Raw genomic sequence first — 57,671 nt, 5'->3', positions numbered from 1 at the left:
GGAATCGCGGAGCGGAAAGCGGCCGTAGGGAAGGCAGTAGGATACCGGGCCACCTTCGGTGGCGTCTATGCCCGCGTCGATCAGCGCAACCACGATCCGCTGGGGTACTGGAGAGCCGTGGCGCACCTGGACGGGGAAGTCAGGGGTCTGCAGTCCGTCGAGGACGGCCCGGGTGACGTCGGTCCCCGTCGTCACCAACGGATATCCGTTGAGGTCGACGCCTTCGAGGACGGCCAGCGTCGCCGACTCGAGGTCGTCGAGGCGGGTGTAGCTGTCGACGCTGATGGTGCCGACTGTGGTCGCGGCCGCGTGTTTCGTGGCTAGCAGGCCCTCTCGCATCACGCGCGGGTCGGACATGCCCATCCGGGGTTGCACCACGAGCCGGCGTCGAGCGGTGGCAGCGGCCACGGCATCTCCGAACGATCCGGGCACTGCGGTGTTCATTTCGCGCCTCACACTACGAGCGTTGCGAGCAGGGTCTGTAGGCGGCTCATGCCGTCCTCCCCGTCGAGCACGGCACTGAAGCCTTCTGAGAGTAGCCGTTCCCGATACCGGCGGCCGCCGAGGCCGATCCCCAGCTTGCCGCCGATGACCACTCGGGTCGCGCGCAGGGACGGCACCGCGCGAAGCGCGCGGATCAGCTGTAGACCGTCATTGACGCCGTGGCCGTTCACTGTGCTGACCACGATGAGGTTGGGTACCACGCTCGTCGCTTCAGCGATGACCAGCCCGACAGGCGGACAGGGGCCGAGGTTGAGCACTGCCAACCCAGATTCTTCAAGCCATCTCTGGAGGAACACGAGGTTCCAGGTGTGCGCGTCCGAGGCGGTTGTGGTCAGAAGCGCGGTGGGGCCTGACGAGCTTAAGTCCTGGCTTATTGTGGACGTGCTGGTCCTGCGGCCGAACTGCTGTGCGTCGGGCCTCATCAGTCCTGCCTTTCCTGGGATTTCCTGTAATGCTCGCAGCATCCTCGGCAGCCCACCAGGAATGTGCCCGGCAACTCGTATGGAGTTGCCCCTCGGGCCGGGCACCTTGATTCCGGACAGTGGTCTGGAGGGGATGTCCTGATGTCGCATTCGAGGTATCCGGAGCAGTTCCGCCGGGATGCGGTGCGGTTGGACGACTCGAGTGATCGACTGTTGCGGCAGGTCGCGCGGGAGCTGGGGTCAACCACGACCCCTGCGGTCCTTGGTGAACGTGGCCTGTCCGGACACGGAGGCTGGGCCACCGGCCAGGATCCGGCGGGAACGATGAGGTGGCGCGGTTGCGGAAGCGGGTCGTCGAGCTTTACGTGAAGAAGGAGATCCTGCGGGAAGCGACCAAGTGGGTGGATCGGCTGACGAGCGAACACGGCCTGGCCGCGATCAGCCGCCGCAATGCCGCGCCACCACCCGCGGTCTCATGGAACCGGAGGCGGTGTCCCACGTCGACCGCGACGTCCAATACGCCAGTGGCCAGTCCCGCACCGCCTTCACCTCGTACCGGATCACCCGCCGGCCGGTCGCTACTCCAGTTACAAGCGGCCGCACCCACGGTCTTCCGATTCGCGCGTGTCAGCTCTTCCCCGGCCACCGGGCAGTCCGCACCGACCGGCTGAAGGTGGCGCAGGCCACGCCGAGCAGGAGGATCGAGGCAAGGGTCAGCAGGGTTGTCCGCGGGGTCGAATAGTTCATCAGCATCCCGGCACCGATCATGCCGATCGGCAAGCTGAGGCTCAGGAGGGTGAACACACCGCTCAGCGCCTGTCCCCTCCGCTCGTCGGGAATCTGGCGGATGACGAGGACGTCGAGGAGCACCCGTACCTGTGGCAGGCCCAGTCCGAAGCACAGGCACATCAGCGCCGCCCACAAGGGCCCCAGCGGCAAGGCTAGCCCGGCCAGGGTGGGCACCTGGGCGAGCCCGACCACGAGGAGGAGGGCACCGGGACCTAGACGCCGCTGGAGCGGTGCCACGAGCACCGTGCCCGCCAGCGCGCCGGTGGCGAACCCGGCGACCACGAGGCCGACCAGCCAGGGCGCGATGCCGTGCTGTCGCAGCAGTACGATCGTGACGAGCTGGGCAATCCACGCCACGGAGTTGATCAGCATGAGAACCAGGATCGCGGCCCGCATGGTTCTCTCCCGCAGCGCTGCGGTCAGGCCCTTCAGCACCTCGCCGGAAGCGGCCGGTGACTGTGCCCTGGCCGGTAGCCGGACCAGCCACGTCAGCCCGGCGGACACCATGAACAGGGCCGTGGCAGCCAGCAACGGGAGTACGGGGGACAGGGCGAACAGCACGCCGCCCAATGGTGGGCCCGCGAGCTCGGCGGCGTTGTTCCGGACTTCCTCGCCAGTGACCGCGGCGGTCAGTTGTTCGTCCGGGACGCTTGCCCGGACGAGGAGCATCCGTGCGGTGCCGACGGTCTGCATGCTGCCCAGGACCGCCGCGGTCGTGATCACGTGGGCGATCGTGAGCTGGCCGAGCCACAGGGCGAGGGCGAGCGTGACTAGCGCGGCCGCACGGGCCGTCTCGGCGAGCACGAGCAGCTTCCGGCGGTCGTAGCGGTCGAGCAGCCAGCCCGCCGGAGCCCCGCACAGGACGGTGGTGGTGGTCTGAACAGCAGCGAAGACACTGGTCAACGCGGCGGACGACCACGTCCCCAAGATCAGCAAAGGCATTGCCGTCTCGAGCGCGAACAGGCCGAGGAAGGCGCCGGCGGACCCCGTCCACAGCAGCCGGTAGTTGCGGTTTCGGTGCAGCGGGGTCACCGTGTGCCCGGTCGGAGTCGTCACAAGCCCTCCCCATTCAGCGGATCGACAACATTCATGCTAGCGTGAATGGGTCGAGGCCGCGAGAGGCACGCGGAGAGGTTTGCGACGATGGCAAGATGACCGATGAGCCTGTCCCGCCCGTCGTCCCGGTCCGGTACGTGGACGACGTCGAGTCCTTGCGTGCCCTGGCCGATCCGCTGCGGCTGGCCATCGTCAACCTCTTGATGACGCGTGCTGACGTTCCCGTTGGCGGCCTCGCGGCCAAGGAGATCGCGCGCGAGCTCCAGGTCTCGCAGACGCGCCTGTACCGGCATCTGAAGCAGTTGGTCAGCGTTGGTCTGGTCCAGGTGGCGAGCAGCAGGCTGGTCAGCGGGATCGTCGAGCAGGGCTACCGGGCCGGCCAGCGGTCGGTGCGGATCGAAGAAGCCTTCCTCGGTGAGGCCGCGGCCTCCGACGAGGTACTGCGCACCTTCGGTGCGGTGCTCGACCGGCACCGCAGCGACCTCTTCCGCGCTATCCGCGCCGGACACGCTCGGATCGGTGGCTATGACGGCCAACTCCCACCGTCCACCGTCGCGGCCCTGGACGTCCGGCTCTCCGTCGAGCGGGCGGAGTCGTTCGCGAAGCGGCTCTCGGCGCTCGTTGCCGAATTCGCCGAGGCCGAAAGCGATCCGGACGGCGTACCGACGGCGATGGTGGTCGCCTACTACACCACACCCGATCCGCGCTGACCGGCCGCGGTGTTCAACGTCGCGCCAGCAACATCCCGAACTGCAACCCCGTGGTGTCCACCCGGGGATCTGTTTCGGCTTCCGAAAGACACGGCGTCCTCGGTTCGATCATTTCGATACCGACGGGATTGGGGTCAGCGGACCTGAACACCGGACAGGCGGAGAGCGAGCCGGCGATGGTCGTCCGCCGTGCCGACGCTCACGCGGAGCCGGCCCGGCAAGCCGGACGAGCGCAGTGCTTGACCCTGTATATGGTCGCCCGGCAACGCGTCCAGCACCGGGCTGGCACGCCCGCCGCGGCGGCGAGGCCGACCGCGTCGATGGGCATGAACCGCCTGGCGGGCGCCAGTTCGGCGATCAGCCCGGCCTCCGCGATGAGGCAACCCACGCGGATGCCTGCCAGCCCGAATGCCTTCGCGAAGCTGCGGTATACCACGAGGCCGCGGCCCGGGCGAGCGCCGTTGAGCACGCTCGGCGCGCCGGAGAACTCTTGGTAGGTCTCGTCGAGAAAGAGGACCAGCGCTGGACGTTGGCGCGGGTGGCCGATCTGATCGCGCGGTTGTTCCATATCCGCTACACGCTGCGTGGGGTGTCGTATCTGTTGCACCGCATGGGGTTCTCTCCGCAGGTTCCGGCGCACCGGGCGATCGAGCGGGACGAGGAGGCCATCACCACATGGCGGCGGGAGGTGTGGCCGGCGGGAAAACGGTAGCGGCGGAGCAGGGTGCGTGGCTGTGTTTCGAGGACGAAGCCGGTCAGACTCTGCGTCCGCCGAAAGCCCGCACCTGGGGCCGGCGTGGGCATACTCCGCAGGTCCCGGTGTCCGGCAAAGGCTCAGGGCGGGTCTCGGTCGCCGGGCTGGTCTGTGTGCGGCCGGGGCATCGGTCCCGGTTGATCTATCGCACCCTGACCCATCGCGGCCGCAAGGGTGAGCGGCGCAGCTTCGCCGAGACCGACTACGCCGATCTGCTGGACGCCGCACACCAGCAGCTGGACGGCCCGATCGTGCTGATCTGGGACAACCTCAACACCCACATCAGCGCAGCGATGCGGAAACTGATCGCGGCACGCGACTGGCTCCAGGTGATCCGACTTCCGGCCTACGCACCGGACCTGAACCCGGTCGAGCACGTGTGGTCACATGTCAAGCGCGGCTTGGGGAACCTCATCGTGCGCGGCATCGACCACCTGGTCGCCGTGGTGAAGAACCGGCTCAAACGGATCCAGTACCGACCCGAACTGCTCGACGCCTTCTTCGCTCACACCGGCCTGGAACCGCCGTAATCCCAGCCATTCAACCTCTGTAGTCCGAAAATTGTGGTGACCTGGACAGGTGGTAGTTCCCGGCGGGGCGCAGCGAGGCCGGGTCGTGGTTGCTGGCTGTTCAGGCTGCGGGTTCCAGGGTGACGCGGTAGCCGAGGGCGTGCAGTTCGCGTACGTGGTTGCGGATCTTGCGGTCGGCGTTGATCCGGGTGTCGTAGTAGCCCGGACCCAGGTCGTGGAATCGGTGTCGGGGTCGGACAGCAGATGCCAGATGATGATCAGGATGGAGCGCCCGACGGCGGCGATGGCTCGTTTGGCGCCCCGTCGCCGAGCGATGCGCCGATAGTGTTCACCCAGAAATGTCTTGGTTCGACCGGCGCCGACCGCGGCCTCGCCCAGCACTCTGGCCAGGTAGGGATTGCCGTGTCCGGTGCCGGCCGCGCCCTTCTTCCTGCCCGCGGACTCCGAGACACCCGGCGCGAAGCGGGCCCACGATGCCAGATGCGCCGGCGTCGGGAACCGGCTCATGTCCACCCCGATCTCGGCGATGATGACCTGGGCTGCGGCGGTCCCGACACCCGGGATTTCATCCAGCCGGGCCACCGCGGCTGCGAAAGGGCCGATCTTGCTCTCGATGTGGTCCTGGACATCGGCGATGTCGGCGGTCAACGCATCGATCCGGGTCAGCATCTTGGTCAGCAGGAACGCATGATGATCGTCGAAACGACCGGTCAGGGCCTCCCGCAGCCGGGGGATCTTGCGGCGTAGCGAGGTCCGGGCCAGCTCGGCCAGCACGCCCGGGTCACGCTGCCCGGTGATCAACGCGGTCATCATCGCCCGGCCGGACACTCCGAAGACGTCCGTCGCCACCACGGAGAGCTTGATCTGAGCGTCTTCCAGCAGCTTCTCCACCCGTTGTTTCTCGGCGGTGCGGGTGGCTACCAGGTCCCAGCGGTAGCGGGTCAGGTCACGCAGGACCCGGATCGGTGCCGGCGGGACGAAGCTGGCGCGCAGCATCTGCCGCTCGGCGACCTTGCACAGCCAAACCGCGTCCAGCCGGTCGGTTTTGGGGCGACCCGGTAGATGCTTCACGTCCCGGGCATTGACCAGCCACACGTCCAGCCCGGCTGCTTCCAGCAGGTAGAACGGTGGTTTCCAGTAGTCGCTGGTGGCTTCCATCACCACCCGGGTCACGCCCAGTCCGTGTAGCCAGTCCGCAAGCCCCAACAGCGCGGGAGTCATCGTGGAGACGGTGCGGACCTCCTGCGAGCGTCGAGCGCGAGGGCCAGCGCCCGGCACTCGCACGCAACACACCAGTTCGGCCTTGCCGATATCCAATGCCGCGATCCGCTGCACGATCTCTTGATCATCGGTTGTCTCGTCCATCGCACACCACCAGTTCGCACCGACAGGCCGATCGCCCGTGGGAACCGCTGGGGAACAGCGAATCTAGTCCTCGTGCTCGCAGCAACAGTGAAGGGCCCATCGACGCGGTTCCCGGCACCCGACTAACCGACGGCCTCTCCGGACCAAGGACACACGACGTCGACGGGCGACCGGAGCACCAATTTTCAGCCCGGGAAGAGGCCGCCCGCCAGGGCGACCAATGACTAACCGGCGCGGTCGGGATAGGCGTCGAAACCGAGTTGCGGCGCCCAAGCTCGGTCCACAAGACGCGAGGCGATGTCCACGGCCTCGTCCACCCCGCGGTCAGGACGAGCTCGTCCTGACCGACGCCGGAGTGTTCGGCCGCCGGCGCGCCGACTTCGGCGAGAAGACCGCGGGGGCAACGGTGCAACCGCTGGACGGCGTCGACGGCGCGAGCGACCGCCTCGGGCGGTGGGCCGAGGGGCTCTCGTTCCAATCCAGCAGCATGCCGTCGCCGGAGATGATGCATCGGTCCATCGCGGCCTCCTGGATCGCGGCCGGGGGTTCCGGTCCGCACCGACGTTCGCGGGATTCGATCGTCATCGGCCAGGCAACATCCCAGGCAACAAGCTCGGGTCGAGGTTGCCGCTGCCCTCGTGCCAGTTGCCGGGCATGTGTCCTCGAACGCCGGCCCGGTCGCTGGAACCGTGGAAGGTCCGGAGCCGCTTTGCGGCCCCACGGTCACAGCAGGAGGCTGAACCGGCTCATGAGCACGATTCATGAAGCACTGCGAGCGCGAACCAATCGCACGCCGGGCGCGATCGCCGTGGCGTGCGGTGACCACGAGCTGAGCTATGCCGAGCTGGACGCCGCCGCGGACCGGCTCGCGGCCCGGCTGCTCCGCTTCGAGCGAACGGGACCAGTCGGAGTCCTGCATCGGCGTTCGGTGTATCACGTGGTCGCCCTTTTGGCCGTGCTCAAGATGGGCGAAGCCTACGTCCCGATCGATCCCCGGCTGTCCCCGGCCGCGCGTGCCGAGTTCCTCCGCGATGCGGGCGTGCGGATTCTGCTCAGCGACGGAGCGCCGTCGGACGCGGACGCTGCGCTCGGGTTGCCGATCGTCGATGCGAGAGCCGATGAGGCCGGCGGCGTGCCGGTGGATGTGGGACGCGTGCCGCCGGACGCACTGGCCTACCTCATGCGGACCTCGGGATCGAGCGGCCGTCCGAAGGTGATCGGCATCAGCCACCGCAATGTGGTCGACCTCGCGGCGGACCCGTGCTTCGGTGCGGAAGAGAAGCTTCGTGTGCTGCTCCACTCCGCAGAAGCGTTCGACGCCAGCGTCTTCGAGCTGTGGGTGACGTTGCTCAACGGCGGACAGGTCGTGCTATGGCCGGAGCCGGAGCTGGATATCGCCACGTTGTCGCGACTCGTCACGGGGCTGCAGCTCACCAGAATCTGGCTCACGGCGGGCGTCTTCGCGGCGGTCGCCGCCGAGCACCCGAAGGCCCTGCGGGGGCTACGAGAGGTTTGGACCGGAGGCGACGTCGTTCCCGTGGACGCAGTACGTCGTGTCCAGGCGGCGGGTCCAGGAATATCGGTGGTCAACGGTTATGGCCCCACGGAGACCACGGTGTTCGCGACCAGCCACGCCGTCGACGATCCGGTCGGCTTCACTTCGGATGTGCCGATTGGGCGGCCACTGCTCGGTGTTCGAGCCTACGTGCTGGACGACAACCTGTGGCCGGTACCGCAGGGGCAGATCGGCGAACTCTACATCGGCGGCGCGGGAGTCGCGCGCGGGTACGAAGGGCAGCCCGCGATGACCGCGGAACGGTTCGTCGCCGATCCGTTCAACGGCGAAGGCAGCCGGATGTACCGCTCCGGCGACCTCGTCCGCGTTGGCGCGGATGCCGTGCTGCACTTCGCCGGGCGTGCGGACGACCAGGTCAAGATCCGCGGTTTCCGGGTCGAGCCGGGCGAGGTCGAAGCGGCATTGCTGCGATTTCCCGACGTGGCTCGCGCAGCCGTCACCGTCCGCGAAAGCGGCACCGGGCAACGGACACTCGCGGCGTATGTGGTTCCAGCCGAGGGATGCGCTCCGGAACCGGCCGAACTGCGGGCGCGACTCGGCGCACACCTGCCCGACTACCTGGTCCCGGAAACAGTGCTGCCGATGGTGTCGTTCCCGGTCACGGCCAACGGCAAGCTCGACCGCCGCGCGTTGCCGGATCCGCCGGTGCCAGGACGCGCTCGTGGAAGCGGGACGACACCCGGCACCCGGCGCGAGGAGCTGTTCGCCGGCCTGGTCATCAGCGTGCTCGGCATTGCTGAAGCGCCGGTCGATCAAGGCTTTTTCGAGCTGGGGGGTGATTCCATCTCGGCGCTGCGGCTGGTCGCCCGCGCGGCCGGCGCCGGCTGGGGCATCACCTTGCGTGACGTGTTCGCCTGGGGCACCATCTCGGAACTCGCAAAGGCAGCGCGGCCGGTCCGGCCCCTCGAGACAACGGCGGTTCCCGAACTCGAGCCCGTGCCCCTCGATGATGACGAACTGGCGATGGTGCAGTCGGAACTGGGGAGTGACGCGTGAGCCGGCCCGAGGTCGCGGAAGTTCACCCGCTCGTACCTCTTCAAGCGGGAATGCTCTTCCACAGCCTTTACGACGAGAACAGCACGGACGTCTACATTGTCCAATTCGCGTTGGAGCTCACCGGTCCTTTGGACGTGAGCTTGCTGCGCGAATCGTGCGAAGTCCTGATCGGGCGCCACGCCGCATTGCGCTCGGCGTTCGTCCACCGCCGGACGGGTGAGCCGGTGAGAGTTGTCGCCAAAGAGGTTGCGATCCCGTGGCGCGAGTACGACCTGACCGCAGCGGGCGCCGGGGAACAACAGTCCCGCGAAGACGACGTCCTGGCCGACGAGCGGGCGCGGCGCTTCGCCATGACCCGCCCGCCGCTAGTGCGCTTCGCCTTGATCCGGTCGGCACCGGAAAGGGCAGTACTCGCGATAACGGCGCACCATACGATCCTCGACGGCTGGTCGGTGCCGCTGGTGCTCGGAGAACTGCTCGAGCTGTACGCTCACGGCGCCGATCCGTCGGCGCTCCCGCCGGTGACACCCTACGTCGGCTATCAACGCTGGCTCGACGCTCGCGACGATGTCGCCGCCGGGAATGCCTGGCGGGCCGCGCTTTCCGACCTGGCTGGTCCCACCCTTGCCGCACCGGGCGCCGGCCTCGGTGTTCCCGCTGCACCTCGCCGTCTGACCGCGGTGCTGCCCGAAGCCGAAGTCGTGCTCCTCGGCGACGTCGCCCGCAGCCGGAACCTCACCCCGAGCACGATCCTGCAAGGGGTGTGGGCGTTGGTGCTCAGCGCCATGACGGGTGTTCGCGATGTCGTCTCGGGCATTCAGGTCACCGGTAGGAACGCGGAAGTGGCCGGTATCGAACGCCTGGTCGGGATCGTGATGAACACCGTGCCGATGCGTGCTCGCCTGAATCCGGCGGAGTCGGCCGCCGAGTTCTTCGCACGCCTGCAGTTCGAACAGGCCGGCCTGTTCGAACACCATCACCTCGGCCTTCCCGATGTCCAACGTGCGGCTGGTTTCGAAGGGCCGCTTTTCGACACCGCCTTCGTATACGAGAACATTCCCCATGATGCCGCGGACCTGGCGAGTATCGTGCCAGGTCTGGCGGTGAGATTGCTGGACGACGACGCGGATCCGGAAGCCACGCACTATCCGTTGAACTTCGTCGTCTTCCCGGGTCCGTCCCTGCGTTTCGAACTGGGGTACCGGCCGGACGTCATTTCGGGAAGAACCGCGTCGATCTGGCTGGATCTCTACCTCGAGACGTTGCGGCGGATCCTGCGCGACCCGAACCTGCCGCTCGGTCGGCTGCCCGCGCTGCCCGAACAGGACGAGGTCGGCTCGACCGGTACCTTGCCGCCGGTTTCGCCGTCGCCGTCATCGCTCGTCGACGTCTTCAGCGGACAGGTCGAGCGAACTCCCGATGCCATCGCGATGGTGGCGGACGGCCGCCGCATCACCTTCGGTGAACTGGGTGTGCGTGTCGAGCGGCTGGCTCGCGAACTACGTCGGCACGGTGCCGCGCCGGACCGGTTCGTGGCTGTCGCGGTGCCGCGCTCGGCCGATGCTCTCGTCGCCGTGCTGGCGGTCCTCCGGTCCGGAGCGGCGTACCTGCCGATCGATCCCGACCAGCCGGGCGGTTGGATCGCCGGGGTTCTCGCCCGGACCGATCCGGTTGTCGGGCTGACAACCGCGGATCTGACCGGGGCGTTGCCCGGGATACCCGGCGGCCGATGGATATCCGGTGTGGACGGGGATGGTGCGGGGAGCGACGCCGCGTTGCCGCCGCACTGCGTCGGGCGTGCGCTCGCGTATGCCATTCCGACCTCCGGGTCCACGGGGCAACCGAAGATCGTTCTGGTCGAGCAGCACAGCCTGAGCAACATGTTCCACAGTCACGAACGGCACTACTACGCGAAAGAGGCAACGGGAAACACCCGTCTCCGAGTCGCCTTGACCCACGCGATGACGTTCGACGGGTTCTGGTCATCATTGTTCTGGATGGTCGCCGGGCACGAGCTGCACCTCCTCGACGACACCGTGCGCAAGGACACCGAGGCACTGGTCGCCTACGTGCATCAGCACGCCCTCGATGTCGTGGATACCACGCCCAGCCACGTGGAACTGCTGCTGAGCGGAGGCCTGCTCGAAGAACCTGGGCTGCGGGTGCTGGCTTTGGGCGGGGAGCCGATCTCACCGGAGTTGTGGTTGCGGTTGCGACGCGCCGACGTGTCGGCCTATAACATGTACGGACCGACCGAATGCACCATTGACCCGCTGTACTGCCGGATCGACGATGTCGAGCGGCCCAGCATCGGTGAACCCGCGGACAACAACCGGATCCACGTCCTCGACACCTTTCTCCGGCCGGTGGCCGAGGGAGTGGTCGGTGAGCTGTACATTTCCGGAGAAGGCGTGGCCAGGGGTTATGCCGGGCGTCCGAGTGCGACCGCCGAACGATTTGTGGCTTGTATCGCCGGCAACGGCGAGCGGATGTATCGCACCGGCGACCTCGTGCGCCGGGAATCCGGTGGCGAGCTGTGCTTTGTCGGTCGCGCCGACGACCAGGTCAAGATCCGCGGGTTCCGGGTGGAGCCCCGTCAGGCCGAGCTGGTGATCACGGCGCTGCCGGAAGTGGCGCAGGCGGCCGTCGTCGTCCGCGCCGATCAGTTCGGTGAGCCCCAGCTCGTTGCGTACGTCGTGCCCGCTCCGGGGAGCTCGGTCGACCCACACGGTGTGCGCACCGAGGTGAGTTCGGTCCTGCCGGCATACCTGGTGCCCGCGGTGGTCGTGCCGTTGGACGTGCTCCCGACGACGACATCGGGCAAGTTGGACCGGCGCGCGTTGCCGGCGCCGAAGTGGACGTCCGAGGCGGCCCGAGCCGCCAGGACGCCACTGGAGGCAGTCGTCGCGGAGGCGTTCGCGGCGGCGCTCGACGTTGCAGCGATCGATCCGGACGACGATTTCTTCCGCCTGGGCGGACATTCACTGCTGGTCACGAAGCTCGTCGGACGGCTGCGATCGGCACTGCGAACCGAGGTCAGCGTCCGGGATGTTTTTGACCACCCCACCGCGGCCGGGCTCGCTCTACTGCTGGACGGCCGGGCCGGGCGGGTGGCGCCGCCGCGCATAGCGCCCCGCCGGCGTCCGGCCGAGCTGCCGCTGTCCGGTCCGCAACGGAGACTCTGGGGGCTGGCGCAGATCGACGGTACCAGTGCCCCGTACAACGTTCCCTCGACGTGGCGCCTTCGCGGTGGCATCGATCGCGTCGCTCTGGCCTCGGCGATCGGTGACGTGGCACTTCGGCACGAGGTCCTGCGTACGGTGTTCCCGGCTACGAACGGCGAGCCGCGTCAGCAGATCCTGGACCGGCTTCCCAGGGTCGAGTTCCTGGAGTGCGTTGACGAGAAAGAGCGGCGAAGCCGCATCGCCGAGGCCGAACGCGCCCCCTTCGACCTTTCCGGGGAACTGCCGATCCGGGTTCGGCTCTACAGCGTCGGCGAGCAGGACCATGTTCTGTCCGTGGTGATCCACCACAGCGCAACAGACGGATGGTCGGCCGGCCCATTCGCCCTTGATCTCGCAGCGGCCTATGAAGCGCGGGTGGCGGCAACCGCGCCGGCGTGGTCTCCGCTGCCGGTTCAATACGCCGATTACACGCTGTGGCTCGAAGAGTTCCTGAGCACTCCGCGTGACTCCGGCACCCTGCGTACGCAACAACTGCGCTATTGGTGCGCTGCCCTCGCCGGGCTGGCCACCGTCACGAACCTGCCGACGGACAGGCCGCGGCCGGCTCGCCGAAACCACGACGGTGACCATGTGCGCGCTGTTTTGGGCACGTCGTCGCACCACGCGTTGCGGGACCTCGCTCGGCAACACAACGTCACGCTGTTCATGGTGGTCCAGGCAGCGCTGAGCCTGGTGCTGTCTCGCCTCGGTGCCGGCTCCGACATTGCTGTCGGGACCCCGAGCGCGGCCAGGACCGACCCCGCGTTGGACGGGATGATCGGCTTCTTCGCGAACACGATGGTGCTACGCACGGACGTTTCGGGCGAAATCACTTTCGCGGAACTACTCACCAGAGTTCGTGAAGCGGATCTCGAGGCGTTCGCGAACGCCGATGTCGCGTTCGACGAAGTCGTGGGAGCGATCGACCCGGTCCGGCTGCCGTCGGTCCATCCTCTGTTCCAGGTGGTACTGGTCGCGCGCGACACCGGAGCGCCCGCTCTGGAGCTGACCGGTTTGGCGGTCGAGGAAGAGCCTCCGGCGCACGTGGCAGCTCGGTTCGACCTGACCTTCGAGTTCGGTGTCGTGTCCGGTGACGAACTGGAGCTCGCCCTCGTCTACGCCGTCGACCTGTTCGATCGGGCGACTGCGAAGGCCATGGTGGACCGCCTCGGTCAAGTGCTGCGGACGGTCGCCGACGCCCCCGCCATTCCGCTCCGGGAGGTGGACGTCCTCCTGCCGGAGGAACGAGGGCGGATCGCCAAGGCCGCCGTCGGCCGGTCGCCCGGCGAGTGCCTGCACGAAGTGTTCCAGGACCGGGCTCGGGCCACGCCCCAGGCGATCGCCGTCATTGCCGGCGACGAGCGGCTCACCTACGCCGAACTGGCCTCCCGCGCCGACCGCCTCGCCAGCCACCTGCTCGCGCGGCCCCTCGCCGGCCCGGTCATCGGCATCCACCTGGACCGTGGGCCGGAATTGGTCGTGGCTCTGCTGGCCGTACTCAAGGCCGGTCGGGCGTACGCGCTGCTGGACGTGGAGTTTCCACCGGAGTGGGTGGCCACCGTCGCCGGCGACTCCGGAATGAGCTTGGTGCTGTCCACTTCCGCGCGCGCCCGGACAGTCGAGTGGCGCGGCGTCGAAGTTCTGGACTTGATGGCCGAGGCACCTCTGCTCCCCGCCACATCCTCCTCGAGCCCCGCTGTTTCGGTGGACCCGGATGCACCGGCTTGTGCGATGTTCACCTCCGGTTCGACCGGCCGGCCGAAATGCGTCCTCGCCCCGCACCGTGCCCTGACCGGCACCTACCTCGGCCAGGACTACCTGAGTTTCGGCGCGGACCAGGTGTGGCTCCAGCTGTCACCGGTCTCCTGGGACGCGTTCGCGCTGGAGGTCTTCGGCGCGCTGCTTTTCGGTGGCACGACGGTGCTGTACCCGGGTGCGCAGATCGACCTCGACACGGTCGCGCACCTCGTGGCCGAACACGGGGTGACGTCCTTGCAGCTGTCGGCAAGCTTGTTCAACCTCCTCGTGGACGAACGGCCGGAGGTGTTCGACGGACTGACCCAGGTCATGACCGCCGGTGAGGCCGCGTCGGCAAGCCACGTCGCCACCGTGCTCGCCCGGTGCCCGCGATTGCGAGTCGTGAACGGTTACGGTCCGGTTGAGACACTGGGATTTTCCACCGCCCACGACATCGTCCCGGCCGATGTCGAACGCGGCTCGATTCCCATCGGGCATCCGGTGACGGGCAAAGCCGCCTTCGTGCTCGACCGGGAGCTGCGGCCGGTGCCGGACGGTGTGCCCGGCGAGTTGTACCTTGGGGGAGTGGGGCTGGCCCGCGGCTATCTCGGCCTGGCGGCCGGCACCGCCGCGCGCTTCGTGGCTTGCCCGTTCGACCCGGCCGGGGCACGGATCTACCGCACCGGCGATCTCGTCCGCCGGACCCGAACCGGGGTTCTCGAGTACCTCGGCCGGCTCGACGACCAAGTCAAGGTCAACGGGTTCCGCGTGGAACCCGGCGCGGTCGAGCAAGCTCTGTCGGGCATTTCCGGCGTGCGGCGTGCGGCGGTGGTGGTGCGCGACGACCGATGGGGAAAACCTGCGCTGACAGCGTACGTGGTGGGTACGGACGTCGACCCGCCGCGCCTTCGTGCGGCTTTGTCGGAGGTGCTGCCCCGGCACCTGGTCCCCACGGCTTTCATCGGACTGGCCGACCTGCCGCTGACCGCCAACGGGAAGCTCGATCGGGGTGCGCTCCGGCAACCGCACTTCGAAACCGACGGGGGGCGGCGGCGCCCGGTGGCCACCTCGGAGGAAGCGCTACTAGCCACCTTGTTCTCCGAGGTACTCGGCGTTCCGGAAGTGGGGCCGGACGATGACTTCTTCGCCTTGGGCGGCCACTCGGTGTCGGCGATCCGGCTGGCTGCGCGAGCTCGTTCCGCGAACCTCGTGGTCACCGCGCAGCAGGTGTTCGCGCACCCGACCGTCGCCGATCTGGCGACGCACGTGACGCGACCGGATCCGGGCGACTCGCAGCCGCACCTGGACGGCTTGCTCGAACTGGACGCCGACGAACTGGCCGAGGTCACCTCCTGGCGTAACGCCACCACTCCGGACCCGGCGGAAAGCGAGTGAACGTGCGCGACCCTGTTGCCGAAGAAGTCCTGCCCTTGTCGTCCCTCCAGGAAGGACTCTTCTTCCACGCTCAGCACGACACGCAGGGCCCTGATGTCTACCTCGTCCAATCCGGACTGATGCTGGAAGGAGCGATCCGGGAGCAGGAGCTCCGGGCCGCATGCGGTCGCGTGGTGCAGCGCCATTCCGCGTTGCGGGCGGGTTTCCTCGGCTTGTCCTCGGGACGGATCGTCCAGATCGTGCCCGCCGCCGTCACCGTGCCGTTCGAAGTGACAGATCTCTCCCACGTTCCGGCCGCCCGGCAGCGAAGCGAGCTGACCGATCTGCTCGATCGCGACCGCCTCCGGCGGTTCGACCTCGGGAACGCTCCCGCCCTGCGATTCCTCCTGGTCCGGCTGGGGCGACGACGTGCGGCTCTGGTGCTGTCGATCCACCACATCCTGGTGGACGGCTGGTCCATGTCCGTGTTGTGGCGCGATCTCATGCGTGCGTACTCGGGGGTCGAGCTGGCGCCGCCGGCGAACTACAGCGCCTACCTGGCCTGGCTCGGCCGGCAAAACCGCACCGACGCCACCGAGGCATGGCGGTCGGCGCTGGCGGGGCTGGACGAGCCGGCGCTGGTTGTCCCCGACGCGGGCGAGCGGACCGCCGCATTGCCGTCGAGGATCGTCACCGACTTGCCGGCCGGCCTGACGGCCGCACTCGACCGGGTGGCGCGGGCACGGCGGCTGACGCTGAACACGATCGTGCAAGGCGTTTGGGGTCTGTTGCTGTCGAACCGGCTCGGCAGGCGTGACGTCGTGTTCGGGGCGACCGTATCGGTCCGGCCGGCGGAGGTACCCGGAGTCGAGGACATGGTCGGCCTGCTGGTCACCACCGTCCCCGTCCGGGTCACCGTCGATCCGGGAGAACCGCTCGCGCGGATGTTCGCCCGGATTCAGCAGCAGCAGTCGGCCCTGACCGCGCACCACCATCTCGGCCTGGCGGACATTCAGCGGGCGGTCGGACTGGGGGACCTTTTCGACACGGTCATCGTGTTCGAGAGCCATCCGGCAGGAGAGCCGGAGGGTTCCGATGCTCTCCGAGCCACCGCGCTGCCTGACGACAGCGAGTCCGGGGTCATGCATTACCCGCTCAGCCTTGCCGTTCACCCCGGAGAACAGTTGTCGCTGCACCTCAGCTTCCGGACCGACCTGATCGACCGGGACGCTGTCGACCGGCTCGCCGCGGAACTGGTGAGCGTCATGGAAACCGTGGCGGACGATCCGGATCGCGTCGCCGGCCGGCTCGAGCGGGCGCCCGCCGGTACTGGCGCGCGGTTCGCCGGAGCCGACAGTCCAGCCGTTCGTCCGGTGCCGCGCACGACGCTGCCCGAACTGTTCGAGGAGCAGGCCGCCCGGACGCCCGGAGCGACCGCGGTCGTGCACAACGGGCGCACGTTGACTTACCGCGAGCTGGACCGGTGCGCAGCCCGGCTCGCCCGGACCCTTCGGCTGCGCGGCGTCGAACCCGGACACGTCGTGGCGGTTGCCCTGCCCCGCTCCCTGGAACTGATGATCGCGTTGTACGCCGTGCACAAGGCAGGCGCCGCGTACCTGCCCGTCGATCCGGATCTCCCGGCGGAGCGGGCCGAGATCATGTGTGCCGACGCCCGAGCGACCGTCACCGTGACCGAACGAACCTACGAGGAGCTGGTGAAAGACGAGCCCGGCCGGCTCACGCTCGGTGCCGCCGCGCCCGAGGACGCTGCTTACGTCATCTACACGTCGGGTTCCACCGGACGACCCAAAGGGGTCGTCGTGCCCCACAGTGCGATCGTCAACAGGTTGCTGTGGATGCAGGACCACTTCGGGCTGGAGCCCGGCGAGCGGGTACTGCACAAGACACCAGTCGGCTTCGACGTGTCCGTGTGGGAGCTCTTCTGGCCGTTGCTGGCCGGTGCCACCGTCGTTCTGGCCGATCCGGGCGGGCACACCGATCCCGCTTACCTGGCGCGGCTGATCGAGAGGGAGAAAGTGACCACCGCTCATTTCGTGCCGACGATGCTGGATGCGTTCATCCGGGCACGTGAAACGACAGGGACCAGGTTGCGCCGTGTCATTTGCAGCGGTGAACAGCTCGATCGGGAGCTGGCCGGTCGCGCCCACGCCGTGCTGGGAGTGGCCCCGCACAACCTGTACGGCCCGACCGAGGCCGCCGTCGACGTGACTGCCTGGCAGTATGATCCGAGCGACCGGCGCACCGGTGTCCCGATAGGACTGCCGATTTGGAACACGCAGGTTCACGTGCTGGACCACAACCTGCACCCGGTTCCGGCCGGGGAAACCGGCGAGCTGTACCTGGCCGGCGCAGGGCTGGCGCACGGCTACACGGGCCGGCCGGACTTGACCGCGGATCGGTTTGTGGCCTGCCCGTTCGGCGCCTCCGGTGGCCGGATGTATCGCACCGGCGACCTGGGACGCCGTGGTCCGGACGGGGTACTCGAATACCAGGGGCGGGTGGACGACCAGGTGAAGATTCGTGGCGTCCGGGTCGAACCGGACGAAGTCTCCGCCGTGCTGGCCGGCCACCCGGCGGTGCGCAGGGCACTGGTCGTCGCGCGTAAGGCGCCGACGAGCGGGAACCGTCTGGTGGCCTACGTGGTTCCGGCGGAGGCGGCTTCGGCCGATCTCCGGGGTTACCTCGAGGCACGGCTGCCTTCCTACCTGGTCCCCACGGCTTTCGTCGGTCTTGGCTCCATACCGGTGACCGCCAACGGGAAGGTGGACCGGCGCGCTCTGCCGGAGCCTGTGAAGCGTGACGGGCCGCCCCCGCGGTGCCCGCAGGACGCCGGTGAGCGAGCGCTGAGCGCAGCCTTCGCAGAGGTCCTCGGCGTTGCGGAGGTCGGGACGGGCGAGGACTTCTTCGAACTCGGCGGCGACTCGATCTCGTCGATCCACCTGGCAGTAAAGGCACGCGAAGCGGGTTTTGTGGTGACCACGCACGACATCTTCCGATATCGCACCGTCCGGGAATTGATCGCACACGCTCGTCCAGGTGACCGTCCCCGGGATGTGGAGCCCGTCCCGGCGGCAATGGCGCTCGCACCGGCGGAAGCCGAGACCCTCGACCGGCAGTACCCGGAACGGGAGGCCGTCTGGCCGCTCTCCCCTTTGCAGGAGGGCCTACTCTTCCACGCGGACTGCAGCGCCGGCGAAGTCGACGTGCACGTCGTGCAAATCGCGCTCACGCTGACGGGAGAGGTCCGTGCGGCCGACTTGCGCGCGGCGTGGCGAGCCTTGGTGCGCAGGCACGGGGCCCTGCGGGCGGCCTTCCCCCGTCTCCCGTCCGGGCGGCCGGTGCAGGTCCTGCCGAGCGGGGTGGATCCGGTCTGGAGCGAGGTCGAACTCGCCGACGATCTGCCGGCCCTGCTGGCGAGTGACCGGCTGACACCGTTCGACCTGAACTCGCCGACGCCGGCGAGGCTCATGCTCGTCCGCGAAAGCTCCGGGAAAACCACGGTCGTACTGACCATGCACCACATCGTCGTCGACGGGTGGTCCATCCCGACGTTGTTGCGCGATCTTTTCGCCCTCTACAAGGGAGACGAGCTCCCCGGCCCCGCTTCCTACGGCGACTACCTGGCGTGGGTGACGAGACAGGATCGGTCGTCGGCGGTCGCTGTCTGGGCGAGCGCGCTGGCCGGCCTGAACAGCCCGGCGCTCGTGGCTCCCGGCGTCCGTTCCGCGGCGACCGCCGTGCTGCCGGCTCGGATTTCGACGCAGTTACCGGTCGAAGCCTCTCGGCGGATCGCCGCGGCCGCGAGAGCCGGGGGGATCACGGTCAACACCTTGACCCAGGTGGCCTGGTCGCTGCTGCTCGCTCGGTTGCTGGACACCGAAGACGTGGTCTTCGGGGCCACGGTATCCGGGCGTTCGCCGGAAGTGCCCGCCGTCTCCGAGATCGTCGGCCTGTTGATCAATACCGTACCAGTGCGGGTGCGGATCCGGCCGGACGAGCGGCTGATCGACCTGTTGACCCGGGTGCAGGACGAACAGTCGGCGCTGGTGGCCCAGCACCATCTGGGGCTCACCGAGATTCATCGCGCGGTGGGCCGGGCGGCCCTGTTCGACACAACTGTCGTATTCGAAAACTACCCCATCGACAAGTTCGGCGACTACGGGCAGTCGGGACGAAATCCGCTCGGCGAGATCGGGCTGGATGTGGGGTTCGTGAAAATGGCCGCTCACGACGCCTTTCATTATCCGTTGCGCCTCATGGCGGCGTGTGATGATCGCATCTTCCTGCAGATAGACTACCGGGAAGAGTTGTTCGACGAATCTGCGGTGTGGTCGTGGATCGAGTGGCTCGTTCACGTGTTCGAGTCATTCGAAGGTGATCCGAACACGCTGATTCACCGAGTGTTGCGCGGAAAGCTCGCCGGATGTCCGATGGTGCCGGCCTCGATGCCCGATCGGCCGGGTGTGTCCGGGCATCAGCCCTCGGTGCCGTCGGAGGCGGGGGTGGAACTCATGCGTCGGCTTCGCCCGATCGCCGCTGAAGTGCTCGGGCTTCCTTCGATCGGGGACGACGAGGACTTCTTCGAGTTGGGTGCGGATTCCTTGGCCTTGGGCCGCCTGGCGGGCGCGTTTCGGGACGGAGCCGATGTGGAAATCCCGGTGCGGCAGCTGTTCGAGCGCAGCACGCTGGCGGGAGTGATCGATTTCTGTGAAGTTGCCGGTCGATTTCCTGGCCGAATGAACCCGTCTTCTGAAGACTTCGAGTGCTAGCCAACCGTGAGCTTGGAGAAAGTCATGGAAAATCCGTTCGATGATGAACAAGGGCGGTTTCTCGTTTTGGTAAACGATGAAGGACAGCACTCGATCTGGCCCGCCTTCGCGGATGTACCACCGGGCTGGCGCCAGGTATACGGAGAAGCCGATCGGCGATCCTGCCTCGACTACGTCGAACAGAACTGGACGGACCTGCGTCCTGTCCACCTCGCAAAGCAGGACCGGTGATGGGCGCGCCTGCGATCAGCGCTGTCCCGGAGTATCAGCTGAGTGAGGCGGAGGCACACGCCATCTCGATGCTGGCCAAGAGCCTGCGCGAAAGTGTTGCGCACCCGACGTCATCGGCCTTCTACTGCGAACACTGGAAAGAACTGGTCGCGCTGCCCCCGGGCCTCCGGGTGTTCTTCGAGTCGGTCCGTCGTACGGAGTCCGTTGGGGCGTTTCTCGTGACCGGCCTGCCGGTGGACGATCATGCGATCGGCCCGACCCCGGCCCACTGGAGCACGCCGGCCGGGAGTTCCCGCACGCTCGAGCACGAGATCATCCTGGCGCTGTGCGGGCTGTCGCTCGGCGAACCGTTCACGTGGGCCACGCTGCAGTCGGGCCGGATGGTGCAGGACATCCTTCCCGTGCGCGGCGACGAGCACCGGCAGAACGGCCACGGCAGCACGTCGTTGCTCGAGTTCCACACCGAGGACGGCTTCCACCCGGACCGCTGCGACTACCTGCTGCTCTACGGACTGAGAAACCACGACCGCGTGCCGACGGTCGTCGCTTCGGTTCGCGATGTCCGGCTCAGTGCCCGTGATCGAAAGGTGCTGGCCGCCCCGCGTTTCCACATCCTTCCCGATGACGAGCACATCCGGCAGCTCGAGATCCGGAACCCGGCTCATCCGGCGTTGCGGGTGATGAAGCGGATGCGTGATGTCCCCGAGCCGGTCGCGGTCCTCTTCGGCGATCCCGCGCACCCCTATCTGAAGGTGGACCGCCCGTTCATGCGCTGTGCGGGCGACGATCCGGCGGCGGCGCGTGCGCTGGGGCATCTGATGGAAGAGCTCGAACGGGTCCAGCGGGACGTGGTCGTCGCTCCGGGAGTGCTTCTGGTCGTGGACAACTACGTCGCCGTGCACGGACGCCGCTCGTTCGTCAGCCGCTACGACGGAACCGACCGGTGGCTGAAGAAGCTCACGGTCCGGCGGGACCTCCGCCGGCCCGTTCTGTCATCGCGTTCGGCCGGCGAATACGTTTTGTACTGAACGGGAGAAGTGCGTGCGAACGGTGATTGTGTCGGGTGCCAGCAGTGGCATCGGAGAGGCGACTGCGGCGCGTTTCGCGGCGGCAGGCGATCGGGTGATCAACTTCGACGTGGCAAGACCGGCTGTCCCGGTCGGGTCCTCGATCAGCTGGGAAGAAGTCGACGTTTCGGACTGGGCCGCGGTGGCCGCAGCGGTGGCGAAGGTCGAGTCCGAACATGGCGGCATCGACGTGGTGGTCGCGAACGCCGGGATCAGCATCCGCCACCCGGCACTGGAAATCAGTGAAGAAGAGGCTCGCCGGGTGCTCGAAGTTAACCTCCTCGGGGTCCTGGCTCTGTGGCGCCATACTGCTCGCGCGATGTCCGCGTCGGCACGGCCGGGCGTGCTGCTGGCTACTTCGTCGGTGAACGGGCTGCGCGGCTATCCCTTGTACGCCGACTACAATGCGTCCAAGGCGGGAATCGGGGCCTTGTGCCGAACGTTCGCCCTCGAACTCGCGCCGTTGATCCGGGTGGCGTGTGTGGCGCCGGGAGCCGTGCTCACACCGATGCAACGGGCAGAATATTCCGATTCCATGCTCGAGGCGGTCAACGGTTGTATTCCGGCGGGGAGGCACGCCGCGCCCGAGGAGATCGCGAACGCCTTCTTCTACTTGGCTTCTCCTGATGCGGCGTTCGTCACCGGGCACGAGGTCGTCGTCGACGGAGGCGAGATCGCGGGAGCGACGACGACAGCATTGGCGAAGCCGAACTGATGTCGCGCAGAACGCAACTGCAAGGGGTCCGCGCATGACCGCGACAGACAGCCTCAGGCTGCTTACCGCCCAAGCGGAAGTGTGGGTGGCCCACGAGGTCGATTCGGAAAGCCCGCAGTTCAATTCCGGCGGGTATCTCGAGCTGTCCGGGCCGTTGCGGCGGGACTTGCTCGACCGCGCGGTCGAGCGCGTGGACGTCGAGTGTGAGGCGCTGCGCGTACACCCGGATCTGGCTCGCACCGATGTCTCCGGCGCGCCGGCCGCCGGCATCGCCGAGGCGGCCGGATCCGGCGTGGAGTTCGTCGACCTCACCGGGGCCGCGTCGGTGCCCGACGGCAAGGACGCTGCCCGGTCGGCAATGGCCGCGGACTTGGACAGGCCGCTGCGGCTCGGCATCGACGCACTCGTCCGCATGACGTTGTTCCGGCTCGCGCCCGAGCACCACCTCTTCTACCTGCGCATCCACCACATCCTGCTCGATGGTTACGGCCAGGTTCTCTATTGGCGCCGGCTCGCCCGGGTGTACTCCGCGCTGGTCACCGGAAACGAACCGCCTCCGAGCTCGTTCGGGCGGCTGCGTGAGCTGAGCGGTGAGGAACGCCGTTACGTCGGCTCAGCCGACTTCGCCCGTGATCGGTCGTACTGGCTCGACCGGATGGCCGACCCGCCGGCACGGATGGATCTCGGCGGCACCCCGGAGCCAGGGCGGCGAGTGCTGCGCACGGCCGGAGACGTGGCGATCGCGATGCGGGAGCTGCACCTGGCCGCAGCGGTCCTCGACGTGCACTGGTCGGTGCTGGGAATCGCCGCGCTCGCCACCTACCTGCACCGGCTGACCGGGCAGGACGACGTGGTGCTCGGATTTCCGGTACGCGCGCGGACCACGCGGCTGGCACTGACGACGCCCGCCATGCTCGCCAACGAGCTGCCGCTCCGGTTGTCGGTACCCGCGGCCGCCACGACGGCCGAGCTGGTGCTCCAGACGAACCAGGCGATCGCGCAAGCACTGCGTCACCAGCGCTACCGCGGGGAGGAGGTGCACCGCGTGTTGCGTGCCCGGTACGGACACGTCGAACACCCCGCCGTGGTGGCCAATCTCGTCTCGTTCGACATCGCGCTGACCTTCGGTGACTGCACTGCTTCGGTGTGCCAGCTGTCGACGGGACCGGTGCGCGATCTGTCGATGGACTTCTTCGGCGGTACGCAGGACGGCCCACTGAGGCTGGGCTTGAGCAGCTCCGGCACCGCGATCGGCCGGTCCGATCTGGACGCGCACCGAGTTCGCTTCGGCGAGTTCTTGGCGGTCTTCCTGGCTGCGCCCGGAAGCTCGCCGCTGATGTCACTGGAGCTCTTGGGCGGCGATGAGCGAGCCGGAACCGGGCCGCGGGCACCGGCACCGTCCGCGGCTTCTCCGGAGGAGTGACCGCGCCGCGCGGCACCGAGACCCGTACTCGACCACAAGGGAGATCCGACATGTCCAAGACGGCGGTCTTGCTGGCGGGCCAGGGGGCCTTCCGCCCCGGGATGTTCGCCGGCGAGCGCAGTTCTGCCGAGCTCGACCAGCTCCTCGACACGGCCGACGCCACGGCCGCCGAATTCGGCCGGCCCATCGTTCGGCACCATCTGCTCGACCCCGCGACCCCGGCCGCGGCGGAGCTGGCCACAGCCGACCCGTTCACTCTCCAGCTGCTGGTGTTCACCGCTGCGGTGGGCGAGTACTACCTGGCGGCCCGCGAGAGAACCGCGGACGTGCTGGTCGGCCACAGCCTGGGCGAACTCGCCGCGCTCACCGTCGCGGGCGCCTTCGACCTCGTGGACGGTTTCCGGCTGGTGTGCCACCGGTCGGTCGCGCTGGCCGAGCGCGCGACCGAGCCGGGCGGGATGCTCTCGTTGGACCTGCCCGCCGACCGAACCGGGTTCGTCGTCGCCGCCGTGGGTGACCGGCGGGCGCGCGTCGCAGTGCTCAACGCGCCGGCACGCACCGTCGTAGCGGGGCCGGACAGCGCGCTCGACGTGGTGCGCGGCGTGGCCGGAGCGCTCGGGGTGAGGGCGGTTCGGCTGCCCGCGCCGTACGCCTACCACTCGCCGGGGATGGCGTTGGCTGCCGAACAGTTCGCCGAGGAAGTCAAGAGTGTCCGGCAACGGCCGCTACGGCTGCCGGTCTACTCCCCGCTGGTGCGCGGATACGTCGAGGACTCCGACGACCTGGGCGCTTTGCTGGTCCGGCACCTGACCACGCAGGTGGACTTCCTCGCCGCGATCCGAGCCCTGCACGCCGAAGGGGTGCGGATGGTCATCGAGTGCGGGCACAGCGGTCTCGGCAAGCTGGTGGAAGCCTGCGTGCCCTCGGTCCGGGTCGTCGCTTCGGCCGGGACACCCGAACCGAAGGACACTCCGGCCGCTGTGGCCGCCCCCCTCCCCGTGGCCGCTGCGGCATCGAGCGTCGCGGAGGTGGCCGAGCGGCTTCGCCTGTTGTACGCGACGGTACTGCAGTACCCCGTCGAAGCAGTCGAGCCTGAGGCCGATTTGGAGGCGGACCTGGGCATCGACTCGCTCAAGCAGGCCGAGATGCTGGGCCGGGTAAGGGCGGAGTTCGGGCTGCCCGCCTCCGCCGGCGACGGGCGGCTGATCGCGCATGCCACGCTGGCCGAGCTCGCGGGCACGGTCACGGACATCCTGACCGCCGAGGAAGTGACGCGATGACGACGCCGGGGCAGGTCGTCGTCGGGGCAGGAGCGTTGGCGCGGGAGATCGTCGGTTCCCTCGCCGCGGCCGGCGTCGAGGCCGCATCGGTGGCACCGGGGACGCCCGTCGCAGCCGACGCCGTGGCGGTGCACGTCGCGGACCCCGCCACGTATCCGATGTCCGAGGTCTGCCGCGCGGCGGCGGTGGCCAAGAGCCCGGTTGCGGTGATCGTCGCCGATACGCGGGCCGGCGCTCCAGGGGAGGGTGCTTCGCACGGTGGTCCCGCCGCCGTGCGTGCCGCTGTCGAGCAGCTGGCAGCCGAAACCCGGGTCAATGCGATCGCCGTAGTCGGTCCGGAGGACCGCGCGATCGGTGCCGAGGTGGCCGCGGCGCTGGTGTATTTGACGGGCCCGCTCGCGGCCCCGCTCAGAGGCCAGTGCCTCACCGTGGACGCCGGACTGATCGGCCCGTCCGCCGGCACCATCCCCGGGCCGGCCGAACCGGAGGTTCATCGGCGCGACCTCGATTCGGACGTGGTCGCGGTGGTCGGGATGGGTCTCGTGCTGCCCAGGGCGGCCTCCCCGGACGAGTTCTGGAACCTGCTGCACGGCGACCGCACCGTGATCGGCGAGCCAGGAACGCGCATCGACCTCGACCACGTCTGGTCGGCGGATCCCGACGAGGACGACCACACCTACTCACGGGTGTCAGGCTTCATGGTGCCCCACGGCAGTCCCGATCCCGACGAGGACTTCACCGAGCGCTGGTTGCGGAGCAGCATTGCCCAGGCCATGTCCACGGTGAACACGTCGGCATCCGATCGGCACCTGTTCGCCGTGGGCCTCACCGTCGGTGGCAGCCACCACCTGGAACAGAGCCTGGTCGTCCGGGAGGTGCGCAGGCTGCTCGGCGACCGGTTCGACGCGGCGACCGAGCGGCGATTGCGCGACCTGTACCCGCTGGCGACCGAGTCTCCCGAGCGGATGCTGCCCTACCGCATCGCCCGGCGGGCGGCAGCGGACCTGCCGGCCGGCACCGAGCTCGTCGTGTTGGACGCCGCGTGTTCGTCGTCGCTCTACACCATCGACTTCGGGGCGCGGGCACTACGGGCGGGTGAGACCGACGTCGCGGTGTGTGGCGGCGCCTTCGCACTGGGCGTGCAGAACCTTGTGCTGTTCTCGAAACTGCGCGGCCTGTCGCGCTCGGGCGAGGTCCGGCCGCTCGACTCCCGCGCCGACGGGGTGCTGTTCACCGACAGTGCGGCTGTGCTCGTGCTCAAAACCCTTTCGCGTGCGCGTACCGACGGCGACACCGTACTCGGCTATGTGACCGGCTTCGGTGGCTCTTCCGACGGCAAAGGGAAGGCCATCTACGCGCCGAACCCGGTGGGTCAGCGGATTGCGCTGCGCCGGGCGTGGGCCGCGGCGGGCGTGGCTCCAGCCGATATCGACTGGGTCATCGCGCACGCCACGGGCACACCCACCGGCGATCGGACGGAACTTTCCGTGCTCGGCGAGCTGGCCGGCGCAGGCGCCAGCTGGACGGTGTCGTCCAACAAGTCCGTGGTCGGCCATCCCGGGTGGGCCGCGGGCGCGGTCTCCACCGTGCACGCACTACTGGCACTTCGCCACGAGAGCATCCCCGCGCAACGACACTTCAGCGACCTGCCGGCCGGGCTCGGCCGCGACGTGTCCATCACCGTTCCCACCCGGAACATCCCGTGGCCGGCCGGGGACCGCCCGCGCACGGTCGCCATCTCGGCCATGGGCTTCGGCGGGACCAACGGGCACCTGCTGATCAGCGACACTGTCCCGGACACGCCGCCCGACGCTCGAAACGACGCCGCCGAAGTCACCGAAGACCCCGTCGTCGTCGCCGGGTGGGCCGCGCACCTGCCGGGTGATCCCGACGACGAGCGAGTACGCGAGTGGCTGCGCGGCGGTCCCACGAGCTGGCCCACGAGATTTCCCGGGGACTACCCGTTGCCGTCTCCGGTGGACATGCGGCTCGCCCCGTCGGCGATCGCCGCGATGGATCTCAGCCAGGTGATCGCGGTCCGGTGCGCGGACGCGCTGGCTGGCGGCTGGTTCAGCGGTACCGGACTGGCCGAGCGGACCGCCGTGTTCGTCGGGCACAGCGGGCCGACGACGGCCGCGGTGCGCCGTGACACCCGTGCCTACCTCGCCGGCCTGGCGGCCCGCGGCGGCATCGACCGGTTCGATGACCTGGTCGCCGAGCCCGCCCGAACCGCGGTGCCCGCCGCGACCGAGGACTCCTACACCGGCCTGATGCCCAACATCATCGCCGCCAGGATTGCCCAGCGGCTGGATCTGCACGGTCCGAACATGTCGCTCGACGCAGGCCTGGACTCCTTCACCTCGGCACTGGTTGCGGCCATCCGGTCGTTGCGCGACGGCGAAACCGATCTCGCTTTCGTCGTCGGTGTTTCCGCGGCAGCCGAGCAAGCGGAACCGGAAGCAGGCCGCGAGTCGGCCGAGGGCGCCGCCGGTGTCGTCCTGACTCGTCGCAGCATCGCGACGAGTCGCGGGTTGCCCGAGCTGGCAGCCGTCCGTGTCGGCCGGCCGAGCCCCGGCCACGAAGCAATCGGTGGGGACCGCGTCTACCACGGCGCGGAAGGTGCGTTCGAGCTGCTGCGGGTACTGCACGCGACCACCGGTCGGAGCGTCCTCGCCAACCAGCAGGACGACCGGACCCCGGCCGTCGTCGTCACCGTGGCGAAACAGGACGGCCGAAGCACCAGCCTGCGGGAAGGGCTCACTCGGCACGCCCTCGAGCTGCGGCCGGCCCCAGCTCGGCCCGAGCAGCCGGCAATGCCGGCGATTCCGCCGGACTGCCTCGTCGTCACGGACAAGGCGGACGCGTTCGATCGGAAGTCCGCTACCGTGCTCGGGCTCGACACCGATGTTGCGCACGTCGACGCCCTCGTGCGCGCGAGCGAGGCGCAGCACGTCCGGATCGTGCTGACCGCGGGCGGGGCGTTCGAGGAAGCGCTCACCGCCAACGATCTGGCCTTCGCCGTGATTCGGGCGATGGCCGGGCCGCTGGACGCGGGCGGGAGCCTCGGCGTGCTGCTGCTGGACGGCTTCGACGGCGAGGTGCCGCGCCCGGAGACCGGACTCAGCACGGGTTTGCTGCGCAGCGTCGAGCAGGAACTGACCGGCTGCGCGGCCTTCGCCGTGATAACCGACTCTGCCGACCTGCCGGCCGGGCTGGCCGCGTTGGCCGCCGAAAGCGGGCACCACCGGTACCTTCCGGTCACCTATCTGCGTGGCGGCGCCCGCTACGAACTGGTACCGGTACCGCGCCCGGTGACCGAGGCCGACACCGAAGACACTGTGTCCGGGGTGGTCGCGAACCCGGTGGTGCTGGCCACCGGCGGCGCGCGGGGAATCACCGCTCGGCTGGTGAGCGAGCTGCTCACCGGCCGCTCCCCGCAAGGGGTCTGGCTGTTGGGTACGGCGCCGGAGCCGGACCCGAGCGCTCTGGTGGACCTGCCGGACAAGCCGGCCGCCCTTCGTGAGCTGATGGCCCGCTACCCCGGGGAGAAGCTGGCTTCCCTCGACCGCCGCTTCAACGAGTCCATGCGCGCCGCCGAGCGCGCCCGTACTATCCGAGACCTGCGCATGCGGTTCGGCGAAGACCGCGTGCACTACCGCCGGTGCGACGTGCGTGACGGTGCCCAGGTAGCGGCGGTCGTCGAAGAAGTGGTCGACGCCGAGGGCCGTGTCGATGTCGTCGTGCACGGCGCCGGACTGCTCCACAGCACCGCCCTCACCCGGAAGACCCTCGATGACTACCGGCTCGTTCGTGACGTGAAAGTGCGTGGTGACCACAACTTGCGCGCCGCACTGGCCACGCGGCCACCGGCGCTGTGGTGCGGACTGAGTTCCGTCGTTGCGTTCGTCGGAATGCCGGGAGAAGGGGACTACCAGGCGGGCAACGAGTACCTGATGCTGTCGGCCGCCACCAGCCGGGCAGCGGGGCGCGACGAACTGGCCATCCTCTCCGGGCTGTGGGTGGAATCGGGTATTGCGTCGGGCTACGCCACCGGGTCGTCGTTCACTTCGGGCCTAGCCGGCCTCACGCCCCTCATCGACGAGCAAGGGACGGAGTTGTTCCGCGCCGAACTGGCCGGGCGCCACGACCTCGGCGGAGCGCTCGCCACGACCTGGCTCGGCGAGGCGGAATGGTCGACGCTGCACCGCCGCGCTCCAGGTTTGCGTCACCGGTCGAGCACGCGACCGCCGGTGTTCCTCACCACGCCACCCGACTCCGACGGCGCCACGACCACCTGGCGGTGCGTGCTCGACGTGGTCGAGCACCCTTGGCTGCTCGACCACCTGGTTGACGAGCGTCCGACCGTTCCGGCCACGGTCATGCTGCAAATCGCCGCGGAAGCCGCGACCGCCATCATTCCCGGGTCGGTGCCTGTTCGCTTCTCCGACGTCGTGCTGTCGGCGTTCATCCGCGCACCTCGCGCGTCCTGGCCGCGTCACCTCGTGGTCACCGCCACCCGGGACGGCGACGTGGTCCGCGTGCGCCTCAGCGCGCCGCCAGGGCGCGTGCCCGCTCGCGAACACGCGCGGATGACCGTGCACCTTGCCGCGGAGTACGCACCCGCCCCTCGGGTTGCCGTGGCGAGGCCACCAGGAATCCCGGTGCCGGATGTCTATCAACTCGGTGGATCCCTTCACCTGCAGGGAGTTTTCGGTGGCCTGCGCGACGCCAGGTTGCACGAGCACGGCGGTTCGGCACTGTTCGGCATGTCCCGTCACGCAACGCGGCTGGACGACTTCACCGTGCCGAGCGTTGCGCTGGACGCATTGTTGCGCACCTCCGTGCTTGAGGGTCAGGATTCGGAAACAATCACGGCTGTCGTGCCGACCGCCATTTCCCTGATCGACATTCACGCCGCGGGAAACGACCGGGACTGGAGCAACCGATGCGGTGGCGACGTCGCGTTGCGGTATTGTCCAGCTGTCGACAGCGGGTTTGACGAAGGTGTGGCAACGTTGCCGAATGGGACCGTTTTGGCGCGCTTCCGCGGACTTTCATCCGTTTCGAAGGGGTCTGTCAAACTTGACCGGCAAACGGGAATGATGGTGCGGTGATCCACTCCGGCGTGCGTTCGCGGCCGTTGCCATCAGCGGGTCCCGGAGGCTGCCTTGATTAGCAAATCACTGAGTTCGCTGGGCATGGTGATCATGCATTCATGGCCTGTGGGCAACTCCCATACCTGCGATGGAGAGCCGTTGGGCTGTAGTGCTGGGACAGGGGGCAGAATTGTGACTTTTGCGTTCACGTCGGTACAACGGATGTGCGTTCGTGGAATCGACTTCGCAGCTGGGTTGTCCAGCTGAATCGGTTGTTGGAAGGACCGCGCGGGGTGATCGGAGAGTAATGTACGCAGCCATGCGATATCGGCAGGAGCGACGACTCCGAGCAGGCCAACCGGTGGCGGCTGCACTGAGGGGGGTGGAATGCGCCACGGGTTCGCGGACTTTGCAGCGAGGTCGATCAACCTCTGCAACCTCGGTAGGGCGTCGATCGCGGTTTCGCCATCCTTCGGGGCAGTTGAGTCGACGTACACCAAGTGCGCAATGCTTTCCGGCACCAGGTTGGCGGCGGCCGAGATGACTCCGCCTCCGTAGCTGTGTCCCACGAGTGCCACGTCTTCGAGACCGGCTTCGTCGATCAGCCTGACCACGTCGTTGGCGTGCGTGTCGAGCCCCACTTCCGGGGTGAGTAAGTGAGCCCGGTCCCCGGTGCCTGTAAGTGACGGCGCAAACACGCTATGGCCGGCGGCCTCGAGAAGCGGGACCACCCGATCCCAGCATCGACCGCTGTGCCAAGCACCGTGCACCAGCAAAAACGTCGGCATGGTCGGAGTGACCTCTCTCTCTTGCGGTTGAAGACGGATGGGTATTTGATACCGGCGCATTGGAGTCAGGGCGCTCTTTGACATTTAGGGTCATGGTGGCACACCTGCCACATCTCGAATCTTGGCGGTGAAGAGCTGGCAGTACTCCACCACCAGGGACTTCCGGCCTGTGTTCTCGATTCAGGCCAGGGGTTCGGCCGATGTAGAACCAGTCGGCGATGTCGACCAAGCCGATGCAGCGGTGGGTCGATTCCGGTCCGCCAAAAGGACTGCCGGTGACCTTGCACGGTCCGTCGCCCATCCGACGAAACTAGCAGAGTTCTCTCTGCGACCGGCGTGACTACGCCGCCATGTTCCAGGATCAGTGCGACGAGCACGCCGCGGGGAACGCTTGCCTATGGCGCATCTCGTCCTTCTGCCGCGCGGACTCGACGGTCACCTTGAGTATGCGGCTGCGTCCCTGGGCACGGGCGTTGGAGCAAGCGACAAAAGGTGGGTTGCCATAGTGTCGACCTGGTGGGGCGGAAATTGCGTCGGCCTCTACGTTGGCGGTGCGTTCGCCGGTGCGAGCCAGTGCCGCATTTCCCCAGCTCAGGGGAGGATCTCAAGCCTTGCTCCGGACGCCGACATGTTCCCCGGCACGCATGGCGGTCAGGCCATGCTGGGACACAGCGCGCCGAAGGCGCTCCGTCTGGGCGACCTTGTCGCGAGTGGCGCGTTCTGGTGGGTGACACCGCCGCGGTCGCGATCCTGATCGCGGTCTTCGTCCTCCATCGACACTTCCGTTCCCGCCACCTCCGCTCCCGTGTCCGGTTCGAGCTGCTGCCGACGGCGACCTTCGATCCGTCGCCGCGGGCAGTGCTGGCGTTCGCGCATCAGCTGGGGCGGGTGCGGCCGGTGCATGGGTGGGTGCCGCAGGCGGCTGTCGAGGTGCGGATCCGGTTCAGCACGGCCCCGGAGTTCGGGAAGATGGTGATGAGCATCGAGGGACGTAAATCGGTAACGGTGTCTTGAACAAGCTGACGTATCCGGACGTCGAGATCCGGCGGGTGCGGGGAGACATGACCATCGGCGACGAGGACACCTCGCCCTCGTCGCCGGCGGAATGACGCGGTGATTTCTCCCCGTGCTCCGTAGCCGTGGGGTCACTTCTTGGCGGCGGCGCCCTTCTGCCGCGGAGCTCGCTTGCGCGGAGCCTGGGTGGATTCTTCGGCCTCGGTGATCTGGACCTCCTGGCAGGCAGCGATTACCTCGGAGGAGAGACGTCCTCGTTCGGAGACTTCGTAGCCGTGGCGTTCGTCCACGCGAGGATATGCTGGTTACGTTCGCGGACGCACGCCGACGTGGTCGAATCGCCGGTGGCGACGCGGATCTTGCGACCGCCGATACGGCGGGCGGCGCTGATGTAGCGGGCGAGTTCGTCGCGCAGGGCGGCGGCGTTGTCCTCGGACAAGTCGATCTCGTAGCTGACGCCGTCGAGGCCGAACGGGATGGTGTGGGCGGCGGGGGTGCCATCGATGTCGTCGAGCATCTCGACAAGGACCTTCTGGGCCATTCTCGCTGCTTGAAAGACTGGATGAAGAGACTCGTGTGCTGGTCAGCTCGTCGACCTGCGCAGCGGCCGCGTTAGTTCAGCTTCCGGATGAGTCCGGTGTAGCCGGCGAGAGCAAGCGTGGCGAGCGCCCAGATGACGACCTGGATGCCCCACAAGAGCGCGGTGAAGATCTGGCCGGCGGTGCTGCGGGTGTCCAGGTCGCAGCGGTCGCGGATGCCTGTGGACGCGAGCGGTAACCCCCGGTCGAGCCCGACGCCGATGCGTTCGATGAACGAGCAGGTCGTTCCGGGAGCAGCTGCGGCCGAGGTAGGCGCGACTACGGGTTTGCCGTTGGCGCCGGCTTGGATGCTGCCGCCCACGACGCCGAGCGCGGCGGCTACGAACAGCGCTACGGCGAGGGCGCCGGCGACCCGGCGGACGCGGTAGCCGTAGCCAGCGAAAACTCCCCATGCCCAGTGCGACACACGGGCGAGCAGGTTGCCGAGGTCGCCGCGGGCGCGGAGGTCGTCCTGCTGCGCGCGGAGAACCTCACGGGCAGGATTATCGTGTCCTTGCGACTTCAGCAGCAAGGCAAGCTGCTGGTAGGGCTGGGGTCGGTACTTGTCGGTGTGGTGGCGGAGGATCCCCAGCCAGCGCTTCGGATCGATGTCAATGAATTGGGCGTAGGTGAACCCAGTCAGGTCGACGCGGGCAGCGTCACCGCAGGCGTGTTCGTCTTGGTCGGTGCAAATCAGGTCTGCCGGAAGCAGCACTTCTTTCGTCTTCGAACCGGCGAGGTCCAGGATGCAGCCGTTCCGGCGGCGGACTTCCACTCCGGAAAAGTCGAGCTTGCCTTCGATGACGGTGCCCTGCAGCCGGATTTCGCCCTTCACGGTGACGTCTTTGTCGAGCCTGACGTCGCTGAGTGCGTGCAAACGCTCCGCCCGCATGGATGGGCCGGAGGAGTTGCGCAGCCGCGCCCCACCGGCGACGAGTGGTCCGACGATGGTCGCGCCGGTGAGGTAGAGCGCACCCCACTTTCCCGCGCCGCGCGCTGAGAATCCCTCGCCGATGTACAGCGCTTCGCCGACCCGAATGTCGCGCGCGGACAGTCCCGGCCCGGTCGGGTTGGTCGCGTGGGCGTTCGATGCGTCGAACTCGCCCTCGATGTGAGCGCCGGTCAGGCGAATGGCTCCTCGTTCCCCTCGGCCGTCGGCCTGGAAGTCTTCGGACAAGGCGAGATCGGTGGCCACCCGCAGCCCGTCTGCGGACAAAGCCGGCCCGGAGTCGTTACTGAGGCGTGCCCCGGCGAGTGAAAGCTCGCTACCGAGCGAGGCGGAGGTGAGCCGGACGGTGCCGGCCACGCCATGTCCCGTCGCAACGAACGGCTGGTTCATGAAAACGGCGCCGTCAACGACGAGTTGTTCGCCGACGAATGCGGGACCTGAGCGGTTGCTGAGCTCCGAATTGGACAGCACCAGTTGCCCGGCGATGTGCGACTCGGGCATGCGGATCGTTCCGTCTTCCCCCGCACCGGCGGCGTGGAAGCCGCCCTTGAAGCACGCAGTCCCTTCGACCTGGATCCGGTCTGCGACGAGTGCGGGGCCGGACTGGTTGTCCAAATGGGCGCCCGACATGTCCAGCTGGCCTCGGATGTGTGCCGCGACCAGGCACACGGCGCCCCGGGAATGGCTGCCGACCACGCGAAAGCCGCTGTCGAGCTTGAGCACACCATCCGTCTGCATCCGGTCGGCAATGAGTTGCGGGACATGGCTACCGGTCAGCGACAGCCAGGGCAGGTGAGCGTCTTGGAGCTCGATTCCCTGGTCAAAAGCGCAATCGATCAGCCCCAAGCCGATCGCCGGGTAAGCGTGAGTCAGATCGAGCTGACCAGTGATCCTGGCGCCCCGGATGCGCAACCCGCGGGGGTCGGCCTGCCCTGCGGTCGCGGCCAGGAGAACGCGCCGGATGACCCTTGCAGGCATTTGGTACGCGGGTTCCTGTGTGACGGCCAGTGCGTCGGCACTTAGGTCGCTGCATACCATCTCGGTTCCGCGTCGCACGGCTTTGAGTACGTCGCGTATGCGGTCGGTGTCCGAGTTCGGAGACATATGGGGTAGTCGCCGGGGCCGGGCGACACGCGACACCGACAGTCGATCCGGAACCAAATCGTGTTCTTGATGAGTCCGTGCATTAATTCGCCCTGTGACGTCCGTGTCTCGTGTCGGTGAGTGACGCGGAGGTTCCTTTGTTGTCAGATGTCTTTGGTGAATCCGTGGCAGCGGCTGTCCGATACGTCGCACTGTTGCCTGATGTTTCCGTGGATTGCGTGCTGGCTCGGCCAGCCCTGTCACAGGCTTGCGTTGACGACGTCGTGGCCGGCATACGGCACGTGTGGACGGACGTTCGTCGTGTTCTCCGCCCCGCTGGTACGACATGGCTGATCCTCGGCGATCGACGTGGCCCCTCTGGTTCTCTGCTGGGCTTGCCGTGGCGAGTCGTGTTCGCGTTGCAACGAGAGGGGTGGTTGCTGCGGAACGCGCTCGTCGCAAGCGCAGCGGCCAACCGGTCTCGCTGCGAGATGGGTTTCTTACTGGTGAAGCAGCCGAAGTATTTTTTCAAGCTCCTCCACGGGAAGAACCCAGGAGACGTTGCACTTGACGGCGACAGCTTCGTGACCCGTTGCATCACGGCCAGCTGTCCTTCGACGGGGGTTCTTGTGGACCCGTTCCAGAGTCCGGAGCTCATCGCGCCCTTTGGCGGAGCAGGGACGGCGGCATGAAGACGGTGTACGAAGACGGTCAAGTCGCGCTCCACAGTGGAAATGCAGCCGACGTGGTGCGACAGCTGCCGGCCGAGTCGGTGGACTGCGTGGTGACTTCGCCGCCGTACTGGGGGCTGCGTGATTACCGGATCGGCCGCCAACTGGGTATCGAATCGACTGTGGACCAGTATGTTGCCCGCCTTGTCGAACTTTTCGACGAGCTCGCTCTGGTGCTGACTCCACAAGGCACGGTGTGGCTCAACCTCGGGGACAGCTACGGCGGTTCATGGGGTCATTACGTGGCGGCCGGATCTACTGCGCGTACGGCGGCGGAGCGGTCTCGTACTCCGTACGGGACACATCGGCCGCCGCAGGCGTCGTATCGGGCGAAGGATCTCGTCGGTGTGCCCTGGCGGGTCGCGCTTGCCCTGCTGGACCGAGGCTGGCTGGTGTGGCGCGAGATCGTCTGGCATAAACCGAATGCCCGGCCCGAGAGCGTCCGAGACCGGTTCGCGCACCGATACGAGACCATCTTCGCATTGGCCCGAGACCGGCGAGACCGCGACGAGACCGGCAGCGAGACGGAGGTGTGGACGGTCTCGGCTGACCGGAAGCGAGTAGATCATCCGGCTGTGGGCACCCTGGAGATCGCGCGGCGGTGTGTGCGGCTGGGGTGTCGTCCGGGCGGGACCGTTCTCGATCCGTTCTCTGGGAGCGGGACGACCGGTATCGCGGCGTTGGAGCATCGTTGCCGTTTCATCGGGATCGACCTCGATCCGGAGTGTCACGCACTCGCGTTGCGACGCCTGGGCCTGGCGACATGACGGCTGAGCTGGGGCAGGCGATGACGCTGGCGGAGGTGGCAGCGTTGCCGGCCGTGGTGGATCTGATGACGGCCGCGCGAGCGTTGGGGATTCGGCGCACGACGGCGTATGCGTTGGCTCGGGGTGGCTCTTTTCCTTGCCCGGTGTTCCGGGTTGGTGCCGGGTATCGGGTGCCGACGTCCGGTTTGTTGCGGTTGCTGGGTTTGGCCACCTGATCCGGTGATCTTTGCTGGGCTTGGGCTTCCCCGAGTGGTGGTGGCAGCGCGAGTATCAAGCCTGGAGAAAGCCCCTGGTGGGTGCTTGACGAATGAGGGGAGAGGATTTTCGGTGGCCGATGGGTCGGTGTACCGGCGGTGTTCGTGCCGGGACGAGAACGGGAAGTCGCTCGGCGAGGCGTGTCCGAAGCTGGCGAACAAGCGGCACGGGCAGTGGTACTTCCGGATCGAGCTGCCGAAGGACGCACAGGGCAACCGCCGCCCGCGGCGCCGCGGCGGCTACGAGAGTGCGACCGAGGCCGAGAATGGGCTGCAGCGGGCGCGAGACCTGCTCGGGATCGCCGAGGCGGGTGACACCGAGACGCTGCGGAAGATCGGAGACTTGCTCGCGGGATTGATCTCGCAGAAGGAACCGCTGCCCGAGACCGAGACGGTGCGCCGTCTCGTCCGAGCCGGATCCGCGGTGCTGGAACAGCCGCTGATGGACGCGGTGTTCGACGAGTTTCTGGTGCGGAAGAAGCGCACGGTGAGTCGGAACATGTACCGCTCCTACGAGTCGCACGTCCGGCTCTACCTCCGGCCGCACCTAGGCAAGGTTCGGCGCGACCGGCTGCGGGTTGGACATCTGGATGCGATGTTCGAGGCGATCGTGGAGCGCAACGAGCTGATCGCCGAATACCGGGCCAGCGGCGACCCGAAGAAGGTGGCGGCGGTGAAGTGGCAGCGTCCGGTCGGGCCGACATCGCTGCACCGGATCAAGGAGACGCTGCGGGCGATCCTGCGGCCGGCGGTGGACCAGGGCCTGCTGACCCACAATGTCGCCAAGCTGGTCGAGTTGCCGCCAGCGGTGCGGCCGAAGCCGAAGCTGTGGACCCCGGAGCGCATCGCCAAGTGGCGCCGCACCGGCGAGGTGCCGTATCCGGTGATGGTGTGGACGGGAGACCTGACCGGCCAGTTCCTGGACTTCACCGTGAACCACCGGCTGTATCCGCTGTTCCACCTGATCGCCCACACCGGCTTGCGGCGGGGCGAGGGCTGCGGTCAGCGGCGCTCGGACACGTACCTGGACGCGGCGTCCCTGGAGGTTGCCAACCAGATCGTGCAATACGGGTGGGAGACCGGCCAGAGCAAGCCCAAGACCCCGTCCTCGGAAGGCATCGTCTCCCTCGACCCGAGCACCGTCTTGGTGCTGCGCGCGCACCTGGCTCGCCAGGACGAGGCGAAGGCTCGGCTCGGCGACGACTGGGTGGATCACGACTTGCTCTTCACCGAGCCGGATGGCAGTCCACTACATCCGGCTGACGTTGCCGACGAGTTCGCGCGGCTAATCAAGCTGGCCGGCTTGCCCCCGATCACCCTGCACGGCCTCCGCCACGGGGCGGCCACCCTGGCGTTGGGGGCGGGGGTGGACATGAAGGTGATCCAGCACATGCTCCGGCATTCGTCGATCAAGGTGACGATGGATCTGTACACGAACGTTGCCGAAGAGGTCGCCGCTGATGCGGCCCGGAAGCTGGCTGGTGCTATCCCGCGGAAGGCGTTGCACCCGGCTTGCGCTCTCGGGCTCCCCTCGGGCTCGCAGGAGACCACAATGGACGGAGAGGAAGTGGAAGGAATGATTCCAGATACCACAAAACCCCAGGCCGAAGAGAATGAGACCTGGGGGGTGGGGGTGCGCCATCAGGGACTCGAACCCCGAACCCGCTGGTTAAGAGCCAGCTGCTCTGCCAATTGAGCTAATGGCGCTGGTGTCTGCCGGGGTTTCCCCTAGCGACGTGGAAAGATTAGCACCCCGTTCAGGGCTCGTTTCAGGGGGGTCCCCTTGCCATGGTCCGGCGCCGCCGCCCCGGTGTCCCGGCTGGTCGGGCGACACTGTAGTCGGACATCGACGGCGAAACGGGCGGGTGGGCATGAGGGCTTCGACCGGCATGGGCGCGCTGGTGGTCGCGGGCGTGATCGGCCTCACGGCCGCCGGCTGCAGCAGCGGTCCCTCGGCTGAGCCGCCGAAGCAGACGGCGTCCTCGAGTGCCCCCGCGCCCGCGCCCGCCCCCGCTCCCGCCGTGCTCACGCTGAGTCCTGCGAAGGATGCCAAGGACGTCGCGCCTGGGGAGCCGGTCAGCGTCACCGTCAAGGACGGGAAGGTCGGCGAGGTGACGCTGACCGGGGCCGACGGGAAGGTCGTCGCCGGGAAGGTGCGGGCCGACGGCTCCGGCTGGGACTCCGCCGAGCCGCTCGGGTACCACAAGACCTACCGGCTCGCCGCGACCGCGACCGGCGCCGATGGCAAGCCCGTCACGGCGGAGTCGACCTTCACCACCGCCAAGCCCGCGCGGCAGCTCGACGTCTCGGTCAACCTCGTCGACGGCGAGACCGTCGGGGTCGGGATGCCGCTGATCTTCACCTTCACCGGCAACGTCGCCGACAAGGCCGCGGCCGAGAAGGCGCTGAAGGTCACCGCCGAGCCGGCCACCGAGGGTGCCTTTCACTGGTTCGGCGACAAGCAGGTGACGTGGCGGCCGAAGGAGTACTGGAAGAGCGGCACCAAGATCAAGGTCGACGCCGCCGTCTACGGCAAGCCGCTCGGCAACGGCAGCTACGGCCGGGAGGACAAGGGCGCCAGTGCCACCGTCGGCGACAAGCTCGTCGCCGTCGCCGACGGCGGGACGCACCAGATGACCGTCTCGATCAACGACAAGGAGGTCAAGACCATGCCGACCTCCATGGGCAAGCCGGGCCACAACACGCCCGCCGGCAGCTACACCGTCATGAGCGAGCACACCGGCTACACGATGAACTCCGCCACCTACGGCGTGCCCGAGGACGCGCCGGGCGGCTACAGCACCTTCGTGCAGTACGCGGTGCGCCTGTCCTACAGCGGCATTTTCTACCACTCCGCGCCGTGGTCGGTGCGGCAGCAGGGTCACAGCAACGTCAGCCACGGCTGCCTGAACCTCTCCACCGAGAACACGAAGTGGCTCATGGACACCTCCAAGAAGGGCGACATCGTCACGGTGCAGAACAGCGGCGGCCCGAAGCTCGAGCCGACCGACGGCTGGAGCGTCTGGCAGCTGTCCTGGGACGAGTGGCGCGCGGGCGGCAACTAGCCGGAGTCGCGAACGAGCTCCCGCGCCTCCGCCTCGGTCGACACCGCGGGGCCCGACCCCCACAGCGGCTTGTTCGCGGTCTCGCGGCTGAAGAACACCGCGATCGCGCCGATCGCGCCGGCCGCCATCAGGTACCAGGCCGGCCAGAAGTCGTGGCCGGTCGCGGAGATCAGCGACTGCATCACCAACGGTGTCGTGCCGCCGAAGAGCGACACCGAGATGTTGAACGCGATCGACAGCGCGCCGTAGCGGATCGCCGTCGGGAACAGCGCGGGCAGCGCCGCCGGCATCGACACCTCGAAGCAGAGCAGCAACAGGCCGAGCCCCATCAGGCCGAGGAACGTGAGGACGAGCCCGCCGTCGTGCACCAGCAGCATCAGCGGCCAGGACAGCACGAGGAACCCGAGGCAGCCCGCCATCATCACCGGTTTGCGGCCGACGTGGTCGGTGATCCGGCCGCCGACCATGATGATGAGCATCATCACGACCATCACGACGATGATCAGCAGCAGTCCGTGGGTGGCGTCGAGGTGCAGCTGCTCCGACAGGTACGTCGGCATGTACGACAGCAGCATGTAGTCGGTGACGTTGAACACGAGCACCAGGCCGACGCAGACGAGCAGCGCGGGCCAGTATTCGGTGAACATCTTCCAGAACGGCTCGCCGGTGCGGCCGCGCTTCTCGGCCTCCTCGGCGTGCTTCTGGAACGCAGGCGTTTCCTCGAGCTTGAGGCGCATGTAGAGGCCGATGATGCCGAGCGGCCCGGCGATGAGGAACGGCACGCGCCAGCCCCAGTCGAGCAGCGTCTCGTGCGGCACCCAGGCCTTCATGCCGGTGACGACGGACGCGCCGAGCACGTACCCGGAGAGCGTGCCGAACTCGAGCCAGGAACCCATGAAGCCACGGCGTTTGTCGGGGGAGTACTCGGCGATGAACGTCGTCGCGCCGCCGTATTCGCCGCCGGTGGAGAAGCCCTGCACCATGCGGGCGAGGACGAGCAGGATGGGCGACCAGACGCCGATGGTGGCGTACGACGGGATCAGCCCGATGCAGAGCGTGCCGATCGCCATCATGATCATGGTGACGGCGAGGACCTTCTGCCGTCCGATGCGGTCGCCGAGCGGCCCGAAGACGAGGCCGCCGAGCGGGCGCATGAGGAAGGCGGCGGTGAAGGCGCCGAACGTCCCGATGAGCCGCACGCCCGGCGACACGCTGGCCGGGAAGAACACCTCGGAGATGGTGTCGGCGATGTAGGCGTAGACGCCGAAGTCGAACCACTCCATGGCGTTGCCCAGCGCCGCGGCTCCGACCGCGCGCTTGAGCAGGGACCGGTCGACGACGGTGATGTCCTCGTACCGCAGTTTCTTCCGCTTTCGTGTCTTCGGCAGTGAACGTTCCACCGGTCCACGGTGCATCGGCATCCGGCCTCTCGCACGATGAGCCATCCGGTCGTGAGCGCTACCACGTTTGGGCGAAGGCCAATTAGGACATTTCAAGCTGCCTACACTTCCGCGCGTATCGAGGGGGCAGCTCATGACGACGGTCGTGGTATCGGAAGCACCGGTCGGGCGGAAGCTGCCCGCGCCGCTGTGGTGGACGGTGCTGTCCGGGGCGCTGCTGCTGGTGATCTTCGCGGGCTACACCGTGTGGGCGGGTGTCTGGACGACGGCGGGCGTCTACCTCGAGGACTTCAAGTCCTATGTGGCGACCGGCCGCGCGGTGCGCGCCGGGGTGGCCCTGTACGAACCCGGGGTCTCGGCCCTGCCGACGATCGGCGGCACGTTCAAGTACACGCCGTTCGCGGCCGGCGTGTTCGTGCCGTTGACGGTGGTGCCGAAGCTGCTGCTGCCGCTGCTGGCCGTGCTGGTGAACCTGTTCTCGCTGCTGGTGGTCGTGTGGGTGTCGCTGGGGCAGCAGGGTTACGCGCCGGACCAGGGCCGGGTCGCGGCGACGGCGGCGTTGACGGCGCTGGCGCTGCCGCTGCAGCCGGTGTTGATGAACTTCACCTCGGGCCAGGTGAACCTGCTGTTGCTGTGCCTGGTCCTGGTGGACCTGACCGGCCGGAACCGCTGGTGGACGGGCGCCGGGGTCGGACTGGCGGCGGGCATAAAGCTGACACCGGCGATCTTCGTGGTGTACCTGCTGGTGACACGCAGGTTCCGCGCGGCAGCGGTGGCCACGGGCACGTTCGCCCTGACAGTCCTGGCCGGCTTCGTGGCCCTCCCCCGAGATTCGGCAGCATTCTGGTCGGCAAACCTGGCGGACCCATCCCGAATCACGGGCGACAGCGACGCGACGTCCCCGGAGAACCAGTCGATCCGAGGCGCACTGGCCCGCCTGCTGGACATCCCGGACGTCCCGGGCAAGATCTGGATCCCCGCAGCAGCAGTAGTAGCCCTGGCGGCCCTGTGGATAGCGATCCGAGCCCACCGCGAGGGCCGCGAACTGCTGGCAGTGAGCGTAACGGGCGCCATGATGGTCCTGGTGACACCCTGGACCTGGTCGCACTACTGGGTCTGGTTCATCCCCTTCTTCGTAATGGGCGCATGTGCGGCATTCCGAGCCCGAACATGGCTCCCAGCAGCAGCCCTAACGGTGACGTACCTCCTGCTCTTCCCCTGGAAGGTAGGAGACGGCCGAGGCAACGTCCCGGTAGTAGGCCTGGCGGTCCTCCCGGACAACTACGCCCCAATAACCCAGGCACTGGCCCACGCCCTCTACGTAGCCCTGGCCCTGGCGCTGATAGCCCTGGCAGCAATCCGCCCAGCCCAGCTAAACCCCACCCTCACAAGGACGACCACACCAACCCACCCAAGGTAACCACGGGGATGGGGGTCCGGGGGCTCGCCCCCGGCGGGGGTGTGGGGGTTCGACCCCCACAAAAAGGCGAAACCCCAGGCGAGGGGAAGGTTGCGAAGCAACCGACCAGCCTGGGGCCAATGGGGTGAGCGACGGGTTTCGAACCCGCGACCTCCTGGACCACAACCAGGTGCTCTACCAGCTGAGCTACGCCCACCATCAGCGAGGGAACCGCTTGCGATCACCTCGTTGGCTGTAATCGTAGCGGGTGCCCTCGCGGGGTTCGCAGGGGGTTACCTCTGGTGCTGTTCCTGCACTTCAGCGGCGGCGGCCTTGGCTTCTTCGCTGCTGGGGCCGGGTTGGGGGACGAAGGCGACGCGCCGGTAGTAGTCGAGTTCGCCGATGGATTCCTTGATGTCGGCGAGGGCGCGGTGGGCGAGGCCCTTCTCCGGCTTCGCGTAGTAGATGCGGGGGTACCAGCGGCGGACGAGTTCCTTGACGGAGGAGACGTCGACCATGCGATAGTGGAGGTGGGCGTCGAGGGCCGGCATGTCGCGGGCGATGAAGCCGCGGTCGGTGGCGATGGAGTTGCCGGCGAGGGGGGCGGTGCCGGATTCGGGGACGTGCTCGCGGATGTAGTCGAGGACGCGGCGTTCGGCTTCTTCGAGGGTCACGGTGGAGCGGCGGACTTCCTCGGTGAGGCCGGAGTGGGCGTGCATCTCGCGGACGATGTCGGGCATCCCGGCGAGTTTTTCCTCGTCGGCGTGGATGACGATGTCGACTCCGTCGCCGAGGATGTTCAGCTCCGCGTCGGTGACGAGGGCGGCGATTTCGATCAACGCTTCCTTGCCGAGGTCGAGCCCCGTCATCTCGCAGTCGATCCAGACTAGGCGGTCGGTCACCTGGTGACCCTAACCCGACACGGGGATATGAGGAGCGTTACCTGCGCGTACGGCGCGTTACGCTCGCGAAGCCGGGTTCGGATGTGGTGTCGGACACAGATCGGGAGCGGGACAGTGACGGTGCAGGGGTCGCCGGCGAGTGAGATCGCCGCTCGTTACGCGAGTGAGGGTGCTGCGCTGGAGCTGGGTGCGGTGGTGCTCGACGGGCAGGTGGACGCGGCGGCCGCGGTGCGGCTGCCGTTGGCGACGCTGAACCGGCACGGCTTGGTCGCGGGGGCGACCGGGACGGGCAAGACGAAGACTTTGCAGCTGATCGCGGAACAGTTGTCGGCCGCCGGGGTGCCGGTGGTGCTCGCGGACGTGAAGGGCGATCTGTCCGGGCTCGCCGCGGCGGGGGAGGCGAACGACAAGGTCACGCGGCGTTCGCGGGAGCTCGGTGACGACTGGGCGGGCTCCGCGTTCCCCGTGCAGTTCCTGTCGCTGGGGACGGGCGGGAAGGGGGCGCCGGTCCGGGCGACGATCACCAGCTTCGGGCCGGTGTTGCTGGCGAAGGTGCTGGGGCTGAACGACACGCAGGAGTCGACGCTCGGGCTGATCTTCCACTGGGCGGACCAGCGCGGCCTCGCCCTGCTGGACACGAAGGACCTCCGTTCGGTGATCACGCACCTGACGAGCGACGAAGGCAAGGAGGACCTGAAGGGCATCGGTGGGGTCTCGGCGGCGACGGCCGGGGTGATCCTGCGTGCGCTGTCCAATCTGGAGGCCCAAGGCGGGGAGGACTTCTTCGGCGAACCGGAGCTGGACGTCCACGACCTGATGCGGCAGGCGGACGGCCGGGGTGTCGTCACGCTGCTGGAGCTGGACAACCTGCAGGCGAAGCCGGCGTTGTTCTCGACGTTCCTGATGTGGCTGCTGGCGGAGCTGTTCGAGGAGCTGCCCGAGGAAGGCGATCTCGACAAGCCGAAGCTGGTGTTCTTCTTCGACGAAGCCCATCTGCTCTTCTCCGACGCGTCGAAGGCGTTTGTGGACCGCATCGAACAGACCGTGAAGCTGATCCGGTCGAAGGGTGTCGGCGTGTTCTTCTGCACGCAGCTGCCGACGGACATCCCGAACGCCGTGCTTTCGCAGCTCGGTGCCCGGATCCAGCACGCGCTGCGCGCGTTCACCCCGGACGACCAGGCGGCGCTGGCCAAGACGGTCAAGACCTACCCGAAGACGAAGTTCTACGAGCTCGACGCGGCGTTGACGTCGCTGGGTATCGGTGAGGCGATCGTCACGGTGCTGTCGGAGCGGGGCGCGCCGACGCCGGTGGCGTGGACGCGGCTGCGTGCGCCGCGGTCGAAGATGGGCTCGATCGGGCCGGAGGCCGTCGCCGCGGCCGTGACGGCGTCCGACCTGCACGCCAAGTACGCCGAGACGATCGACCGGGAATCGGCCTACGAGAAGCTGGCCGCGAAGGTCGCCGCCGCTCCGCCGCCCGAGGCGCCCGCTCCGGAGCCCGGGAAGGACGAGCCGGGGCTCCTCGAGTCGGCGATGAAGAACCCCGCCGTGAAGTCGTTCATGCGGTCGGCGGCGAGCGCGCTGGGCCGGGAGATCACGCGGGGGCTGTTCGGCAACCGGAGGCGGTGAGCAATACCTGACGCTCCTTGTCAGGTTTCGCTGTCAAGGTGGTTCCCACACCGAAGAGAGGGAACCCATCATGACCAGCACCGCCACCGCGTCGTTCACCGTCGACCAGTGGGAGCCGCAGGCGACCGACGAGTTCGCGGGCAACGAGCTCGCCCGGGTGGCGATCGCCAAGACGTTCACCGGGGCGGTCGAGGGGACCAGCAAGGTCGAGCTTTTGACGGCGACCAACGCGACTTCGCGCGCGTATGTCGGCTTCGAGCGGCTGGAGGTCTCGGTCGACGGCCGCAAGGGCAGCTTCGTCCTGCACCACACAGCCGACGAGGAGTCCGGAATGGCTTTGAAGATCCTCACCGGCTCCGGGGCCGGCGAGCTGACCGGGATCTCCGGGACGGCGAACATCGAGATCGACGGCGAGAACCACCACTTGACCCTCATGTACACGCTCTGAGCAGCACGAAGGCCGTTTCGAGAGCCCCCGATTGACTCTCGAAACGGCCTTCGCGGTGTACCCCGCTCCGCTCCCCGAAGCGGGGGACGGGCCGCCCCGTCCGCGGCCCGTCCGCGGCTAGCTGTTCACGATCTGGTCGACGATCTTCTTGGCGTCGTTGATCGGGATCGCGAAGCCGATCCCGACGCTGCCCGCCGCGCCGTTGGCCGATGCCGCCGGGCTGTAGAGCGCCGAGTTGATGCCGATCACGTTGCCCTGGGCGTCGACCAGCGCGCCGCCGGAGTTGCCCTGGTTGATCGCGGCGTCGGTCTGGATCGCGGTGTAGCTGGGCGCGTCGCTGCTCTGCTCCGACGTCCGGCTGAACGGCGAGCGCTGCTGCTGCTCGCCCTGCCCGATGTCGGAGAGGTTGCGGTTCAGGGCGCTGACGATGCCGGTGGTGACGGTGTTCTGGAGGCCGCCCGGCGACCCGATCGCGACCACTTCCTGGCCGACGACCAGCTTGCTCGAGTCGCCCAGCGTCGCCGCCGTCAGGCCGCTCGCGTTCTGCGCCTGCACCACCGCGATGTCCGCCTTGGTGTCCGCGCCGACCACACTGGCCTGGTACTTCTTGCCGTCGGCTGTGGTGATGACGACGTTCTGGGCGCCGTCGACGACGTGCGCATTGGTCAGGATCCGGCCGTTCGAGGTCAGGATGACGCCGGAGCCGATGGCCTCGCCCTGAGCGGTGGTGACGTTGATCTGGACGACGCTGGGCGTCACCTTCGCCGCGACGGCGCTCACGTCACCGGTCGCGGTGGAGTTCGAGACCGGCTGCCCGTTCACGGCCGGCGTGCTCACCGACGTCGTCGCGCCGTCCGCCGAGTTCGCGGTCAGCCCGACGATCGCGGCGCCGCCGACGCCGCCGACCAGGGCGGCGCCGAGGGCGGTCGCGCTGACGATCATCGCGACGCGGCCGGCCCTGCGCGGCTTGGCCTTGAGCGCCGTGGGCGCGTGCCCCTGACCCGGCGGCTGCGGCGTGAAGAGCGGATTCGGCGCGGCCTGCTGCTGGTAGGCGTACTGCGCGTACGGCCCGTACTGCTGGGTGCTCTGGTGCGGCTGGTGCCCACCGGGTGAGGCGGGGCCGGGCCGACTCTCGTTCTCGGTCATGGCACCAGATTCGCGCCCGTGCTTGTGAACAGCCTGTGGAAATACCTCAGGCTTTGCTGAGAAGAATCAGCTGAGAAAACTCAGGTTTTCCTCAGGCGTCAGGCGAAGAACGACGGGACGTCCAGGGCTCCTCCCGCCGCTTCGAACTCGTCGTGCACCGCCTTCCGCAGCGCGGCGTCGCCGAGGTAGTCGGCGGCGGTCAGGGCCAGCCCCAGCGCACCGTCCCGGACTCCCGCGTCGCCCGTCTCCGAACCGGCCGCGGCCGCGAACTCCTTGGTGTGCAAGGCGGTCGTCGGTCCTGAGACCGCGAGCATGGGGTGCAGCGCGGGCATCCGGTACGACAGGTTGCCGAGGTCGGTGGAGCCGGTGAGCGACTCCGGCACGATGCCGGGCGGGAGCGGCTTGCGGCCGGTGATCACCTGGTTGGCCGACCAGCGCCCGGCGAGCGCGGTGTTGAACCGGATCGGCAGGTAGGCCGCCTGGGCGTCCCAGATCAGCTCGACGCCGCAGCCGGTCATCGCCGCGGCGCCTTCGGCGATCGACGTCATGCGGGCGGCGAGGTCACGCAGGGTCTCCGGGCTCTGGGAGCGCAGGTAGAACAGCAGCGCGGCGCGTGCCGGGATGACGTTGGGCCGGGCGCCGCCGTCGGTGAACACGCCGTGGACGCGGTCGCTCTGCGGCAGCTGCTGGCGCAACGCCGAGACGCCCTGGTACGCCGCGACCGCCGCGTCGAGCGCGTTGCGGCCCATGAACGGCTGGGCGCTCGCGTGGGCGCCGACGCCGTGGAAGACCATCTCCAGCTGACGGCGGCCGAGGAACGGGTGCAGCGCGATGTCGTGGCTGAACGGGTGCAGCATGATCACCGCGTCGACGTCGTCGAACACGCCGGCGCGGGCGAGGATCTCCTTGCCACCCCCGCCCTCCTCGGCCGGTGTGCCGATGAGGCTGACGCGGCCGCCGAGCCGTTCGGCGACCGTGGCCGCGCCGAGGAACCCGCCCGCGGCGGTGGTGCAGATGATGTTGTGACCGCACGCGTGGCCGAGCCCGGGCAACGCGTCGTACTCGGCGAGGACGGCGATGTGCGGGCCCTCTTGTCGGGGCGTGCTGACCCGCAGTGCGGTGTCGAGCCCGCCGACGCCGACGGTGGCCTCGTGGCCGTGGCGTCGCAGGAGGTCCGCCAGGGCCCGGACCGAGCGGTGCTCGGCGAACCCTTCCTCCGGGTGGGCGTGCAGATCTTGGCTCAACGCCACCAGATCGGGTGAGCCGCGCTCTACCGCGGCGGTCACCTCGGCCCGGGTCGCCTCGTCCGCGCCCGGGTGGGGCGAGGACAGCGGTTCGGCGGCCGCGACGGCGTCGGCGGTGGCCTCGACCAGGGAACGCAGGTAGCTGTCGTCGGGCGGGACGGGATCGGCGTGGGTCATGGGGCGATGCTAACCGCCGCCCCCGACAATTCGTGCCGCTCAGCCCAGCCGGCCCGCGACGATCTGCGTGACGCCGGCGTACCGTTCGGTGATCTCCGTGAAGCCGCGGGCGCGCAGGCTCGCCGCGATTTCGCCGCGGTCGAACATCCGCTGCCCGCTCACGATCCCGCCGGTCGACTCGATCAGCCGCAGGGGCTGCCTGCCGCTGCGCGCGGTCGTCAGCAAGACGATCCGGCCGCCTGGTTTCAGTACGCGTGCGAAGGAGTCCAGCGCGGTTTCCGGCTCGGCGAACATGTGAAGCGCGGCGAAGCAGCAGAGTCCGTCCACAGTGGACGATTTCAACGGCAGGCGGACGGCGTCGGCACGCAGGTAGGCGACGGTGTCCGGGCCGCGCTCGGCGACGGCCTTGGCGAGCATGGCGCGGGCGCCGTCGAGCCCGATCGCCAGCCCGTCCGGGCCGACGGCCGCGCCGAACGCGCGGGTGAACCGCCCGGTTCCGCAGGCGACGTCGAGCACCGTGTGCCCCGGGGCCGGCCGGAGGAGTTTCGTGGCGAGCTCGACTTCGCCCGCCATGCTCGGCCCGAACGGGCCTTTGAACGCGCGGCCGAGGGCGGGGCGCCAGTACCGCTCGTAGACCTGCGGGAGGAGGGTCGTGCGCATCAGGCGCTGCGTGATGCCGGTCGGCGGACCGGCCTGGTTCGCCGGGCCCAGCAGGTCGAGGTAGCCGCTGTCGGTCTCCGCCGCCGTCTCGAGCAGGGCGTTCGCCCGCTCCAGGGCGGTGTTCCGGCTGGTGGGCACGCATCCTCCCGGGGTTCGGATACCGGCAGTATGCCCACTCGGCCGCACTCGATCGAGTGAACAAATCCGCGCTCGGCCCGGAATTGTCGGTGGTCGTTCCTAACGTCGCAGGCGAGGTTCCGATCCGAGGAGGAGAGATGACGACGATTTCCGTTCCGTGTGGCGAGATCGCGGTGCGCGGCGAGTTCGACCTGGCCGCGGCGGCCCGGTTCCTGACCGGCTTCGCCCCCGCCGGGCAGCCGGAAGCGGAGCCCGGCGCGCTCCGGGTGGCCTTCCCGTTGGAGGGCGTGTGGACACCGGTGGGCGCGGTGCTGCGGCAGAGATCGCCCGGCGAGGTGACGGTCGAGGTCCACGGGCCGCCCGAGCACGCGGAGGCGGTGGTGGCCCAGGTGCGGAGGATGTGCTCGCTGGACATCGACGGCACCGCGTTCCCGGAGGTCGCCGGCCGGGATCCGGTCGTGGCGCTGCTCCAGGACCTGCACCCGGGGCTGCGGCCGGTGTTGTTCGCGTCGCCGTACGAAGCGGCGTGCTGGGCGGTGCTGAGCCACCGGATCTGGATGACGCAGGCGGTGCGGCTGCGCCGGCGCCTGACCGAGCGGTACGGCACGGAGGTCGACGTCGGTGGGCGCAGGCTGAGGTCGTTCCCGGCCCCCGCGGCGCTGGCGAAACTGGAGTACCTGCCCGGGCTGCCGGGCCCGAAGATGTCCCGGCTGCGGGGCATCGCCGAGGCGGCGGCCGGGGGACTGCTGGACGCGGCCGCGTTGCGGGCGATGCCGGCGGAGGAGGCACTGAAACAGCTGCAGCTGCTGCCGGGAGTCGGCCGGTTCAGTGCGGAGCTGATCCTGATCCGCGGAGCGGGCCACCCGGACGTGTTCCCGCGGGCGGAGAGCCGCCTCCACGAGATCCTGCGCGACGCCTACCACGTCCCCCAGGCGGATGTAGCGGGGCTGGCGGCGTTGGCGGAGGCCTGGGCGCCGTTCCGGAGCTGGGTGTCGTTCCTGTTCCGCGTCGAAGGCGAGGCCAGGATGCGGGAGTCGCGATGACCTGAGCGCGGCGATGCTCGGCAGGCCCGACGGTGTTCGGCGCCTGTCACCGGGCGCTCGCGGCAGTGAGATCCGGCGCGTGCCCTCGGCTGGCGGCTGGTCCGGCGCGGTGCTGTCCGACCCCGGCGGCTGCCGGCCTTCCCGGAGCGAGCCCGCTCACCCAGGCCTCGCTGCTCCGCGGCCGCCGTCTCGGCGGGGTGCCGTCTCGACAGAAAGGAGAACGCAACGACCCGTTACCGGAAGCCGCGTCGCGGCGAGCGGCGGGGACTCACAGTAGCCAGATATCGCCTGTGGTGAGGTGTCCGGGTGAGCTCGCCCGTTCAACTCGCGTTCGGCGGACCGGCCGGTTACGCCCTATCGGCTTTCCGTGCGGCCGCCGCCACCGATGACTCGCCGGCTGGTTCGCTGCTCGAGCAGGCCCAGACCCCCGCGGTGATCACTCTGATCGCCGGTGGTGTGGCCATGCTGGTCGTGCTCGTCGGCGGCACGCCGTGGCGGCGCGCGCGGAACGTCGTGACGATCGTGCACGAGGCCGGCCACGCGCTGGCCGCCGTGCTGGTCGGACGGCGCCTGCAGGGCATCAAGCTGCACTCGGACACCTCGGGCGTCACCGTCTCGCGCGGCAAGCCCGAGGGGCCGGGCATGGCGTTCACCGCGATGGCCGGGTACCTGGCGCCGTCGGTGCTGGGGCTGCTGTTCGCCAGCCTGCTGGGCTCCGACCTGGTCGGCACGGTCCTCGTCCTGATCGCGCTGCTCCTGCTCGGTGTGCTGGTGATGGTGCGCAACGCCTACGGGGTGTTCACCGTCGTCGCCAGCGCCGCGGTGCTCGCGCTGGTCGCGTTCGTCGCGCCGGTCGAGGTGCAGGCGCCGTTCAGCTACCTCGTGACGTGGTTCCTGCTGTTCGGCGGCGTGCGGCCGGTGGCGGAGCTGCAGGTCAAGCGGCGGCGCGGGCAGGCCCGTGACTCCGACGCCGACCAGCTCGGCCGGCTCACCGCGGTGCCGCCGGTGCTCTGGGTGCTGGCGTTCGCCGTGGCGACCGTCAGCTGCTTGATCGCCGGGGGGCTGTGGCTGCTGGAGCCCCTCGCCGCGTGAGCGGCCGAACAGCCCTGCCGCGTGAGCGGCCGAACAGCCCTGCCGCGTGGGCGGCCGGAACAGCCCTGCCGGGTGAGCGACTGGGCGGCCCTGCCGCGTGAGCGGCCGGGCGCCGGTCACCGGGTCGCGCGCATGCGGCAAACTGGTCTCTCGCTGGTCGCGCGGAGGGAGACGAACGATGGACGAGGTCGCCAAGGCCGTGGAGGAGTGCGCACGGGCGGCGAAGCTGGCCGCGCCGTCGCTCGCCGCCGCGAGCGCTGAGGCCGTCGACGCCGCGCTGGCCGGGATGGCGGAGCGGCTGCTCGCGCACCGCGACGAGATCCTCGAGGCGAACCAGGCCGACGTCGAGCGCGCGAAGGGCGAGGGGATGAGTGCCGGCCTGCTGGACCGGCTCACCATCACCCCGGAGCGGCTGACCGGCATGGCCGAGCAGCTGCGGCTCCTCGCCGGGGCCCCGCACCAGGAGCGCTCGGTCGAGGTGTCCACGCTGGACGGCGGCTTGCGGCTGGTCGAGCGGCGGCGTCCGGTCGGCGTCATCGGCGCGAACTACGAGGCGCGGCCGAACGTGACCGTGGACGTGGCGTCGCAGCTGGTCAAGTCGCGCAACGCCGGCGTCCTGCGCACCGGCTCGGCCGCGCTCGGTTCGGCGCAGCGGCTGCGCGAGGTCGTCATCGCTCCGGCGCTGGCGGAGGCGGGCATCGACGCGGACTGTGTGCAGCTGGTGCCCCGGGTGGAGCGCGAGGCGGCGTCCGCACTGGTGCGGCTGCCGAACCTGGTGCCGCTGGTGATCCTGCGCGGCAGCGGTGACAGCACCCGGGCGCTCGCCACCGAGGCGGCGGTCCACGGCGTGCGCACGCTGGCCCACGCCGACGGCGGCGGGGTCCTGTACGTCGACCGCGGTGCCGACGTCACCAAGGCGCGTGACCTGGTCTACGCCAGCCTCGACCGCCTCGGCGTCTGCAACCGGCTCAACCTGCTCCTCATCCACGAGGGCATCCACGAGGAAGCCTGGCCGGCGATCTCCGAAGCGCTCGCCGAGCGCGGGGTCACGCCGTCGCTGGCCCCGCACGAGCACCCCATCGGCTACGAGTGGGCGCTCGACTCCGACCGGGAAGCGACCGTCACGGTCGCCAAGGTCGGCGCGCTCGCCGACGCCGTCGAGATCGCCAACGAACGGACCTCAGGCCTCGCGGCGGGCATCGCCACCGAGGACGAGTCGGCCGCCGACGCCTTCTTCGACGGCTACACCGGCACGGGTGTCTTCTGGAACGCGCCGACCCGGCTCCTCGACGGCTTCAAGCTGCTCGCGGTCCCGGAAACCGGCATCAACCTGGACAAGGTCCCCGGTCCGCGCGGGCCGGTGACGTACACGGACCTCTACGTCCGCCAGTACGCGGTCCTGCCCGCCTGAAGCTCCGCGCCGGTCACTGCGCGGGCGGGACGTCCGCGAGCTTGCGGAGCTCCCTGACGGTGTCCGCCGCGTTGGTGACCAGCTCGGTCCGGTCACTCGGGTCTCCGGAGTAGCGGTAGATCGCCGTCGGCCCGTCGCTGATGGCGATCGCCGCGACCAGACGGCCTTCGGGGTCGCGGGTGAGCCCGGTCGTCACCGGCACCTCCCGGCCGACGGTGTCGACCGTGGTGAGCGTCCGTTCCTTGTACCAGCCTCGCGTGGTCATGTTCCGCAGCTCCGGGGGATGGGGATCACAGGGATACGTCGTAGGACGCGAGGATCACCGAAGGCGTTACGGCATACTGGGGCGGGTGATCTCCCGGCCGCACGTCCTGCTGTCCGCCGCGCAGTCGCTCGACGGCTACCTCGACGACACCTCGCCCGAGCGGCTCGTGCTGTCCACTGAGGACGACTTCGCCGTCGTCGACCGGTTGCGGGCCGAGGCGGACGCGATCTTCGTCGGGGCCGGCACCGTCCGCGCCGACAACCCGCGGCTGCTCGTGCGGTCACCCGAGCTGCGGCGGCAACGCACAGCGCGGGGCAAGCCCGAACAGCCGGTCAAGGTCACCGTGACCACCCGCGGCCTCGATCCGGACGCGCAGTTCTTCACCGTCGGGGATACCGAAAAGATCGTCTACGCGCCGCCCGGCGCCGCGGATGCTTTGAAGCACGTCGCCACCGTCGTCGACGCCGGCGACCCGCCCGACTTCGGGCGCGTCCTCGACGACCTCGGGGCGCGCGGTATCGAAAGGCTGCTGGTCGAAGGCGGCGGCGGAATCCACACCCGATTCCTCACCGAAGGACTGGCCGACGAGCTGCGCCTGGCGATCGCGCCGTTCTTCGTCGGGCAGCCGGACGCGCCGCGGTTCGTCGGCCCCGGGCGCTACCCGCGACCGCTGGTCCTCACCGGCGCGAACGAACTCCAAGGCATGGCGATCCTCGAGTACCGCGCGGCGGAGGAACCGTCCGGCCGGGACGTCCAGCGGCTCAAGGAAGCCATCGCGCTCGCCGCCGAATGCCCGCCCAGCCACACCTTCCGGGTCGGGGCCGTGATCACCGACGCCGACGGCGAGGTCGTCGCGACCGGGCATTCCGGCGAGGGTGACCCGCTGAACCACGCCGAAGAAGCCGCGCTCGCCAAGTGCGCCGGCGACCCGCGACTGGCCGGGGCGACCATGTACAGCTCGCTGGAGCCGTGCAGCAACCGGAGTTCGCACCCGCGCAGCTGCACCCAGCTCATCCTCGACGCCGGCATCCCGCGCGTCGTGTTCGCCTGGCGAGAGCCGGCGGTGTTCGTCGACGCCCAGGGCACCGAGCTGCTGCGGCAGGCCGGGCGGCACGTCGTCGAGGTGCCCGCGCTGATCCCGGAGGTCCAGCGCGAGAACACCCACCTCGACTTCTGAGACTTCCGAGCGGCTAGCAGGCGCCGTTGTCCACCCAGACGCCCCATTCGCCGGTGGTCCCGGGCTCTTCGCCCTGCGTCCACCACTTCGCCGTCCACTTGTGGCTGTTGTGCGAGACGACGTTGTCCTTGACGTAGACCTTCGTCCGGTCCCACTCCGCCGCGGTGCACGAGCCGTTGCCCGGCGTGGTCGGGGTCGTCGTCACCGGAGGCGTCGTTTGCGGCGGTGTCGCACCCGCGAAGCGGACGCTGAACTTCGTGAAGTCCCAGTCGTTCTGGGGGACGTTGCTGCACACGCCGTTGTCGGTCGTGCCGACGCAGGCGCGGTCCCGGTTGACCGACCAGAACGTGAAGCGGCCGAGGCCGTGACTGGTCGCGTAGTCGTACACCGTCTGGAAGTCCGAGGTGTAGAACATTTCCGCCGCGTCCGACTTGCCGTTCATGCCGGAGAAACCTTCGTGGGCGTACGCGGTCGCGCTGTCCCAGCCCAGGTGCGACATGAGCAGCCCGTGCATGGCTTCCAGCGCCGACACCTGCGACGAACCGCCGTTGAAGCCGCCGTCGAAGGGCATGATCGAGAAGTTGTTCGGGGTGAAGCCGATCGACTTCGCCTGGTCGATCAGCTGGGTGCCGAACCAGCCGGTGCCGGCCGCGGTGCCCGGCATGGTCACCGAAACGAACAGGCCGGGGTTGTTGGCCTGCAAGGTCTTCGCCGCGCCGAGCTCGTTCGCGATGGCCGCGGTGTTCTCGTACTCGGGCTCTTCGAGGTCGAAGTCGATCGCCTTGAGCGAGTATTTCGTGACGACCTGCTGGTACGCGGCGGCCGTCGCGGCCACCGTCCCGCAGGTCTGGCCGAGCTTAGTGCCGCCGTAGCCGCCGACGGACACCGAGACGTCGCCGCCGGCGCCGCGGATCCGCGAGATCACGCCCGCGACGGCGGTGTCTGAGGAGACGGCCGAGGTACCGTCCCAGGTCGGGCTGCACCCGCCGCCGTTCGGCGCGAGGATGAACGCCAGCTGGAACGCCTTGAGCCCGGTCGCGTTCATGACGGTCACCGGATCGGGCGGGTTGTTGCTCTGGGGCATCAGGTACGGCGCCGCGGCGTACCAGTTGTTGCTCAACGCCGCGGTCGCCGAGGGTGCGCCGAGCAAGAGGCTGACGGCGGTGGCGGTGAACGTGGCGGCGGCGAGCCCGATGGCGGCCAGTCTGCTCTTGCGCATGAGCTGTCCTCCCGGAGGGGATCGAGGTGGACAGATCATTGGACTAGACCATTAACGAAGTCAAGACACGAACGTCGGGCAAAGCCGGAGGAGCGGGCGAAACGTCCCGGAATATCCGAAACTTGTCTCGCGAAGGGCGGCTGCGAGCGCAGTCGGCCGGGCACCGCCGAGCGTGCCCGGCCGCGCCTCGACGGCAGGTTTTGGCGGGCAAGGCGCTGGGGCGGCGGGGCTGGGGTGATTGCGTGATCGTGCGGCGGGACTCGGTGGTCGGATGTCGTGAACGACTCGTTCATGACCTCTGACGACAGGAAAGAGTCGTTCACGACCTGGCGAATCCGTCCATGGGCGGACTTGCCCGAACCCGCTCTGCCGGTGCGATGTCCTGAACGACCGGCGAAACGTCACGACTTGCCGAAACCCGGCGGGCCCGGGAGGCTCAGCTGTTGTCGTTCAGGAAGTCGTAGTCCTTGCACTCGCCGGTGTGGACCCTCTTGTCCGCCACCCAGTACCGGCAGAACTTGAAGCCGACGCGGGTCTCGGGCAGGTCGTAGACGCCGCCGTTGGCCGCGCTCTTGGTGATGCAGTTGCCGTTGCCGCCGACGTGCATGTCGTAGAGCGGGGTGCCGTTGTCCGGCGTGCCCTTGTAGACGTAGATGGCGACGCCACGGCCGTCCGCGTCGGTGTCGCAGATGTGGACGCGGTCGCCTTCTTCGGTGAACACGCCTTCGCCGCTCCAGCCGGTGACGCTGCCGTACGCGTCGCCGGTGTGCATGTGCTTCGTGTGCTCTTCGGCGGAGGCGGGCGCCGCGAAGGTGAGCACGGAGAGCAGTGCCGCGGCGGCCACGCCGAGAACCTTCTTCAAGTCTTCGTCCTTCCTCGGTGGGGAAGGCGAAGCGTAGCCACCGCGGCCTGCAAACCGCTTGCAGTCACTCCGACTCGAGGTCGCCCTCCAGCGAGAGGTACACCTCGCGCATCTTCTCCAGCAACGCCGGGTCTGGCTCTTCCCAAAGCCCCCGGTCCGCCGCCTCGCTGAGCCGCTCGACGATCCCTCGCAACGCCCACGGGTTCGCCTGGCGCAGGAACTCCTGGTTCACCTCGTCCAGCACGTACGACTCGGTCAGCTTCTCGTACATCCAGTCGCCGACGACGCCGGCTGTCGCGTCGAAGCCGAACAGGTAGTCCACCGTGGCCGCCAGCTCGAACGCGCCCTTGTAGCCGTGGCGGCGCATCGCCGCCAGCCAGCGGGGGTTGACCACGCGGGCGCGGAACACCCGGGCCGTCTCCTCGCCCAGCGTGCGGGTGCGGACCGCGTCCGGCGAGGTGCTGTCGCCCACGTAGGACGCCGGGGCCGCGCCCGTCAGCGCGCGGACCGTCGCGATCATCCCGCCGTGGTACTGGAAGTAGTCGTCCGAGTCGGCGATGTCGTGCTCGCGCGTGTCCGTGTTCTTCGCCGCCACCACGATGCGCCTGTACGAGTTCTCCATGTCCTCGCGCGCCGGGCGGCCGTCCAGATCACGGCCGTACGCGAAGCCGCCCCACACGGCGTACACCTCCGCGAGGTCCTTGTCGTCGCGCCAGTTTCCGCTGTCCATCAGGGGCAGCAGGCCCGCGCCGTACGCGCCCGGCTTCGAGCCGAAGATCCGCGTGGTCGCCCGGCGGGCGTCGCCGTGCGCGGCAAGGTCGGCCGACACGTGCGCCCGGACGAAGTTCTCGTCGAGGGGCTCGTCCAGCGACGCCACCAGCCTCACCGCGTCGTCCATCAAGGCGATCACGTGCGGGAACGCGTCGCGGAAGAAGCCGCTGATCCGGATCGTGACGTCGATCCGCGGTCGGCCCAGCTCGGCCGGCGGGATCGCCTCGATCCCCGTGACGCGCCGCGAGGCTTCGTCCCAGACCGGCTGGACGCCCAGCAGCGCGAGGACTTCCGCCGCGTCGTCGCCGGACGTCCGCATCGCCGACGTGCCCCACACCGAGAGCCCGACCGACCGCGGCCAGTCCCCGGTGTCCTCGCGGTAGCGCTTCAAAAGCGAGTCCGCCAGGGCCTGCCCGGTCTCCCAGGCGAGCCGGCTCGGGATCGCCTTCGGGTCGACGGTGTAGAAGTTCCGCCCGGTCGGCAGCACGTTGATCAGCCCGCGCAGCGGCGACCCGCTCGGCCCGGCCGGGATGTAGCCGCCGTCCAGCGCGTGCAGCACCGAGTCCAGCTCGGCGGTGGTCCCGGCCAGCCGCGGCACGATTTCTTCCGCGGCGAACGAAAGCACCCGCGCGACCTGCTCGTCCGGGGCGACCGACGCGACCGCGGTCGCGTCCCAGCCGCGCATCTCCATCGCCTGGACCAGCTCGCGCGCCGTCTTCTCGACCGCGTCCACTTCGGACATCGGCGCGTTCTCCTTGAGCCCCAGCGCCGACCGCAGGCCCGGCACCGCGCCCTGCTTGCCGCCCCACATCTGCGACGCGCGCAGCATCGCCAGCACCAGGTTGACGCGGGCTTCGCCGACCGGCGCCGCGCCCAGGACGTGGAGGCCGTCGCGGATCTGCGCGTCCTTGACCTCGCAGAGCCAGCCGTCGATGTGCAGGAGGAAGTCGTCGAACTCCGCGTCGTGCGGCCGTTCCTCGACGCCGAGGTCGTGGTCCAGCTTCGCGGCCTGGATCAGCGTCCAGATCTGCGCGCGGATCGCCGGCAGCTTCGCCGGGTCCATCGCCGCGATGTTCGCGTGCTCGTCGAGCAGCTGCTCCAGCCGTGCCATGTCGCCGTACGACTCGGCGCGCGCCATCGGCGGGATCAGGTGGTCGACGATCGTCGCGTGCGCCCGCCGTTTCGCCTGCGCGCCCTCGCCCGGGTCGTTGATCAGGAACGGGTACACCAGGGGCAGGTTCCCGAGCACGGCGTCGGGAGCGCACGACGCCGAAAGCCCCGCCGTCTTGCCCGGCAGCCACTCCAGCGACCCGTGCTTGCCCAGGTGGACGACGGCGTGCGCGCCGAACTCCTCCTCCAGCCAGCGGTAGGCGGCCAGGTAGTGGTGGCTCGGCGGCAGGTCCGGGTTGTGGTAGATCGCGACGGGGTTCTCGCCGAACCCGCGCGGTGGCTGGATCATGATGATCACGTTGCCGCTCTGCAGCGACGCCAGCACGATGTCGCCGTTGTCGACGTACAGCTCGCCCGGCGCCGGCCCCCAGTGCCCCTCGACGCCCGCCCGCAGCTCGGCCGGCAGCGCGTCGAACCACTCCTGGTACCGCGCGGCGGGCACCCGGATCGGGTTCCCGGCCAGCTGTTCCTCGGTCAGCCACTCCGGGTCCTGGCCGCCGGCGGCGATCAGCGCGTGGATCAGCGCGTCACCGTCGGGCTGCTCGGTGCCGGTCGGCTCGACGCCCGGGAACGCGTCCGGCCCCAGGTCGTAGCCCGCATCGCGCATCCGCCGCAGCAGCTCGACCGCCGACGCGGGCGTGTCCAGCCCG

Annotated in this window: 38 protein-coding genes, 2 tRNA genes and 3 pseudogenes (2 of these 43 running past the window's edge); 24 read left to right on the top strand and 19 right to left on the bottom strand. The window is 68.8% G+C overall.

Features of this window, described 5'->3' with window-relative positions; all coding sequences use genetic code 11:
• The 3 genes from CF165_RS34125 to CF165_RS34115 all read right to left on the bottom strand — a co-directional run.
• A protein-coding gene (locus tag CF165_RS34125) for a methylaspartate mutase (protein WP_093951716.1) crosses the window boundary here: on the bottom strand, positions 1–444 show its 5' portion. It extends 852 nt beyond the left edge of the window; only the first 444 of its 1,296 coding nucleotides appear in the window; its start codon is at positions 442–444; its stop codon lies off the left edge, out of view.
• An 8-nt stretch (positions 445–452) separates the two neighbouring features.
• Entirely contained in the window at positions 453–926 is a 474-nt protein-coding gene (locus CF165_RS34120) for a cobalamin B12-binding domain-containing protein (protein ID WP_205661040.1), read from the bottom strand.
• A 627-nt stretch (positions 927–1,553) separates the two neighbouring features.
• Positions 1,554–2,771: an MFS transporter gene (locus tag CF165_RS34115; RefSeq protein ID WP_093951693.1), complete on the bottom strand. Its 1,218-nt coding sequence runs from the start codon at positions 2,769–2,771 to the stop codon at positions 1,554–1,556.
• Between the two features lie 137 nt (positions 2,772–2,908).
• Between CF165_RS34115 and CF165_RS34110 the strand changes: the two genes are divergently transcribed.
• Positions 2,909–3,481: a helix-turn-helix domain-containing protein gene (locus CF165_RS34110; RefSeq protein WP_158226869.1), complete on the top strand. Its 573-nt coding sequence runs from the start codon at positions 2,909–2,911 to the stop codon at positions 3,479–3,481.
• 199 nt (positions 3,482–3,680) lie between these two features.
• Here the strand turns inward: CF165_RS34110 and CF165_RS34105 are convergent, their stop codons facing one another.
• A complete protein-coding gene (locus CF165_RS34105) occupies positions 3,681–4,088 on the bottom strand; it encodes an aminotransferase class I/II-fold pyridoxal phosphate-dependent enzyme (protein WP_276209748.1) in 408 nt (135 codons plus the stop codon).
• Between CF165_RS34105 and CF165_RS53870 the strand changes: the two genes are divergently transcribed.
• Both CF165_RS53870 and CF165_RS34095 read left to right on the top strand, forming a co-directional pair.
• Positions 4,020–4,193: a helix-turn-helix domain-containing protein gene (locus CF165_RS53870; RefSeq protein WP_205661039.1), complete on the top strand. Its 174-nt coding sequence runs from the start codon at positions 4,020–4,022 to the stop codon at positions 4,191–4,193. The two genes, CF165_RS34105 and CF165_RS53870, sit on opposite strands and share 69 nt — an antisense overlap.
• Complete coding sequence (locus CF165_RS34095) at positions 4,157–4,765, top strand: transposase (RefSeq protein WP_093951690.1); 609 nt, start codon at positions 4,157–4,159, stop codon at positions 4,763–4,765. Before CF165_RS53870 ends, CF165_RS34095 begins: the two co-directional genes overlap by 37 nt.
• Before the next feature lie 100 nt (positions 4,766–4,865).
• Here the strand turns inward: CF165_RS34095 and CF165_RS34090 are convergent.
• A pseudogene (locus CF165_RS34090) lies at positions 4,866–6,130 on the bottom strand (IS110 family RNA-guided transposase).
• Positions 6,131–6,878: 748 nt separating this feature from the next.
• Here CF165_RS34090 and CF165_RS34085 point away from each other — a divergent pair.
• From CF165_RS34085 to CF165_RS34045, 9 genes are read left to right on the top strand one after another with little or no spacing between them, the layout of a single operon-like run.
• On the top strand, positions 6,879–8,702 hold the full coding sequence (locus CF165_RS34085) for a non-ribosomal peptide synthetase (protein WP_158226868.1): 1,824 nt from the start codon (positions 6,879–6,881) through the stop codon (positions 8,700–8,702).
• The gene (locus tag CF165_RS34080; RefSeq protein ID WP_143268722.1) at positions 8,699–15,058 is read left to right on the top strand and encodes a non-ribosomal peptide synthetase; all 6,360 of its coding nucleotides are present in this window, start codon (positions 8,699–8,701) and stop codon (positions 15,056–15,058) included. Before CF165_RS34085 ends, CF165_RS34080 begins: the two co-directional genes overlap by 4 nt.
• A complete protein-coding gene (locus tag CF165_RS34075) occupies positions 15,055–19,827 on the top strand; it encodes a non-ribosomal peptide synthetase (protein ID WP_093951687.1) in 4,773 nt (1,590 codons plus the stop codon). The genes CF165_RS34080 and CF165_RS34075 overlap by 4 nt, the downstream gene beginning before the upstream one ends.
• Before the next feature lie 24 nt (positions 19,828–19,851).
• The gene (locus CF165_RS34070) at positions 19,852–20,058 is read left to right on the top strand and encodes an MbtH family protein (RefSeq protein WP_093951714.1); all 207 of its coding nucleotides are present in this window, start codon (positions 19,852–19,854) and stop codon (positions 20,056–20,058) included.
• Complete coding sequence (gene gntD / locus CF165_RS34065) at positions 20,058–21,086, top strand: guanitoxin biosynthesis L-enduracididine beta-hydroxylase GntD (protein WP_093951686.1); 1,029 nt, start codon at positions 20,058–20,060, stop codon at positions 21,084–21,086. The genes CF165_RS34070 and gntD overlap by 1 nt, the downstream gene beginning before the upstream one ends.
• 13 nt (positions 21,087–21,099) lie before the next feature.
• Positions 21,100–21,840 (top strand): SDR family NAD(P)-dependent oxidoreductase, encoded by a 741-nt coding sequence (locus CF165_RS34060; protein ID WP_093951685.1) that lies wholly within the window; start codon positions 21,100–21,102, stop codon positions 21,838–21,840.
• A 34-nt stretch (positions 21,841–21,874) separates the two neighbouring features.
• A complete protein-coding gene (locus CF165_RS34055) occupies positions 21,875–23,263 on the top strand; it encodes a condensation domain-containing protein (RefSeq protein ID WP_158226867.1) in 1,389 nt (462 codons plus the stop codon).
• A gap of 50 nt (positions 23,264–23,313) precedes the next feature.
• Entirely contained in the window at positions 23,314–24,543 is a 1,230-nt protein-coding gene (locus CF165_RS34050; RefSeq protein ID WP_093951683.1) for an acyltransferase domain-containing protein, read from the top strand.
• Entirely contained in the window at positions 24,540–29,657 is a 5,118-nt protein-coding gene (locus CF165_RS34045) for an SDR family oxidoreductase (protein WP_093951682.1), read from the top strand. The genes CF165_RS34050 and CF165_RS34045 overlap by 4 nt, the downstream gene beginning before the upstream one ends.
• Positions 29,658–29,689: 32 nt before the next feature.
• On the opposite strand, the gene CF165_RS34040 is transcribed toward CF165_RS34045, so the two are convergent.
• Positions 29,690–30,427 carry an alpha/beta hydrolase gene (locus CF165_RS34040; protein ID WP_093951681.1) on the bottom strand — a complete coding sequence of 246 codons (738 nt, stop codon included), beginning with the start codon at positions 30,425–30,427 and terminating at the stop codon, positions 29,690–29,692.
• 723 nt (positions 30,428–31,150) lie between these two features.
• Between CF165_RS34040 and CF165_RS52895 the strand changes: the two genes are divergently transcribed.
• Positions 31,151–31,441: a hypothetical protein gene (locus CF165_RS52895; protein ID WP_240521921.1), complete on the top strand. Its 291-nt coding sequence runs from the start codon at positions 31,151–31,153 to the stop codon at positions 31,439–31,441.
• Positions 31,442–31,572: 131 nt separating this feature from the next.
• On the opposite strand, the pseudogene CF165_RS34030 reads toward CF165_RS52895, so the two are convergent.
• Positions 31,573–31,982: pseudogene (locus CF165_RS34030) on the bottom strand (histone-like nucleoid-structuring protein Lsr2).
• Positions 31,983–32,053: 71 nt separating this feature from the next.
• Positions 32,054–33,946 carry a hypothetical protein gene (locus CF165_RS34025; protein WP_143268721.1) on the bottom strand — a complete coding sequence of 631 codons (1,893 nt, stop codon included), beginning with the start codon at positions 33,944–33,946 and terminating at the stop codon, positions 32,054–32,056.
• A 793-nt stretch (positions 33,947–34,739) separates the two neighbouring features.
• On the opposite strand from CF165_RS34025, the gene CF165_RS34020 reads away from it, so the two are divergent.
• The 3 genes and pseudogenes from CF165_RS34020 to CF165_RS53865 all read left to right on the top strand — a co-directional run.
• Complete coding sequence (locus tag CF165_RS34020) at positions 34,740–35,549, top strand: DNA-methyltransferase (RefSeq protein ID WP_093951679.1); 810 nt, start codon at positions 34,740–34,742, stop codon at positions 35,547–35,549.
• Positions 35,546–35,764 (top strand): helix-turn-helix domain-containing protein, encoded by a 219-nt coding sequence (locus tag CF165_RS34015; protein WP_093951678.1) that lies wholly within the window; start codon positions 35,546–35,548, stop codon positions 35,762–35,764. Before CF165_RS34020 ends, CF165_RS34015 begins: the two co-directional genes overlap by 4 nt.
• Positions 35,658–37,190 (top strand): annotated as a pseudogene (locus CF165_RS53865) (tyrosine-type recombinase/integrase); the annotation flags it as partial. The gene CF165_RS34015 and the pseudogene CF165_RS53865, both read left to right, overlap by 107 nt.
• Before the next feature lie 247 nt (positions 37,191–37,437).
• Here CF165_RS53865 and CF165_RS34000 read toward each other — a convergent pair.
• Positions 37,438–37,510, bottom strand: a tRNA-Lys gene (locus tag CF165_RS34000).
• 164 nt (positions 37,511–37,674) lie between these two features.
• On the opposite strand from CF165_RS34000, the gene CF165_RS33995 reads away from it, so the two are divergent.
• Positions 37,675–38,868 (top strand): L,D-transpeptidase, encoded by a 1,194-nt coding sequence (locus CF165_RS33995; RefSeq protein WP_240521919.1) that lies wholly within the window; start codon positions 37,675–37,677, stop codon positions 38,866–38,868.
• Here CF165_RS33995 and proP read toward each other — a convergent pair.
• A complete protein-coding gene (gene proP, locus CF165_RS33990; protein WP_093951676.1) occupies positions 38,865–40,289 on the bottom strand; it encodes a glycine betaine/L-proline transporter ProP in 1,425 nt (474 codons plus the stop codon). The genes CF165_RS33995 and proP overlap by 4 nt on opposite strands.
• Positions 40,290–40,401: 112 nt before the next feature.
• On the opposite strand from proP, the gene CF165_RS33985 reads away from it, so the two are divergent.
• Positions 40,402–41,688 (top strand): glycosyltransferase 87 family protein, encoded by a 1,287-nt coding sequence (locus CF165_RS33985; RefSeq protein ID WP_093951675.1) that lies wholly within the window; start codon positions 40,402–40,404, stop codon positions 41,686–41,688.
• 120 nt (positions 41,689–41,808) lie between these two features.
• Here CF165_RS33985 and CF165_RS33980 read toward each other — a convergent pair.
• Both CF165_RS33980 and orn read right to left on the bottom strand, forming a co-directional pair.
• A tRNA-His gene (locus tag CF165_RS33980) sits at positions 41,809–41,884 on the bottom strand.
• Positions 41,885–41,960: 76 nt separating this feature from the next.
• Positions 41,961–42,569, bottom strand: a complete 609-nt coding sequence (gene orn / locus CF165_RS33975) for an oligoribonuclease (protein WP_093951674.1) — start codon at positions 42,567–42,569, stop codon at positions 41,961–41,963.
• A 114-nt stretch (positions 42,570–42,683) separates the two neighbouring features.
• Here orn and CF165_RS33970 point away from each other — a divergent pair, with 114 nt between their 5' ends.
• Both CF165_RS33970 and CF165_RS33965 read left to right on the top strand, forming a co-directional pair.
• Positions 42,684–44,198, top strand: a complete 1,515-nt coding sequence (locus CF165_RS33970) for a helicase HerA-like domain-containing protein (RefSeq protein ID WP_093951673.1) — start codon at positions 42,684–42,686, stop codon at positions 44,196–44,198.
• Between the two features lie 70 nt (positions 44,199–44,268).
• Positions 44,269–44,646, top strand: a complete 378-nt coding sequence (locus CF165_RS33965) for a DUF3224 domain-containing protein (protein WP_093951672.1) — start codon at positions 44,269–44,271, stop codon at positions 44,644–44,646.
• A gap of 117 nt (positions 44,647–44,763) precedes the next feature.
• Here the strand turns inward: CF165_RS33965 and CF165_RS33960 are convergent, their stop codons facing one another.
• From CF165_RS33960 to CF165_RS33950, 3 genes are all read right to left on the bottom strand, one after another.
• Complete coding sequence (locus tag CF165_RS33960) at positions 44,764–45,792, bottom strand: S1C family serine protease (protein WP_093951671.1); 1,029 nt, start codon at positions 45,790–45,792, stop codon at positions 44,764–44,766.
• A 98-nt stretch (positions 45,793–45,890) separates the two neighbouring features.
• Positions 45,891–47,213 (bottom strand): M20 family metallopeptidase, encoded by a 1,323-nt coding sequence (locus CF165_RS33955; protein ID WP_093951670.1) that lies wholly within the window; start codon positions 47,211–47,213, stop codon positions 45,891–45,893.
• 39 nt (positions 47,214–47,252) lie between these two features.
• A complete protein-coding gene (locus CF165_RS33950) occupies positions 47,253–48,011 on the bottom strand; it encodes a class I SAM-dependent methyltransferase (RefSeq protein WP_093951669.1) in 759 nt (252 codons plus the stop codon).
• Positions 48,012–48,148: 137 nt separating this feature from the next.
• Between CF165_RS33950 and CF165_RS33945 the strand changes: the two genes are divergently transcribed.
• The 3 genes from CF165_RS33945 (at position 48,149) to CF165_RS33935 (ending at position 51,557) form a co-directional block, all read left to right on the top strand.
• On the top strand, positions 48,149–49,054 hold the full coding sequence (locus CF165_RS33945) for a DNA-3-methyladenine glycosylase family protein (RefSeq protein WP_093951668.1): 906 nt from the start codon (positions 48,149–48,151) through the stop codon (positions 49,052–49,054).
• Positions 49,055–49,360: 306 nt separating this feature from the next.
• Positions 49,361–50,146: a M50 family metallopeptidase gene (locus tag CF165_RS33940; RefSeq protein WP_093951667.1), complete on the top strand. Its 786-nt coding sequence runs from the start codon at positions 49,361–49,363 to the stop codon at positions 50,144–50,146.
• 178 nt (positions 50,147–50,324) lie between these two features.
• Complete coding sequence (locus tag CF165_RS33935; protein WP_093951666.1) at positions 50,325–51,557, top strand: aldehyde dehydrogenase family protein; 1,233 nt, start codon at positions 50,325–50,327, stop codon at positions 51,555–51,557.
• Positions 51,558–51,570: 13 nt separating this feature from the next.
• Here the strand turns inward: CF165_RS33935 and CF165_RS33930 are convergent, their stop codons facing one another.
• Entirely contained in the window at positions 51,571–51,822 is a 252-nt protein-coding gene (locus tag CF165_RS33930; RefSeq protein ID WP_093951665.1) for a hypothetical protein, read from the bottom strand.
• An 85-nt stretch (positions 51,823–51,907) separates the two neighbouring features.
• Here CF165_RS33930 and CF165_RS33925 point away from each other — a divergent pair, with 85 nt between their 5' ends.
• A complete protein-coding gene (locus tag CF165_RS33925; RefSeq protein WP_093951664.1) occupies positions 51,908–52,999 on the top strand; it encodes a dihydrofolate reductase family protein in 1,092 nt (363 codons plus the stop codon).
• Positions 53,000–53,012: 13 nt separating this feature from the next.
• Here the strand turns inward: CF165_RS33925 and CF165_RS33920 are convergent, their stop codons facing one another.
• The 3 genes from CF165_RS33920 to cobN all read right to left on the bottom strand — a co-directional run.
• Positions 53,013–54,218 (bottom strand): chitinase, encoded by a 1,206-nt coding sequence (locus CF165_RS33920; RefSeq protein WP_093951663.1) that lies wholly within the window; start codon positions 54,216–54,218, stop codon positions 53,013–53,015.
• Between the two features lie 436 nt (positions 54,219–54,654).
• Positions 54,655–55,080, bottom strand: a complete 426-nt coding sequence (locus tag CF165_RS33915; RefSeq protein ID WP_093951662.1) for a hypothetical protein — start codon at positions 55,078–55,080, stop codon at positions 54,655–54,657.
• Positions 55,081–55,144: 64 nt separating this feature from the next.
• Positions 55,145–57,671: the 3' portion of a cobaltochelatase subunit CobN gene (cobN, locus tag CF165_RS33910; protein WP_093951661.1), read on the bottom strand. 1,037 nt of this gene lie beyond the right edge of the window; only the last 2,527 of its 3,564 coding nucleotides appear in the window; its start codon lies off the right edge, out of view — the gene reads right to left on this strand; its stop codon occupies positions 55,145–55,147.

Origin of the sequence: Amycolatopsis vastitatis (assembly GCF_002234595.1) — a bacterium.
Lineage (GTDB): Bacteria > Actinomycetota > Actinomycetes > Mycobacteriales > Pseudonocardiaceae > Amycolatopsis > Amycolatopsis vastitatis.
This window is presented reverse-complemented; position numbering and strand designations above follow the sequence as displayed.

What these genes read in the sequence shown, in the direction of transcription:
- CF165_RS34070 (WP_093951714.1), top strand. Translation starts at nt 19,852, where the DNA reads ATGGAAAATCCGTTCGATGATGAACAAGGGCGGTTTCTCGTTTTGGTA.
- CF165_RS34095 (WP_093951690.1), top strand. Translation starts at nt 4,157, where the DNA reads ATGGCGGCGGGAGGTGTGGCCGGCGGGAAAACGGTAGCGGCGGAGCAG.
- CF165_RS33965 (WP_093951672.1), top strand. Translation starts at nt 44,269, where the DNA reads ATGACCAGCACCGCCACCGCGTCGTTCACCGTCGACCAGTGGGAGCCG.
- gntD (WP_093951686.1), top strand. Translation starts at nt 20,058, where the DNA reads ATGGGCGCGCCTGCGATCAGCGCTGTCCCGGAGTATCAGCTGAGTGAG.
- CF165_RS33960 (WP_093951671.1), bottom strand. Translation starts at nt 45,792, where the DNA reads ATGACCGAGAACGAGAGTCGGCCCGGCCCCGCCTCACCCGGTGGGCAC.
- CF165_RS34015 (WP_093951678.1), top strand. Translation starts at nt 35,546, where the DNA reads ATGACGGCTGAGCTGGGGCAGGCGATGACGCTGGCGGAGGTGGCAGCG.
- CF165_RS33930 (WP_093951665.1), bottom strand. Translation starts at nt 51,822, where the DNA reads ATGACCACGCGAGGCTGGTACAAGGAACGGACGCTCACCACGGTCGAC.
- CF165_RS33935 (WP_093951666.1), top strand. Translation starts at nt 50,325, where the DNA reads ATGGACGAGGTCGCCAAGGCCGTGGAGGAGTGCGCACGGGCGGCGAAG.
- CF165_RS34020 (WP_093951679.1), top strand. Translation starts at nt 34,740, where the DNA reads ATGAAGACGGTGTACGAAGACGGTCAAGTCGCGCTCCACAGTGGAAAT.
- CF165_RS33955 (WP_093951670.1), bottom strand. Translation starts at nt 47,213, where the DNA reads ATGACCCACGCCGATCCCGTCCCGCCCGACGACAGCTACCTGCGTTCC.
- CF165_RS34120 (WP_205661040.1), bottom strand. Translation starts at nt 926, where the DNA reads ATGAGGCCCGACGCACAGCAGTTCGGCCGCAGGACCAGCACGTCCACA.
- CF165_RS33945 (WP_093951668.1), top strand. Translation starts at nt 48,149, where the DNA reads ATGACGACGATTTCCGTTCCGTGTGGCGAGATCGCGGTGCGCGGCGAG.
- CF165_RS34085 (WP_158226868.1), top strand. Translation starts at nt 6,879, where the DNA reads ATGAGCACGATTCATGAAGCACTGCGAGCGCGAACCAATCGCACGCCG.
- CF165_RS33995 (WP_240521919.1), top strand. Translation starts at nt 37,675, where the DNA reads ATGAGGGCTTCGACCGGCATGGGCGCGCTGGTGGTCGCGGGCGTGATC.
- CF165_RS33920 (WP_093951663.1), bottom strand. Translation starts at nt 54,218, where the DNA reads ATGCGCAAGAGCAGACTGGCCGCCATCGGGCTCGCCGCCGCCACGTTC.
- CF165_RS34025 (WP_143268721.1), bottom strand. Translation starts at nt 33,946, where the DNA reads ATGCCTGCAAGGGTCATCCGGCGCGTTCTCCTGGCCGCGACCGCAGGG.
- CF165_RS33985 (WP_093951675.1), top strand. Translation starts at nt 40,402, where the DNA reads ATGACGACGGTCGTGGTATCGGAAGCACCGGTCGGGCGGAAGCTGCCC.
- CF165_RS34055 (WP_158226867.1), top strand. Translation starts at nt 21,875, where the DNA reads ATGACCGCGACAGACAGCCTCAGGCTGCTTACCGCCCAAGCGGAAGTG.
- CF165_RS34050 (WP_093951683.1), top strand. Translation starts at nt 23,314, where the DNA reads ATGTCCAAGACGGCGGTCTTGCTGGCGGGCCAGGGGGCCTTCCGCCCC.
- proP (WP_093951676.1), bottom strand. Translation starts at nt 40,289, where the DNA reads ATGCCGATGCACCGTGGACCGGTGGAACGTTCACTGCCGAAGACACGA.
- CF165_RS34045 (WP_093951682.1), top strand. Translation starts at nt 24,540, where the DNA reads ATGACGACGCCGGGGCAGGTCGTCGTCGGGGCAGGAGCGTTGGCGCGG.
- CF165_RS34040 (WP_093951681.1), bottom strand. Translation starts at nt 30,427, where the DNA reads ATGCCGACGTTTTTGCTGGTGCACGGTGCTTGGCACAGCGGTCGATGC.